The sequence below is a fragment of the Polaromonas sp. P5_D5 genome, from assembly GCF_054049435.1.
In genome coordinates this window covers 1177247-1233233 of record NZ_JBFUMJ010000001.1, presented here as the reverse complement: position 1 = coordinate 1233233, position 55987 = coordinate 1177247, and the positions used below count along the sequence as shown (strand labels likewise).

The window sequence follows — 55987 nt, the reverse complement described above, 5'->3', positions numbered from 1 at the left end:
TTTACAAGAATGGCTCCCGCGGGAGTGCCGGGAGCCATTGAATTGCCCCTCAAACCTTGCCTTGCGCACCCACGGCCGCTGCCGCCTTGGCCGCGGCCTCACTGTCGCCCAGGTAGTAATGGCGCAAGGGCCGCAGTTCGGCGTCCAGCTCATAGACCAGCGGGATGCCGTTGGGAATGTTGAGTCCCACGATGTCGCTGTCGGAGATGTTGTCCAGGTACTTCACGAGGGCGCGGATGGAATTGCCATGGGCGGCCACCACAATGCGTTTGCCTGCCTTGATGGCCGGCGCCATGGACTCATTCCAGAACGGCAGGACGCGGTCCACCGTGTCCTTGAGGCATTCGGTCAGCGGCACCTGGCCGGGCTGCAGCTTCGCGTAGCGCGGGTCGTTCCGTTCGCTGCGCTCGTCGGCGGCATCAAGCGCCGGGGGCGGCGTGTCATAGCTGCGGCGCCAGATCAGCACCTGCTCGTCGCCGAACTTTTTCGCTGTTTCGGCTTTGTTCAGCCCCTGCAGATCGCCGTAATGCCGCTCGTTGAGACGCCAGCTGTGCACCACGGGCAGCCAGGTGCGGTCCATTTCGTCCAGCGTGTGCCAGAGCGTGCGGGTCGCGCGCTTGAGCACGCTGGTATAGGCCACGTCAAAGTCATAACCTTCGCTTTTGAGCAGTTTGCCGGCGTTTTTGGCCTGTTCGATGCCGGTTTCGGTGAGGTCAACGTCGGCCCAGCCGGTGAAGCGGTTTTCAAGGTTCCAGGTCGATTCGCCGTGGCGGATAAGCACGAGTTTGTACATGATGGGAAGGATAGGGAGTGGAAAAAGGGGAATAAGGAGGACGGCCGGCAGGGCGTTTTCTCCCTCTATTTTAAGAGCCTGTCTACGATCTAAAAGGGCCGCGCAAGCATCTTCTCGGGATGGGATGCAAGGCGCGGTGTGCTGCCCATAGCTTAGCTATGGGTTAGCGCCGCAACGCCGCAGACCGCCCGAGAAGGTGCTTGCCCTCCGGGTTGGGGTGAAATCGGGCGATTGAGCCCCCCAGCCCCTTGCATGGGCATTAGCCCATGCGGCGTGCCCGGTCGGCTCACTCATCCCGATTGCACCCCAACGCGACCCGTTTAGATCGTAGACAGGCTCTAAAATCATGGGTTCGCTGAAAAAGCGCTCCAAGACACACAAAGGGTACAACGTGAAATTTCTGATCGATAACTGGATGCTGATTTCGATAGCGGTCGCCTCGGGCGGCATGCTGGTTTGGCCCATGATTGCCAGCGGCATGAACGCCGGCGCGCTCACGGCCAGCGGCGCCGTACAGCTGATCAACCGCGAAAAAGCGGTGGTGGTGGACGTCAGCGAGGCCGAAGAATTCGCTGCCGGCCATGTCACGGGCGCCAAAAACGTGCCTTTCAGCGAGCTGGAAGGAAAACTCCCCGCTACCGTCAAAAACAAGGCTTTGCCGCTGATTTTGGTGTGCGCCACGGGTGCCCGCGCCGGCCGCGCCGTCGCCGTCGCCAAAAAGCTCGGCTACGAGCAGGCCCAATCACTGGGCGGTGGGCTCAAAGCGTGGAAAGAGGCTAACCTGCCACTTGAGAAGGCCTGATCAGATCAGATCAGTTCAGTTCAGTTCTGAGCAGTTTCCTGATCCGGTTTTTGGCAGGCATGAAAGCTGCAACGCCATGGCGACCGGGCGTTGGCCCGGCTTTCACCCTGGCTATCCATTTTTCCTGCGCTGCGCGTAGACCAGCTCCTCCGGAGGAACCATGCAAACCGTCAAAATTTACACCACGGGTACCTGCCCTTATTGCATCCAGGCCAAGCAGATATTGAAGCAGCGCGGCGTCACCGAGCTTGACGAAATTCGTGTGGACATGGTGCCCGGTGAACGCCAGAAAATGATGGACATCACCGGCCGGCGCACCGTGCCGCAGATTTTTATCGGCGACACCCATGTTGGTGGCTGCGACGACCTGATGGCCCTCGACAGCCGCGGCGGCCTGATGCCTCTATTGAATCCCGCCGCCTGATCTCTCTTCGCCAGCATGAGCCCCGGAACCGGCTTTGCCGGGCCGGAGGGCGGGCGGCCCCCTCGGGGGGTAGGGAGTTACACGAAGTAAGCGACCGTGGGGGCCACATCCACGGGTCCATATAATCATTCGCTGGTCGCCGGCTTGCCGCGCATCTGAACCCCAACTTTCCCCCGTACCCGAAAGAGCACCATGGCTGAAGCCAATCTTGACCCCGTATTCCAGATCCAGCGCGTTTACCTCAAGGACGTGTCGCTGGAGCAGCCCAATTCGCCCGAAATCCTGCTGAGCCCGGAGCAGCCTGCGGTTGACATTCAGCTGGGCGTGGGCGCCACCCCCGTGGCAGACGGCCTTTTTGAGGTTTCCGTGACGGCCACCGTGCAGACGAAAATCGGCGACAAAACCGTGTTTCTGGTGGAAGCCAAGCAGGCCGGCATCTTTGAAATCCGCAATGTGCCCGAAGACCAGATGGGCGCCATCCTGGGCATTGCCTGCCCGCAAATCGTCTACCCCTACTTGCGCGGCAATGTCGCTGACGTGATCCAGCGCGGCGGCTTCCCGCCTGTGCACATGGCTGAAATCAACTTCCAGGCCATGTACGAACAGCAGCAGGCCCAGGCCGCTGCCGAATCGGCCGCTCCCCAGATCATCGTTTGATGGGCTGCCGGGGCTGCCCGGTGTCTGTCTTCTCGCCCATCCACGCATGAAAATTCTGGTCATCGGTGCCGGCGCCTGGGGTACGGCTGTGGCCGTGAGCAGCGCGGCTCGGCACGATGTCACCCTGTGGGCGCGCGATGCTGCGCAGGCCAAAGACTTGCAGGCCAGCCGCACCAATGCCCGCTACCTGCCTGGCGTTCCCCTGCCTGCCAGCCTGCGGCTGCAAGGCGGCGATGTACCTCTGGCAGAGGCGATTCAAGGGCAGCACCTCCTCATCCTGGCAACGCCCGTCTCAGCGGCGCGCGGCATGCTGCAGTCCCTGCAGCACGCCAGCGTTCCCGTGGCCTGGCTGAGCAAAGGTTTTGAGGCGCCTCTTGCCTCAGCCCCGTCTTCAGCATCATTTGGCCTGATGGTCCATGAAATACGGGCGCAAGCTGCTATCAATTTAAGAGCGGGTGTGCTCAGCGGGCCCAGCTTCGCCCTCGAAGTCGCCCGCGGCCAGCCGACCGCGCTGGTGGCCGCCAGTGAACATCCTGAAGTACGCGAAGCGCTGGTAGCCGCCTTTCACAGCGCCACCCTGCGCGTTTACGCCAATGACGATGTCGTGGGGGTGGAGGTGGGCGGCGCCGTCAAGAACGTGCTGGCGATCGCCACGGGGCTTTGCGACGGGTTGCAGCTGGGGCTGAACGCCCGCGCTGCGCTGATCACCCGCGGCCTGGCCGAAATGACACGGCTGGGTGTGGCGCTGGGCGCCCGGGCCGAAACCTTCACCGGCCTGTCGGGCCTGGGCGATCTGGTATTGACGGCCACCGGCGACCTGAGCCGCAACCGCAAGGTGGGCCTGTTGCTGGCCGAGGGCAAGACGCTGGCACAGGCCGTGGATTCGCTGGGGCATGTGGCCGAGGGCGTGTATTGCGCCCGCACCGTGGTGCAGCGCGCGGCCGGTTTGGGCATCGAGATGCCGATTGCACAAAGCGTGGTGGCCTTGCTGGACGGCAAGCTCAGGCCGGCTGAGGCTGTGGCGGCGCTGATGGGCCGCGATCCGACTGCCGAACTGGCCTGACTGCGCGGTTGATTTTTCCGGGTTCCCGTTTTTGCTATTGAATTAATAGCTGCTTGCGCTTACCCCTATTGGGCTAAAGCCCTGAAACATCATTAATCCGCGAAGCAGGGGCCGCCCCTACTTTCGCAAATGCAGCGTCACCAGCAGCGATGCATCCTGCACCGCGGTCAGGCCGTGTTCCACGCCGCCCGCCAGCCACAGCAGCTGGCCTGCCTTCATGCGCTGGGTTTGCCCCTCTGCCGTGAAGGCCACTTCACCCTCCAGGCATTGCACGGTGATTTCGCCCTTGACCCGGTGCGAGGGCACCAGCTTGCCTGCCGGCACGATGAGGCGCATGACTTCCAGCTCATCGCTTTTGAACAGCGCGACGGTCCGGGCCTCCAGGAGCTTGCCTGCCAGCGGCTGGACGTCGATGAGTTGCCCGGAGGCGGCGTGGGGAATGGCCATGGTGAAACTCCTGCAAAGGTGGCGGCATATGCCTGAACCAACTGAAAGCGTTATACCCCAAGGCCCGCCCGGGCAGGCCCTAAACCACCTTGTTGTACGCCAGGAAGATGTCGTCGCGAACCCAACCCAGGGACTCATACAGCGCCTGCGCGGTGTGGTTGGTCCTGGCGGTGGTGAGGTCCAGCCGCGCAAAGCCGTGCTGTTTTGCGTGCACGTGGGCGGCCTGCATCAGCGCGCGGCCGGCGCCGCTCTTGCGTGAAGCGGGCGCTACATACAGGTCATACAGCGTGTAGATGGGCTGGGCGATCACCGAGCAGAAGCCGGGATACAGCTGACAGAAACCGGCGAGCGGGCCGGCACCGGGCGCGCCTTCCGGCTCGGCCACCAGGATGACCGATTCGCGGTTTCGCATCCGGTTGCCGATGAAGTCCAGCGCCAGCGCGGCATCAGCGGGCTGTTCGTAAAACTGGCGGTAGGCGTCAAACAGCGCGGCCACGGCCGGCAGGTCGTCCAAAGTGGCAAGGCGTACGGAGGGGGTGTTCATGTTGAGCTGTTAAAAAAGACAAAAATCCGCCATCAGGCGTCAACTGGGGTTTTTTAAAGAAAAATGGCTACAGACCAGTCTGAATAAGCGCGGGCAGCTATCAAAAATGGAGCAACGTGGCGGCCCGCCGGATGACCTCCGGCGGTGGCCGGAATTGGCCGGAGTTTGGTCCGGGCCTAGATTTCCAGGTTGTCAATCAGCCGGGTGCTGCCCAGCTTGGCCGCGCCCAGCACCACCAGCGGCACATCGGCCAGCGGGCCCTGCGGCGCCAGCAGGTCGGCGCGGCGGCGCACGGTCAGGTAGTCGGGCTTCCAGCCGCGGCGGGCCAGCGCCTGCATGGCCTGCGCTTCCAGGGCTGGCAGGTCGGGCGTGCCGCTGGCGCGGGCGGCTTCGCCCAATGCGCGTATCGCTTTGGACAGCTCCACCGCTTCGGCGCGCTGGGTGGCGTTCAGGTAGCCGTTGCGTGACGACAGCGCCAGGCCGTCTTCGGCGCGCTGGGTTTCACCGGCCAGGATCTCGATCGGCAACGCGAACTGCTGTACCATGCGGCGCACCACCATCACCTGCTGGTAATCCTTCTTGCCGAAAGCCGCCACGCCCGTGGGCATACCGGCAAACACGCAGGAAAACAGCTTGAGCACCACGGTGCTCACACCGATAAAAAAACCGGGCCTGAAGTGGCCTTCAAGGATGTCGCTCAAGTCGGTGGCCGGATGCACCTTGTAGCTTTGCGGCTCGGGGTAAAGGTGCTTTTCCAGCGGGGCAAACAGCACGTTGCAGCCGGCCTCTTTCAGGCGCTCGGCATCGGCGTCCAGCGTGCGCGGGTAGCTGTCGAAGTCTTCATGCGGCGCGAACTGCAGGCGGTTCACGAAGATGCTGGAGACGCTCACGTCGCCCAGCGGCTTGGCCTGCCTGACGAGGGCGATGTGGCCGTCGTGCAGGTTGCCCATGGTGGGCACGAAGGAAGGGCGTTTAAACGGGCTGAGGGCCTCGCGCAGCTCCGGGATGGTGTGGACGATCTGCATCTTGTCTCCTGAAAGGGGCGGTGGGGCTACCAGGCATGGGTGGCATTCACCGGAAAGCTGCCGTCTTTGACGGCGCGCACATAGGCTTCCATGGCGCCGCGCACACTGGCGGTCTTGTTGTCCGGGCCTTCCATGAAGTTGCGCACAAACTTCGGCATCTTGCCCAGGTTCATGCCCAGCATGTCGTGCAGCACCAGCACCTGGCCGGCAGTGCCGTTGCCCGCACCAATGCCGATGGTGGCGCAATGGGTGAGTTCTTGTGTGAGCGTGGCCGACAGGGCCGCAGGCACCATCTCCAGCACCATCATGGCGGCGCCTGCGTCCTGCAGCTCGCGCGCGTGGCGCGTCATCGTGGCAGCGGCTTCGTCGCCCTTGCCCTGCACGCGGTAGCCGCCCAGCGCGTGCACGGTTTGCGGTGTCAGCCCCAAGTGGGCGCAGACCGGGATGCCGCGCTCGACCAGGAAGCGCGTCGTCTCGGCCGTCCAGCCGCCGCCTTCAAGTTTGACCATGTGGGCACCGGCCTGCATCAGCACCGCGGCACTGCGCAGCGCCTGCTCTTTGGACTCGTGGTAACTGCCAAACGGCAAATCGCCGATCAGCCAGGCCGTGGCCTGCGAACGGCGCAGGCCGTTGGCCACGCATTCGGTGTGGTGGCGCATGGTCTCCAGCGTCACGCCGACGGTGCTGGTCAGGCCCTGGCAGACCATGCCCAGCGAGTCGCCCACCAGGATGCATTCCACGCCGGCAGCGTCGGCCACGGCGGCAAAGGTGGCGTCGTAGGCGGTCAGCATGGTGATCTTTTCGCCATGCGCCTGCATTTCACGCAGACGCGGCAGGCTGACCGGCTTGCGCGCAGGCGGCGTGGCAGGCGTAGACGAAGGCGGCAGCGTGCCGTAGGGCGTGACGGAAGTATTGGGAGGTGTCGTCATGGGGCAGGTCCGGAATTTAGCGAGAGTCTAACCAGCTTCAGCGTGCTTTTTTGTGTTCGATTTAGAGAGTCCAGACAAGCCGTGCGTCTTAGCGCGCTTCAGGCGCGGACCGGCTCATGCCCAGGCGCTCGAGCAGCTTCACATCGGCCTCGGTGTCGGGGTTGCCGGTGGTCAGCAGCTTGTCGCCGTAAAAAATCGAATTGGCACCGGCCAGGAAACACAGCGCCTGCACGCCGTCGCCCATTTGCTGGCGGCCCGCCGACAGGCGCACGCGTGCCGTCGGCATGGTGATGCGGGCCACGGCAATCGTGCGCACGAATTCAAACGGGTCCAGATCGGCCTGGTTGGCCAGCGGCGTGCCTTCAATTTTCACCAGGTTGTTGATGGGCACTGACTCGGGGTAGGGCGTGAGGTTGGCGAGCTCGGCCACGAGGCCGGCGCGCTGGCGGCGCGTCTCACCCATGCCGACGATGCCGCCGCAGCAGACCTTGACGCCGGCGCTGCGCACGCGCGCCAGCGTGTCCAGGCGGTCCTGGTAGTCGCGCGTGGTGATGATGTCGCCGTAAAAATCAGGCGCGCTGTCGAGGTTGTGGTTGTAGTAGTCCAGGCCCGCGCTTTGCAGCGTTTGCGCGTGGCCGTCTTCCAGCATGCCCAACGTGGCGCAGGTCTCCAGGCCTAGCGCCTTCAACGTGCGCACCAGCTCGGCGACTTTTTCAATGTCGCGGTCTTTGGGCGAGCGCCACGCGGCGCCCATGCAAAAACGTGTGGCGCCCGCGGCCTGCGCACGCTGGGCGGCGGCCAGCACTTCGGCCGGCTCCATCAGCTTGCTGGCCTCCACGCCGGTGTCGTAGCGCGCGGCCTGCGGGCAGTAGCCGCAGTCTTCGGCGCAGCCGCCGGTCTTGACGGACAGCAGCGTGGCGAACTCGATGTGCGTGGGATCGAAGTTTTCGCGGTGCACCGTTTGGGCGCGGTGCATCAGCTCCGGAAAAGGCAGGTTGAACAGCGCTTCGATGGCGTCTACGCTCCAGCGTTCGGTGCCGGCCTTTTCAGCTGGCGATGGCTGAGGGCGCGGGCGGTGAAGCGTGATGGTTTGTTCTGCAACGTGGGACATGGTTCTCTTTCCTTTCGGGGAATGGTTTTTGAGTCTATCTGATGCGTTTTTCTGAAGCTTGCTTCAGCCTGGCAGCGGATGCTTTGCCAGGGCTGTCAGGGCTTCGACCAGCAGGTCGATATCGGCTTCGGTGTGCGCGGCCGACAGCGCAATGCGAAGGCGCGCCGTGCCATCGGGCACGGTGGGCGGGCGAATCGCCGGCACCCAGATGCCGCGTATGCGCAGGCCTTCCATCACGGCCAGGGCTTCGTCGTTGCGGCCGATCAGCAGCGGCTGGATGGCGGTCTGCGAGGGTGGCAGTTGCCAGTGGCTGCCTTTCAGGCCCGCCAGCAAGCCGCTGCGCAACCGCGCAATGAGTTGCTGCAAATGCGTGCGGCGCCAGTTATCCTGTTCAATCAGTGCAAGGCTGGCGCGCAGCGCGCTGGCCAGCAGCGCCGGCGCGGCAGTGGCAAAAATATAACTGCGGGTTTTTTGCAGCAGCCATTCAACCAGGGCCTCGTCGCCCGCTACAAACGCACCGGCCACGCCTGCCGCCTTGCCCAGCGTGGCCATGTAGAGCACGCGGCGCGAGGCCTTGGCGCCATACAACCCCGCGGCGGCCAGGCTGCCGCGCCCTTGCGGGCCCAGCACGCCGAAGCCATGTGCATCGTCCAGCAGCAGCAGGGCGTCATGGCGCTCGCACAGCGCCAGCAGGGCGGGAATGTCGGCGCTGTCGCCGTCCATGCTGAACACCGCGTCGCTGATCACCAGCTTGCGCGGCGCGTCGCTTTGCGCGAGCTCTCGCGCCAGCGCGTCCAGGTCGGTGTGTGCGTAGCGGTGAATTTTTGCGCGCGACAGCCTTGCGCCGTCAATCAGGCAGGCGTGATTCAGTGCATCCGAAAAGATCGCGTCGCCGGCACCCACCAGCGCCGGCACGATGCCGATGTTGGTGGCGTAGCCCGCGTAAAAATACAACGCGCGCGGCAGGCCCACGAAGGCCGCGAGTTCGCGTTCCAGCGCCTCGTTGGCGGCGCTGTGGCCACTGACCAGTGGCGATGCACCCGACCCAACACCGTAGGCTTGTGCGCCGGTGCAGGCTGCCTGCACCAGGGCCGGGTGCGTGGCCAGGCCGAGGTAGTCATTGCTGCAAAAGGCCAGCATGCTGTGCCCGTCAACCGAGAGACGTGCGCCGCTTTCAGGCATGACCACGCGGCGCTGGCGGCGCAGGTGCGTGCGGTCCAGTTCGGAAACGCGTGCCGGAAATTCGTCGAGCCAGGAGGAGGTGATGTTCATTGCCATTCAGTGGGGAGGTTGATGGTGACCTTGCGTGCGTCAATGTTGGGTTGCCAGGGAACGGTGGCCAGCAATGGCGCCTGCAACTGCTTTTGTAGAAAGGCGATGTTGTCCCCCTGCGCCAGCATGTTTGGGTCAATGTGGTTGGCCACCCAGCCGGCCAGTGTGAGACCGCGCGCGCGGATGGCTTCGGCGGTGAGCAGGGCGTGGTTCAGGCAGCCCAGCCGCAGACCCACCACCAGCACCACGGGCAGGCCCAGCGCCTGGGCCAGATCGGCGCCGGTCTCCGTGGGCGAGAGCGGCACATGAAAGCCGCCCGCGCCTTCCACCACCACGGCATCGGCCTGCAGCGCGAGCTGGCGGTGGCAGGCTACCAGGTGGGCAATGTCAATGCGCGCACCGGCGCGGGCGGCTGCGATGTGTGGTGACACCGGGTCGGGCAGCAGCACCGGGTTGTCGAGTTCGGGTGGTACGCGGCAACTGGAAGCTGCGCGCAGGGCGAGCACGTCTTCGTTGGCATCGACACCGTCAATCGGCACCGTGCCTGCCGCCACCGGCTTCATGCCCACCACACGCAGATGCCGGTGGGCCAGCGCATGCAATAGTGCAGCGCTGACCAGCGTCTTGCCCACGCCGGTGTCGGTGCCGGTGACAAACAGCGAAACCGTCTTGTGCGCCGCTTCAGCCATGTGCAGTAATTTCTTCGGCCAGGGTGGCGTCAAGCGCGGCCAGCGCGCCGCGCGCCAGGTGGCCAATCGCCTCTTCATCCATCACATAGGGAGGCATGGCGTAGACCGTGTGGCCGATTGGGCGCAGCAGCACGCCGTGGGCCATGGCGTGCTGCGTGTAGCGGCGTGCGAAGTGGGGCGCCGTCGTGGGCTCGATGTCCCAAGCCCAGATCATGCCCAGCCTGCGTGCGTTCCGTACAGCAGAGTGCTGAGTCAGCGGCGCGAAGGCCCGGTCCAGGGTGTTGGCCAGGACTGCGTTGTCTGCCAGCACATCGGTTTGCTCGAACAGCTCCAGCGTGGCCAGCGCGGCGCGGCAGGCCAGCGGATTGCCGGTGTAGGAATGCGAATGCAAAAAGCCGCGCGCCACGTCGTCGTCATAAAACGCCTCGTATACCGCGTCGGTCGTCAGCACCGCCGACAGCGGCAGCGTGCCGCCCGTGAGTCCTTTCGAGAGACAGATGAAGTCAGGCCGTATGCCTGCCTGCTGGTGCGCGAACATGGTGCCGGTGCGGCCAAATCCGGTGGCGATTTCATCGGCAATCAAATGCACCTCATAGCGGTCGCACAGTGCGCGCGCTTCGCGCAGGTAGGCGGCATCGTGCATGGCCATGCCGGCCGCGCACTGCACCATGGGCTCCAGGATGAGCGCGGCGGTTTGCGCATGATGCTGCTCCAGCCAGCTTTGCAGGTCTGCGGCTGCGTGACGTGCTACGTCTGCAGCGCTTTCACTGGGCTGCGCGCCGCGTGCGTCGGGGCTGGGCACGGTGGCTGCCAGCCGCACCAGCGGCGCATAGGCTTCACGAAAAATGGCAATGTCCGTCACGGCCAGTGCGCCCACGGTCTCGCCGTGGTAACCGCCTGCGAGCCCGATGAAGCGGCACTTTTCAGGCTTTCCGGTGTTGCGCCAGTAATGCGCGCTCATCTTCAGCGCGATCTCTGTGGCGCTGGCGCCGTCGCTGCCGTAAAAAGCATGGCCCAGCCCGGTCAATGCGCCCAGCCGCTCAGACAGCTCCACCACCGGCTGGTGCGTGAAACCGGCCAGCATGACGTGGTCAAGCCGATCCAGCTGGTCGCGCAGCGCCGCCTTGATGTGCGGATGGCCGTGGCCGAACAGGTTGACCCACCACGAGCTGATGCCGTCCAGGTAACGCCGGCCTTCAAAGTCGTACAGCCAGACCCCTTCGGCCCTGGCGATGGGTACCGGGGGGTGCGCCTCGTGCAGCTTCATCTGCGTGCAGGGGTGCCACACATGGCGCAGGCTGCGCTGGATCATTGAGAGGTTGTCCATGGAGGCCCGTGGTGAGGAGTGGAGGGCGAAAGCTCAGGCGTGCGCTGCAAGCCGGAGCTAAAGCACGAGTCGGGCGCGGGTCAGGGCTTCTGCACCGGAATGGTCGAGCGCTCTTCCTTGATGCGGTTGTCCGGATTGACGAACACCAGCTTGGGGCTGAAGCCCGCGACATGCTCTTCATGCACCTGCGCAAACGCCGCAATGATGACCAGGTCGCCCACGGCAGCCCGCCGCGCGGCGGAACCGTTGACCGAAATGATGCGGCTGCCGCGCTCGGCACGAATGGCGTAGGTGATGAAGCGCTCACCGTTGTTGATGTTCCAGATGTGCACCTGCTCGTTCTCTGCCAGGTTGGCGGCATCCAGCAGGTCTTCGTCGATGGCGCAGGAGCCTTCGTAGTTGAGTTCGCAGTGGGTTACCGCAGCGCGGTGAATCTTGGACTTGAGCAGCGTTCTGAACATGGGGTGTGGAGGGTGTACTCAGGCAAAAGGAAAACGCCGGGGTGGGCGAAAGGGGGCCGGCGGCGGGCAGCGGCAGGTGGCGCTGTAACATTCGCGGCAGTTTTGAGGTCTACTCAATAGTTTAGTGCAGGGTACTGCGCGGTTTCTTTCTTAGATTACTTATGAAAAAGTCATTTGATTTCACGACTGAAGCGCTGGGCGCCCTGGCCCGGGCGGATGCGGCACGCGCGCTGGCCGAGGACATTGGCAGCGGCGACCTGACCGCCGCACTGATTGACCCGGCCCGCCAGGCACGGGCGCAGGTGGTGGCGCGTGAAAGCGCTGTGGTGTGTGGCAGCGCCTGGGTCGAGGCCACGATGCGGCAGCTGGATCCGGATGCCCAACTGGTCTGGCATGTGCTGGATGGCGAGCGTTGCGAAGCCGGCCAGGTAGTGTTTGAAGTGCGCGGGCTTGCCCGTGCCCTGCTGTCGGCTGAACGCACGGCCCTCAATTTTTTACAGCTGTTAAGCGCCGTTGCGAGTAAAACGGCCGTTTATGTTGACATCGTGAAAGGTACGCGGGCTGCTATTGTGGACACACGCAAGACCCTTCCCGGCCTGCGGCTGGCGCAAAAATACGCGGTCGCCGCGGGCGGCGGAACCAACCACCGGGTGGGTTTGTATGACGCCGTGCTCATCAAGGAAAACCACATCGCGGCCGCAGGGGGAATCGCGCAGGTGCTGGCACGCGCTGCGGACGTCGCCGCGCAGGCTGATTTTGTGGAAATCGAAGTCGAGAACCTGGACGAGCTGGCCCAGGCGCTGAACGCCGGTGCGCGCATGGTGCTGCTCGACAACATGAGCCTGCCCGACCTCAAAGAGGCTGTACGCATCAACAATGGGCGAGCCATCCTTGAAATTTCGGGCGGGGTCACCCTGGAGGGCCTGCGCACCCTGGCCGAAACCGGCGTGGACCGGATTTCCATCGGCACCCTGACCAAAGACGTGCGGGCGATTGATTTTTCCATGCGCTTCGACGCCGAGAGCACGGTGGCGGCATGAGCGTGGTTTTGCCCGTCATCCGTGTGGACTACGAGCAGCCCGAGGGCGCGGCTTGCAGCACGCACCAGGCTTGGGCCCGTGTGCCGGCCGAGCCCACGCAGGCCGAGCGCACCGTGCTGAAGGCCCGCATCCGCGAACTGCTCAAGGCCCGCAACGCCGTCATGGTGTCGCACTACTACGTGCATCCCGACCTGCAGGACCTGGCCGAAGAGACCGGCGGCCTGGTGTCGGACTCGCTGGAGATGGCGCGTTTTGGCCGCGACCATGCGGCACAGACGCTGGTGGTGTCGGGTGTGCGCTTTATGGGTGAGACGGCGAAGATTCTTTCACCTGAAAAACGCGTGCTGATGCCCGACCCTGATGCGACCTGTTCGCTTGATTTGGGCTGCCCGGTGGATGAATTCAGCGCGTTTTGCGACGCCCACCCGGACCGCGCGGTGGTGGTGTATGCCAACACCAGCGCCGCCGTGAAGGCGCGCGCCGACTGGGTGGTGACATCCAGCTGCGCGCTCGACATCGTGCGTGCGCTGAAAGACCAGGGCCAGAAAATCCTCTGGGCGCCCGACCGGCACCTGGGCAGTTACATCCAGCGCGAGACCGGTGCCGACATGGTGTTCTGGAATGGCGCCTGCATCGTGCACGACGAATTCAAGGCCTTTGAACTGCAGGCCCTGAAAAAAGAGCACCCTGGCGCCAAAGTGCTGGTGCACCCCGAGTCACCTGCGGACGTGGTGGCGCTGGCCGATGCCGTGGGCTCCACTTCGGGAATTTTGAAGGCGGCGCGCGAGATGGACGCGCGCGAATTCATTGTGGCGACCGACAACGGCATGCTGCACAAGCTGCGCACGCTCAACCCCGGTAAAGTGTTTATTGAAGCGCCCACCGCCGGCGACAGCGCCACCTGCAAAAGCTGCGCACACTGCCCGTGGATGGCCATGAACGGCCTGGCCGGTTTGGCCCATGTGCTGGAAACCGGTGCGCATGAAGTGAAGATAGATCCTGCTCTGGGCCTGCGTGCCCGGCTGCCGATAGACCGCATGCTGGCGTTTACCGCCGCGCTGAAAAACGGCCAGCCCACCGCAGGGTTGGTGCCGCATATCGGTGCGGCTTGAGGCCGGATCCGGGTACGGTAGACGCTCCTGTTTTGATAGCTGCTCGCGCATGTACTGTATGGGCTGGAGGCCGATATGAGCCCTATAACGGCCTGTATTGACTTCTCGGATCCGCATGACAGCGCCGCGCCGCGCCTGCGCCGTGCTTTCGCTACGCCGCGCACGGTGCTGGTGGCACGCACGCTCGATGAGGTACGGCCGGTGCTGGATGCCGTGCAGGCCGCCGCCGCGCAGGGGGCCTGGTGTGTGGGTTACCTGCGCTATGAAGCCGCCCCGGCTTTTGATGCCGCGCTGGCTGTGCACGATGCGGATGGGCCGCTGGCCTGGTTTGCGGTGCATGATGAAGCCTTGCCCTGGCCGCGAACCGTACCAGGTGCCGATGTGCAGGTGCAGTGGCAGCCGGGGCTGGATCGCCCGGCTTTTGACGAGGCGCTCGGCTCGTTGCAACGGGCGATTGCCAACGGCGCGTACTACCAGGTTAACTTCACGGCCCAGATGACCGGCAGGTTGCTGCCGGGCCAGGAAGCCGCACCGGCCCACGCCCTGTTTGGCGCCCTGCAGCGTGCGCAGCCCGGGGGTTATGCGGCTTTCCTGGACACCGGCGGCGAGCAGTTTCTGTCGGTGTCGCCCGAGCTGTTTTTTGACTGGCGCGACGGCCACCTCCTGACACGGCCGATGAAAGGCACAGCGCCGCGCGGCACGACACCCGAGAGTGATGCGGCGCAGGCCGAAACGCTGCGCACGTCAGTCAAGGAGCGTGCCGAGAACGTGATGATCGTGGACCTGCTGCGCAATGATCTGTCGCGCATCGCCGAGCCCTTCAGCGTGCACGTACCGCGTCTGTTTCACACCGAGGCGCTGCCCGCAGTCTGGCAGATGACTTCTGACGTCGAGGCGCGCACGCGGCCCGGCTGTAGCCTGTCCGATGTGTTTTCCGCGCTGTTCCCCTGCGGGTCCATCACCGGTGCGCCCAAGGTACGGGCCATGCAAGCGATTCGTGAGCTGGAAGCCGGGCCACGCGGTGTGTACTGCGGGGCCGTCGGTGTGGTGCAACCCGGCGGCGCGGCGACTTTCAACGTGGCGATCCGCACTGTCAGCCTGCGCGGCGCCCAGGCCCGTTGTGGCATCGGAAGTGGCATCACCTCGGGTTCTGTGGCCGAAGGGGAATGGCAGGAGTGGCGCCACAAGCAGGCCTTTCTGGCGCGCGCCAGCATGCCCTTCGAGATTCTGGAAACCCTGGCGCTGGAAGCGGGCCAGTTGCGCCATAGGGACGACCACCTGGCGCGCATGGCGGTTTCTGCCGCCCACTTTGGCCACCGATGGGATGCCGTGCAGGCCCATGCGTGCCTGCAGGCATTGGCGCAGGCGCACCCGCAGGGCCTCTGGCGCGTGCGCCTGCTGCTCAGCGCCAGCGGAAAATTCGCCGCCCAGGCTTATGCCATGGAACCGTCGCTGCCCCAGGTGCGCCTGCAACTGGCCGACCGCCCGCTGGACGCGGCGCACGGCGAATTTGTGCGCTTCAAAACGACGCGCCGCGCGCATTACGACGCCTTCACGCCGACCGAACCTGGCGTGTTTGACAGCGTGCTGTGGAATGCTGAGGGTGAGATCACCGAATGCACGCGTGGCAACATCGCGATGCGCGTGGATGGCCGCTGGGTCACGCCGCCGCTGGCCTGCGGGCTGCTGCCGGGTGTGGGCCGCGCGCTGGCGTTGCAGGCGGGCCGGTTGACCGAACGCGTCGTGCGGGTGGACGCATTGTCAACGGTTGAGGGCTGGGCGTTTGTGAACAGCCTGAGGGGCTGGATAGACGCGAGCCTTGTCCGAACCGACTAAAAACTGCTTAGAGTTTTTCCTTGACGTAGGACGCGCGGTCCATGTCGACCATCTCCACGCTCAGCTGCACCATCACGCCCGCTGGCCGCGGGGTCAGGCGGCGCAGCACGTCAGCGATGCGCGCGCCCAGGTCCTTCTTGGCTTCCGGCGTGCGGCCCGACAGCAATCGCAGCTGGGCATGCACAAAAGCGCGTGAGGCCGGTGCCGTGCCGATTTCAAAATCGTCCAGCGCGACCAGCCGGGTCTTCAGGTCGGATTCATCCTGTATTTCAGGGCTGGCGGCGACGGCCTGGTTCAGCGCCTGGAGCACTTCGGCTTTGGGAAAGCCGGCCAGGTTGCTGGAGTATTCAACGATCAGGTGAGGCATGTGGGTTCTGAATAAAAAGTGGCAAGAAACGGATAAAGGGGATTCGGGAAAGATTAACTTCCGGGCGGTACCAGCACGGTAGGAACAGCCTGTTCAGCGGTACCAGGGAAGTCGCGGCTGAAATGCAGGCCGCGGCTTTCGTGCCGGCCGTGCGCCGAGCGCACGATCAGATCCGCCACCTGCACCAGGTTGCGCAGCTCCAGCAAGTCGCGTGTGACACGGAAGTTGGCATAGAACTCCTGGATTTCCGCGTTGAGCAAGGCGATGCGGTGCGCCGCGCGTTCAAGCCGCTTGGTGGTGCGCACAATGCCCACATAGTTCCACATGAAGCGGCGCAGCTCGTCCCAGTTGTGCGAGATCACCACGGCTTCATCTGCATCGGTGACCTGGCTTTCGTCCCAGGCGGGCAAGGCGGGGACTTCGGCTGGTGCCAGGGATTCGATGGCGTGGGCCGTGGCGCGTGCGAGCACCACGCATTCCACCAGCGAGTTGCTCGCCAGGCGGTTGGCGCCGTGCAGGCCGGTGCAGGCGGTTTCGCCAACGGCATAAAGGCCCGCCACATCGGTGCGTCCGGCCAGGTCGGTCACTACGCCACCGCAGGTGTAGTGCGCGGCCGGCACCACCGGGATGGGCTGGCGTGTGATGTCGATACCGAGCTCGAGGCAGCGCTTGAGGATGTTGGGGAAGTGCTCCTGCAGAAAAGCCGGGCTCTGGTGCGAGATGTCCAGGTAGACACAGTCGAGGCCGTGCTTTTTCATCTCAAAGTCGATGGCGCGGGCCACCACGTCGCGCGGCGCGAGTTCGGCCCGCGCGTCGTGCGCCGGCATGAAGCGCCCGCCGCCGGCCGAGGGCGGCAGCAGCAGCTTGCCGCCTTCGCCGCGCACGGCTTCCGTGATCAAAAACGATTTCGCGTCCGGGTGGTAGAGGCAGGTCGGGTGGAACTGGATGAACTCCATGTTGCCCACGCGGCAGCCGGCCCGCCAGGCGGCGGCAATGCCGTCGCCGGTAGCGGTGTCGGGATTGGTGGAATAGAGATACACCTTGCCCGCGCCGCCGGTGGCCAGGATCGTGTGGCCGGCGCTGAAGGTCAGCACCTCGCCGCTGGCGGTGTCGAGCACATAGGCACCATAGCAGCGGTTACCGGGTTGTTTGAGATGCCGGTCGGTGATGACGTCGATCAGCATGTGGTGCTCATAGAGCGTGATGCCGGGCGTCTGGCGGACCTGCTCCATCAGCGTGCGTTGCACGGCGGCGCCGGTGGCGTCGGCCGCGTGCACGATGCGGCGCTGGCTGTGGCCGCCCTCGCGCGTCAGGTGCAGTTCGCCGGGATGGCCGGCGTCTTCGGAAAAAGCCACGCCCAGTGCACGCAACCAGGCAATGGCTTCGGGCGCACCTTCGACGACGGCGCGCGTGGCAGGCAGGTCGCAGAGGCCCGCACCTGCGACCAGCGTATCGCTCACATGCTGCTCCAGCGAGTCGCCCTCGGCCAGCACGGCAGCCATGCCGCCCTGCGCCCAGCCGCTGGCCCCGTCGCCAAGCGCACGTTTGGTCACCACCGCCACACGCCGGCCAGGTGCCAGCAGCAGCGCGGCAGACAGGCCCGCCAGGCCGCTGCCGATGATGAGGACGTCGAAGTAGTGTGAACCCAGGCTGTCGGAGGTCATTGATAAGTCACTCACCGTTGAGATGGAAACCAGGTTTGTTCACGATGCGCAGAATGCTCTTATGCAAGCAGGGGCCGCGGGACTGGCTTCGCCAGACCGCAGGCGCAGCGGCCCCCTCGGGGGGCAGCGCATTACACGAAGTGAAAAGCGTGGGGGCAATATTTAGGCGGGCGTGTAAGCCAGCCGCACATAGATGGGCGCGAAAGCCTCGGCCTGCGTCACTTCCAGCAGGCCTTCTTTTGACAGCTCGAGCAGCGCGATGAAGGTCACCACCAGCACCGGCATGCCGCGCGTGGCGTCGAACAGGTCTTCAAACTCCAGGAACTTGCGGCCCTGCAGCTTGCGCAGCACGATGCTCATGTGCTCGCGCACCGAGAGTTCTTCGCGGCTGATGACGTGGTGCTGTACCAGGCGGGCGCGTTTGACAATGTCGCGCCAGGCGTCCTGCAGGTCCACGATGTGCACATCGGGAAAGCGCGGCTGCAGCGATTGCTCGACATACACCTGCGCGCGCAGGAAATCGCGGCCGAATTGCGGCACTTCGTTGAGTTTGTGGGCGGCCAGCTTGATCTGCTCGTACTCGAGCAGGCGGCGAACGAGTTCGGCGCGCGGATCTTCGGGCTCCTGGCCTTCCGCCACCTTCTTGGGCGGCAGCAGCATGCGCGACTTGATTTCAATCAGCATGGCCGCCATCAGCAGGTATTCGGCCGCCAGTTCCAGGTTGGTGGAGCGGATTTCGTCGACGTAGGTGAGGTACTGGCGCGTGACCGCCGCCATCGGGATGTCGAGGATGTTGAAGTTCTGCTTGCGGATCAGGTACAGCAGCAAGTCCAGCGGTCCCTCAAACGCCTCCAGGAAGACCTGCAGCGCATCCGGCGGGATGTACAGGTCGTGCGGCATGGCAAACAGCGGCTCGCCGTACAGGCGGGCCAGCGCCACCTGGTCGATCACGGCGGGCATGTCCGGGCTCAGGGCTGCGGACAGCTCCTGCCCGGCGGCCGGCGGCAGTTCCTGGGGGGATGGTGAAAAAGGGGTTTGGGACATGAAAGAGGCCGAAGCGGTGAGTGCGCTAAAGATTTGCTATGAAAAAGATAGCTGATTGCGCAAGTCCTGCAAGGGCTAGAGGCCTATTTGGCTCTTATTTTCCGTTCGGGTGGCTGCTCGTGCCGTACACGTAAGGCTGCTGGGGAACCTTGGCCTCACCGTATTCCGCCTGTTCGGTGCGGTTCAGGTTCTTGTCCCACAACAGCGCGCGCCCGGCGCGTTGCTCGGCTTCCAGGGTGGGCTTGTTGGCCTTCAGCTGGTCGATGAACTGCGTGGTGTCGGAGGTGTAGTCGGAGCGGCGGAAGAAGTTGAGGAGGGACATGGGTCTAAACTGCCTGAATCGTATAGTTGGCTGATTTTACCGGGGTCTGCCTTGCGCCCATTGTTACCACCTTCCCCACCCTCCTTTGCACCGGCCCGAACGGGCTTTTCAGCACTTTTTTCCGTCAGGACGTTCATCTGTATGGGTCTGCTCTCATTTGTGCTTGGCCTGGTGGCATGTGACGCGCAGCGCATTGCCGAACTGGAAGAAGGTGTGGCCACGGAGGCCGATGTACGTGCCCGCTTTGGTGAGCCCGAGAAGGTGTGGGAAGCGGCCGACATGGCCGAAACGCCGCAGCCCGGCGCTGCGGCGGCGCCCGGCGCCCGCACCTTCGAATACAACCGCCAGCCGGAAGGCAAGGTCAACTACATGATCACGATAGGTGCGGACGGCAGGATGAGTGCGCTGCGGCAGGTGCTGACACCGCAAAATTTTGCCAGGGTGCAGCCCGGCATGCGCATGGAACAGGTGCGAAAAATGCTGGGCAAGCCGATGAAGGTCACGCCTTACGCGCTGAAGCAGGAAACTCATTACGACTGGCGTTACATGGAGCCACCGTCGGCGGCACGCATCTTTACCGTGGTGTTTGACGGGGACCTGAAAGTGGTCAGCACGGGCTCGGTGGACGATGAAAGCGCGAGCGCTTCAGGTGGCAATCGCTGATGTGCCTGGGTTTATAAAGAAAAATGAGCTGCAGCCCAATAGGGACAGGCGCAAGCAGCTCCTGTTTTTATAGCGTTTCAATTTTCTCCAGGAAGCCCGAGCGCTGCATCACGGCCCGCGGCTGGGCATTGAGCCCTGCCATGACCAGCCGGCCGCCGCGCAGCACGATGGCCTTGTGCAGCTGCTCCAGCACATCGAGCCCGGAGGTGTCCAGCGACTGCAGCGATTGCACGTCCAGCCGCACCACCAGGCCTTTGGGCGCGCTTTCCACCACGTTCAGGATGGGGTCGAGCTTGGCGACTGCGCCAAAGAACAGCGAGCCATACAGCTGGAAACTGGCGCCATCGGCGCTGCGTGAGACCTCCACCACCTGGAACAGGGTGCTCATGCGCCGCACAAACAGCACGCAGGCCAGGATCAGGCCGACCTGCAGGGCGACCGTCAGGTCAAAAACCACGGTCAGCAAAAACGTTCCCAGCATGATGAGACGGTAGTGGCTGCTGGCCTGGCGCAGGTGGGCGAATTCGCGCCATTCCCCCATGTTCCAGGCCACATACAGCAGAATGCCGGCCAGCACCGCCAGCGGCACATGCACGGCCAGCGGGGCGGCTACCAGCACGACGACCACCAGCGTGAGGGCATGCACCACGCCCGAGACGGGAGAGGTGGCGCCCGAGCGCACATTGGTCACCGTGCGGGCAATGGTGCCGGTGGCGGGCATGCCGCCAAAGAACGGCACCACAAAGTTGGCCACGCCCTGGGCCATCAGTTCCTGGTTGGGGTCATGGCGCGGCAGGCCGGAAATCTGGTCGGATACGCGTGCGCAGAGCAGCGACTCCACCGCACCCAGCAGTGCAATGGTGATGGTGGGTGCCACCAACAGCCGCACGGTTTCCCAGGAGAAATCGGGCAGGGCAAATGAAGGCAGCGCACGCGGGATGCCGCCGAAGCGGCTGCCGATGGTTTCCACGGGCAGGCTCAGCAGGTAGGCAAACGCGGTAAGCGTCACCAGCGCCACAATCGGCCCCGGCATGCGCGATGCCATGCGCGTGGCCCGCTTGAGCTGCACGCCTTCGACGGCCTGCATCAGCCTGATCAGCCGCGTGGTGAAACCGCCGGCGCTTCGCGTGTGCGCGGCAAACAGCTTGGGCCACACAAAGAGGCCGAGCAGGCAGGCCAGCCCCAGCCCCAGCGCGTAAGGGTTGAAGCTGTCCAGGTGTTCGCCGATCACACGCAGCTGCGAGAAAAAATCGGCCGGCATCTTGGGAACGACCAGCCCCAGCAGGTCCCTGACCTGCGACAGTACGATCAGCACTGCGATGCCGTTGGTAAAACCCACCACGATGCTCACCGGCACGTAGCGCACCAGTGTGCCCATTCTGAAAAAACCCAGCAGAAAGAGCAGCACGCCGGCGCAGGCGGTGGAGATCAGCAGGTTGGCCAGGCCGTAGCGTTCCAGAATGCCGTAGACGATGACGATGAAGGCCCCGGCAGGGCCGCCTATCTGCACCGCCGAGCCGCCCAGCGCAGAGATCAATGCGCCTGCGATGATCGCCGTCCAGATGCCTGCCTCGGGCTTGAGGCCGGAGGCGATGGCAAAAGCCATGGCCAGCGGCAAAGCCACAATACCCACCGTGACGCCGGCCCCGGCATCCTTGAAAAACCGTTCGCGGTTGTAGCCGGCAAGCGCTGAAAACAGGCGAGGGCGGAACGGGGCGAGATAGGCCGGTAAATGCATCATGCGGCGGGCGTGGGGCGTGGGAGTTGTGTGACCGGTGGTGCGGATGATGGCCCGGACGACAGCGCAGATAACAGCGCAGGCGAGAATGCGGAGATTGCGCGTCCCGTATGACTTTTTTCCATTGTTCGAAGCCTCAACATTCGGTACATTAGAAGGTTTTGTTAGGTAGAAATAGTTACTTTTCGTGTGATTTCAGGGCCGAATCATCAGTGTCGTCCTGTTTTGATCATCTGCGTATGGTTTTTTGGGGAAGTGATTGTTTGGCCTTTTAAGTTTTTTGTCTGCAATGCCGCCGCGCCTTTCTGCCTGCCTGGCGGCCTTGCTGTTGGCCCACGCTGCGGCTGTTGCACAGGAAACGGCCGTCCCGCCTTCCCCCGTCGCGGCTGTTGTTGCACAAAGCGTGCCGTCCGCGGGCTACGACGTGGTTGGCCAGGGGCTGGTACTGGTCGACAGTACCGGTTCGCTGACGTTTGAGCAGGTTCACAGCCGTTTTGAAGCCGGTGAAGGCGAGCCGGCCAGGCCGGAACAGATCATGCCGACCGGCGACGGGCGTGCCTTGTGGTACCGGTTGACGCTGCCTGCGGTGAGCCAGCCCACCCGGGTCATGCTCACGACACCGCACCCCAACATGGACAGTGTCTCGCTGTACCGCCCCTCGCAAGACCCCCTCGCTGCGGGGCAATGGCAAATCAGGCGCTCAGGTGATTCCATCCCCGTAGCCGAGTGGCCGGTGCGCCACCTGACACCGGCGTTCGAGATGCTGCTGCGCCCTGGTGAGACGCGGCCCACTTACCTTCGGGTCACCCACAACTATCCGATCAGCATGCACTGGGTCCTGTCCGACCCAGGCAGTTTTCACGAACAGTCCAAGCAATGGCACCTCCTGCTGGGGGTTTACATCGGCCTGGTGCTGCTGATGGCGCTGATGAGCGCTTTCCACGCGGTCTCGTGGCGCGATTCCATCCACCTGTTGTACGCCGGTTATGTGCTGGTCGTGGCGCTTGGCCAGTTGTCGCTGACCGGCCTGGCGGGAGAGTTTTTCTGGCCCCGCAATGCCTGGTGGAACGACTGCGCGCCCGTGGGGCTGTCGCTGGCCACTGCCGCATTGCTGCATCTTGTGCTGCGCCAGATGGTGGTTGACCGCGATGTGCCCTGGCTTTCCCGCGGACTGCTGGCCATGACCGTTCTGGGCTTTGCGATCGTGCTGGCCTTCCTGGCTCTGGGGAACAAGTCGTCTTTCAACCTGGCCACGCCTTACTACGTCGGAAGCATCGCCGTTTACCTTTTTGTTTCCGCCTGGTACACCTGGCGCCGGCCGGCCGTGGGTATCTGGATCATGGCCGCGATGGTGTGCCTCACCGTGGGCTCCATCTTCCCCATCCTGCGCACGCAGGGCATGATGCCCCTGGGCACGGCCACGCAGTTCGGTGCGCAAATCGGTGCCGCCCTGGAAATCCTTTTCCTGATGATGGCCCTGTACCTGCGCAGCCGGGAAAAGCGCGACAACCAGGCGCGCGTCGGTGCGCTGACACGCGTGGACCCGTTGACCGGCCTGGGCAACCACCGAGTGCTGCTGCAGCGGCTGGACGCGCTGCTGATTCGCCAGCAGCGCGACCCCGGTGCGGGCGCGGTGGTGCGCATCCGGCTGGGCAACGCCGTGGATATCCGGCAGGACTACGGCATGGAGGCGGCGCAAAGCGCGGTGGTCCAGGCCGGCGCCTGTGTCACTAGCGTCGCGCAAGAGGGCGATACGGTTGCCCGTCATCGCGACGGAGACTTTGTGCTGATCCTGCAGGGGCACCTGACGCGCGGGGCGCTTACCGATATCGGCCAGCGGCTGATCGCCCGCGGACTGGCCGACAGTCCCAGCCTGCCGCCCAATACCGTGCTGCAGTTCAAGGTGGCGGTGGCCGAAGCGCCCTTCAGGGAAGGCGATGCAACGCAATTGCTGCACTCGCTGGGCCTTGTGCTCGGCGAGCTTTCCAGCCGTTCGGGCACTGGGCTGCGCTTTGCGGCCGGGGCGGCGGATGCCAGGAATTCGGCACCGGCCTGACGCAGGAGGCGGCGTTGCGCCGCAAACTCAGTGAATGCGCATGCCCGGTGTTGCGCCCGGCAAGGGTTCCAGCACATAGATACCGGGTTGGGCTTTTTCGTCGGCGTGGCTGGCGGCCAGCACCATGCCTTCGCTGATGCCGAACTTCATCTTGCGCGGCGCCAGGTTGGCGACCAGCACCGTGAGTTTGCCGACCAGGTCTTCGGGCTTGTAGGCTGAAGCGATACCGCTGAACACGTTGCGCATGCGGCCTTCGCCGGCGTCCAGCGTCAGGCGCAGCAGCTTGGTCGAGCCTTCCACGGGTTCGCAGTTGACGATCTTTGCAATGCGCAAATCGACCTTGGCGAAGTCGTCAATGGTGATCACGGGCGCAATCGCCTCGCCGCCTGGCACAGTTTCTTCTGCTATCAAATCAGTAGCTGCTTGCGCTGGTTCTGCCTGGGCAGGAGGCTCAAAGAGTGCTTCAAGTTGCTTGATGTCGACGCGCTGCATGAGGTGCTTGTAGTCGCCGATCAGGTGGCCGTTACCGAGGCTGGAGACGGCATCCGCAAACGTCAACGGCTTGACTTTCAGGAATTCCTCGACCTGCGCCGCCAGCGCAGGCAACACTGGTTTCAGGTATATCGTGAGTAGGCGGAAGGCCTCGATGCATACCGTGCAGACATCCTGCAGACGCGAGTCCATACCCTGCTGCTTGGCCAGCTCCCACGGTTTGTTCTGGTCCACATACGCGTTCACGCGGTCCGTCAGCAGCATGGTTTCGCGCAGGGCCTTGGCAAATTCACGGCTTTCATACAGCGGCTCGATCGTTTCCTTTGCGGCGCGCAGCGCGCCCAGCAGCGCTGCGCCATCGGCCGACACCTCGCCCAGCTTGCCCGCAAAGCGCTTGGCGACAAAGCCCGCGGCGCGGCTGGCGATGTTGATGTACTTGCCCACCAGGTCGCTGTTGACGCGTGCCATGAAATCATCGGCATTGAAGTCGATGTCTTCGTTGCGCGCATTGAGCTTCGCGGCCAGGTAGTAGCGCAGCCACTCGGGGTTCATGCCCAGGCTCAGGTACTTGAGCGGGTCCAGCCCGGTGCCGCGGCTCTTGCTCATCTTCTCGCCGTTGTTCACCGTGAGAAAGCCATGCACAAACACGTTGTCAGGCGTCTTGCGGCCGCTGAAGTGCAGCATCGCCGGCCAGAACAGCGTGTGGAAGGTGACGATGTCCTTGCCGATGAAGTGGTACTGCTCCAGCCCCGGCGTCGCCATGTAGGCGTCGTAGTTTTCGCCGCGTTTTTCCAGCAGGTTTTTCAAAGAGGCGAGGTAGCCGACCGGCGCGTCCAGCCAGACATAAAAATACTTGCCCGGCGCATCCGGGATTTCAATGCCGAAGTAGGGCGCGTCACGGCTGATGTCCCAGTCGCCCAGGCCTTCGCTTTGGGTGCCGTCGGGGTTGGTGCGAACGCTGAACCATTCTTTGACCTTGTTGGCCACTTCGGGCTGGAGCTTGCCGTCTTGCGTCCACTTTTCCAGAAAGTCCACACAGCGCTGGTCGGACAGCTTGAAGAAAAAGTGATCAGAGCTTTTGAGTACGGGCGTCGCGCCCGACAACGCTGAATACGGGTTGATCAAATCCGTGGGGGCATACACCGCACCACAGTTTTCGCAGTTGTCGCCGTACTGGTCTTTGGTGCCGCACTTGGGGCAGGTGCCCTTGATGTAGCGGTCCGGCAGGAACATGTTCTTTTCAGGGTCAAAGAACTGCTCGATCGTTTTGGTCTCAATCAGTCCGGCCTTTTTGAGGTCCAGGTAGATCTGCTGCGCCAGCTGGTGGTTTTCCGGCCCGTCGGTGGAGTGCCAGTTGTCAAAGCTGATGTGAAAGCCGTCCAGGTAGGGCTTGCGGCCCGCGGCGATGTCGGCCACAAACTGCTGCGGCGTTTTGCCGGCTTTTTCAGCCGCGATCATGATGGGCGCGCCGTGGGCGTCGTCCGCGCCCACAAAGTTCACCGCATGGCCCTGCATGCGCTGAAACCGCACCCAGATGTCGGCCTGGATGTATTCCATGATGTGGCCGATATGGAAATTGCCATTGGCATAGGGCAGGGCGGTGGTGACAAACAGGCGGCGCTGGGACATAAGGGGCTTTATGGCTAGGGGAGAGGTAACCCGCGATTTTAAGTCGCCCGGCCTTGGGGTTGCCCCGGCAAGCCCCCATGACCCCAGGGCCCGGGTCACGGCGTTAGACTTCAGGCCAACACCCCCGCCGGCTTGCCGCCCTCAAAGCGCCCGGTCTGCCCAGTCAGATTTAACGAGATTCAACGGAGTATTTCCCCATGTCCCTGGACCAACAGGCCGTCTTGAACGCCGTGCAAACCGTGCTGGACCCCAACACCGGCAAAGATTTCGTCACCACCAAGGCCCTGAAAAACCTGCAGCTCAGCGGCGACGACGTGTCGTTTGATGTTGAACTTGGCTACCCGGCCAAAAGCCAGATCGCCGGCCTGCGCAAAAGCCTGATCGCCGCCGTCAAGGCCGTGCCAGGGGTGGGCAATGTCTCCGTCAATGTCACGTTCAAGATCGCCAGCCACAGCGTGCAGCGCGGCGTGCAGCTGTTGCCCAACGTCAAGAACATCATCGCCGTGGCCTCCGGCAAGGGCGGTGTTGGCAAAAGCACCACCGCTGTCAATCTGGCCCTGGCGCTGGCGGCTGAAGGCGCCAGCGTCGGCCTGCTCGACGCCGACATCTACGGCCCCAGCCAGCCCATGATGATGGGCATCGAAGGCCGGCCCGAAAGCGTGGACGGCAAGAACATGGAGCCCATGGAGAACTACGGCATCCAGGTCATGTCCATCGGTTTTCTGGTTGCGCAGGACGAAGCCATGATCTGGCGCGGCCCCATGGCCACCCAGGCGCTGGAGCAGCTGCTGCGCCAGACCAACTGGAAAGACCTGGACTACCTCATCGTCGATATGCCGCCCGGCACCGGTGATATCCAGCTCACGCTGTCGCAGCGGGTGCCCATGACAGGTGCCGTCATCGTCACCACGCCGCAAGACATTGCGCTGCTGGATGCCAAAAAAGGCATCAAGATGTTTGAGAAAGTCGGCGTGCCCATTCTGGGCATTGTCGAAAACATGGCGGTGCACATCTGCAGCAACTGCGGCCATGCCGAGCACATCTTTGGCGAAGGCGGCGGCAAAAAAATGGCGGCCGACTACAAGATGGACTACCTGGGCGCCTTGCCGCTGGACATCCAGATCCGCCTGCAGGCCGACAACGGCCGTCCCACCGTGGTGGCCGATCCCGACGGCGAAGTCGCCGGCATCTACAAGGCCGTGGCGCGCAAGATGGCCGTCACCGTGGCCGCGAAAGCCAAAGACTTCTCTGCCAAGTTTCCGACCATCACGATCTCCAAAAATACCTGAAGACACCTGAAAACCACCTGAGGTTGTCACGCCATGAACCTGCTGGCCTCCCTGCGTTACCTGGCCGCGCTTGACGAGCACAAGCACTTCGGCCGCGCGGCGCAGGCCTGCAACATCACGCAGCCCGCCTTGTCCAATGCCCTGCGCGCGCTGGAAGACGAGTTCGGCGCCGCTATCGTGGTTCGCGGGCGTGCATTCGTCGGGTTTACGGAAGAGGGCGAACGCGTGCTCGCCAGCGCCAGGCGCATGCTGCATGAGCGCGAGATCCTCAAGCAGCAACTCGACAGCTCGGTGGACAGCCCGCGTGGCCATTTGACGATTGGCGTGGTTCCCACGGCGGTTTCCATTGCCGCACGTTTTGCCGCCATGCTGCACGCCCGGCACCCAGGTATTACGCCCGTGGTGCTGTCGCTGAATTCGCATGACATCGAAACCCGGCTCGAAAACCTGTCGCTGGACATGGCGCTGGGCTACACCGAGCGCCTGAGCGCGCGCAACACACGGCTGACCACCTTGCCGCAATACACCGAGCGTTATTTCCTGGTGCGCCGCGCTGCCAAACCCAGCCCCGAGGTGTTGCGTTTTGGCCCACCCATGACCTGGGCCGATGCCGCGAAGTTGCCGCTGTGCCTGCTGACCCCCGACATGCACAGCCGCACCCGGGTGGACGCCGCTTTTGCCGCCGCCGGCGTCACGGTCAAGCCTGTGATGGAAACCAACTCCATGCTGACGCTCGCCCTGACCGTCGTCGTTGGCGAGGTTTGCAGCGTGCTGGCAGGCGCGCTGGTGTGCGCCGTTCAGGGTTACCGCGAACTCGAAGCCCTGCCCCTGACGCCGGATGAGGAGACGCCTGTCGGCTTCATGATGCAGGCCAGCGACCGGCCCTCGCGCACGCTGGAGGCGGCCATGGCGCTGGCTGCCGAGCCCGCCTGGCTGCGCCACGCGGCTGACTACAGCGCGCACCCAGAGAGCATGGGAAACAAACCAACCTAGGCAAGCGTTTGCATACATTCAATCCGTGAATAGGGCAGTGTCCCGATTCAATTGGACGTGACCCCATCGCTTGCACATACTTTGTGCATAGACAGAGATAGGGGTCCCACACGATGAATGAAGTTGCAAGCCAGGCCGTCGAACGCGTCATTGCGTCGACCAGGCACATGCCCGGCGCCTTGATGCCGATACTGCACGGCATTCAGGACGCGCTCGGCTACATCCCGCCTGCCGCTGTTCCACCCATCGCCGAAGCCCTGAACCTGTCCAGGGCTGAGGTTCATGGCGTGGTGACGTACTACCACTACTTCCGCGCCGAACCGCCCGGCCGCCATGTGGTGCAAATCTGCCGCGCCGAGAGCTGCAAAGCCATGGGCTCAGACGCCCTCTGGTCACATGCCTGCTCCCATCTGGGCAGCGACGGCCACGGCCCCACCAAAGACGGCGCTTTCACGGTCGAGCCGGTGTACTGCCTGGGACTGTGCGCACAGTCCCCCGCGATGACGCTGGACGACAAGGTCCATGCCCGTGTCGGGATTGAAAAATTCGACCGTCTTGTGGCGCGAGCCGGGAGCGCCGCATGAGCATCAAGATTTACGTGCCCCGCGACTCCGCCGCATTGGCAGCGGGCGCCGATGAGGTCGCCGCGGCCATCACCGCCGAGGCCGCAAAGCGCGGCATCGGCATTGAGCTCGTTCGCAACGGTTCCCGTGGCCTGTTCTGGCTGGAGCCCATGGTCGAGGTTCAGACCGGTGCGGGTCGTATCGCCTACGGGCCGGTGGAGGTGGAGGACGTGGCCGGCCTTTTCGACGCCGGTTTTCAGGTGGGCGGCGTCCATGTGCTGCAGTTGGGCCTGACCGAAGAGATTCCGTATCTGAAAAGGCAAGAGCGCCTGACCTTTGCCCGCATGGGCATAACGGACCCGCTGTCGCTGGCAGACTACGAAGCGCATGAAGGCTATGCCGGCTTGCGCCGTGCGCTGGAGATTCCCGCCACAGAGATCGTGCAGCAGGTGCTCGACGCCGGCCTGCGCGGGCGTGGCGGTGCGGCCTTTCCGGCAGGCATCAAATGGAAAACCGTGGCGGGCCTGAAAGCCACGCAAAAGTATGTGGTCTGCAACGCGGACGAGGGCGATTCAGGCACTTACTCCGACCGCATGACGATGGAGGGTGACCCCTTCATGCTGATTGAAGGCATGACGATTGCCGCTGTCGCCTCCGGCGCGACGCAAGGCTATGTTTACATCCGTTCCGAATACCCCCACGCCGTGGAAACCATGCGCGAAGCCATCAAGGTGGCCGAGGCTGGCGGCTTTCTGGGTGACAACATCCTCGGCTCGGGCCACAGCTTTCACCTGCACGTGCGCAAGGCCGCGGGCGCCTATGTGTGCGGCGAAGAAACCGCCATGCTGGAAAGCATTGAAGGCAAACGCGGCATCGTGCGGGCCAAGCCGCCCATCCCCGCCATCCAGGGCCTGTTCGGCAAGCCCAGCGTGATCAACAACGTCATCACCTTCGCCTCCGTGCCCATCATCCTGTCGCGCGGCCCCACGTTTTACAAAGACTATGGCGTGGGCCGTTCAAGAGGCACCTTGCCCATCCAGCTGGCGGGCAACATCAGGTTCGGCGGGTTGGTGGAAAAAGCCTTCGGCGTCACTCTGCGCGAGCTGATGTACGACTACGGCGGCGGCTCGGCCTCGGGCCGGCCCATCAAGGCCGTGCAGGTGGGCGGCCCGCTGGGCGCCTATGTGCCTGAATCGCAATGGGACACGCCACTCGACTACGAAGCCTATGCGGCTGTGGGTGCGGTCGTGGGCCACGGCGGCATCGTGGTGCATGACGACACGGCCGACATGGCGAGCCTGGCGCGCTATGCCATGGAGTTTTGCGCGATTGAGTCTTGCGGCAAATGCACACCTTGCCGCATCGGCTCCACACGCGGCGTGGAAGTGATTGACCGCATCGCCAACGGCCCGGGTGAGCAGCGACCGCAGCAGATCAAGCTGCTGCGCGACCTGTGCGACACCATGGTTCACGGCTCGCTGTGCGCCATGGGCGGCATGACGCCTTTCCCGGTGCTTTCGGCACTGGACCATTACCCGCAGGACTTTGGCATGACTGTGCCGGACCGCAAAGCAGCCTGAATCGACAGAAACGGCAGCACCCCCACAAGACGGACAGGAGACTTTCATGCTCGAACACCTCAAAGAAACCGACTACGGCACCCCCAAACGCGAGTCCACGCAGGAAGTTACGCTGGAGATCGACGGCGAAAGCGTCACGGTTCCCGCGGGCACCTCGCTCATGCGCGCGGCGGTCGACGCAGGCATCCAGGTGCCCAAGCTGTGCGCCACCGACAGCCTGGAGCCTTTTGGCTCCTGCCGCCTGTGCATGGTCGAAATCGACGGGCGCAAGGGCTTCCCCGCATCCTGCACCACACCGGCTGAAGCCGGCATGAAGGTGCGTACCCAGTCGCCGCGCCTGCAAGAGCTGCGCAAGGGCGTGATGGAGCTCTACATCTCTGATCACCCATTGGACTGCCTGACCTGTTCGGCCAACGGCAACTGTGAGCTGCAGGACATGGCCGGCGTGACCGGGCTGCGCGAAGTACGTTACGGCATGGAGGGCGCCAACCATTTCCGCAACGAGAGCAAGCCGGCAATCGACAATTCCAACCCCTACTTCAGCTACGACGCCTCCAAATGCATTGTGTGCAACCGTTGCGTGCGCGCCTGCGAAGAAACCCAGGGTACGTTTGCACTGACCATCAGCGGCCGCGGCTTTGAGTCGCGCGTGTCGCCGGGCCAAGACCAGCCCTTCATGGAATCCGAATGCGTGAGCTGTGGCGCCTGCGTCGAGGCCTGCCCCACCGCCACGCTGCAAGAAAAGACCGTGATCATGCTGGGCCAGCCCGAGCACAACAAGATCACCACCTGCGCCTATTGCGGCGTGGGCTGCGCTTTCAAGGCCGAGATGAAGGGCAATGAGGTGGTGCGCATGGTGCCGTGGAAAGACGGCAAAGCCAACGAAGGCCATGCCTGCGTCAAGGGCCGCTTTGCCTGGGGATACGCCACCCACAAGGACCGCATCACCAAGCCGATGATCCGCAAGAACATCAGCGACCCATGGCAGGAAGTGAGCTGGGACGAAGCCATCAACTACGCCGCGAGCGAGTTCCGCCGCATCCAGGCCAAGCACGGCAAGGATTCGATTGGCGGCATCACCTCGTCGCGTTGCACGAATGAAGAAACCTACCTGGTGCAAAAGCTGGTGCGCGCCGCCTTTGGCAACAACAACGTTGACACGTGCGCCCGCGTCTGCCATTCGCCCACCGGTTACGGACTGAGCCAGACCTACGGCACCTCCGCCGGCACACAGACCTTCAAGTCGGTTGAAAAGGCCGACGTGATCCTGATCATCGGCGCTAACCCGACCGACGGCCACCCGGTGTTTGCCTCGCGCATGAAAAAGCGCCTGCGAGAAGGCGCACGGCTGATCGTGGTGGATCCGCGCCAGATCGACATCGTGCGTTCCCCGCACGTGGAGGCTGAGTTTCACCTGCAGTTGCGACCCGGCACCAACGTGGCCATGATCTCGTCGCTGGCCCATGTGGTGGTGACGGAAGGCCTGCTGGCCGACGACTATATTGCCGAGCGCTGCGACGAAAAGTCATTCCGCGAATGGCGCGAGTTTGTGGCCCGCCCCGACAATTCTCCTGAAGCCATGGAAGCCGTCACCGGCGTGCCCGCGGCAGACGTTCGCGCAGCCGCCCGCCTCTACGCCACAGGCGGCAATGCTGCCATTTACTACGGCCTGGGCGTGACGGAGCACGCACAGGGATCGACCATGGTCATGGGCATTGCCAACCTGGCCATGGCCACCGGCAATGTGGGCCGCGAAGGTGTGGGTGTGAACCCGCTGCGCGGCCAGAACAATGTGCAGGGCGCCTGTGACATGGGTTCCTTCCCGCATGAACTGCCGGGCTACCGCCATGTGTCCGACAGCACGGTGCGCGCCGAATTCGAAACAGCCTGGGGCGTTACGCTGAACGAAGAGCCCGGCCTGCGCATCCCGAACATGTTTGACGCGGCCGTGGCCGGCAGCTTCCTGGGCCTGTATTGCCAGGGCGAAGACATCGTGCAGTCCGACCCCGACACCCAGCACGTGGCCAAGGCCCTCACCTCGATGGAATGCATCGTGGTGCAGGACATCTTCCTGAACGAAACCGCCAAGTACGCGCATGTGTTTTTGCCTGGTTCTTCCTTCCTGGAAAAAGACGGCACCTTCACCAATGCCGAGCGGCGCATCTCGCGCGTGCGCAAGGTCATGCCGCCCAAGGCGGGGCTGGCCGACTGGGAAGTCACCGTCAAGCTGTCCAATGCGCTGGGCTATCCGATGAAGTACGTGCATCCGCGCGACATCATGGCCGAGATCGCGGCGCTGACGCCGACTTTCCGCGGCGTGACCTTTGCCAAGATCGAAAAGCACGGCAGCGTGCAGTGGCCTTGCAACGAAGACACGGCAGAGCTCGGCACCGAGTTCATGCATAAGGACAAGTTTGTGCGCGGCAAGGGCCGCTTCATCATCACGCAGTACGTTGCTACCGACGAGAAGGTCACGCGCAAATTCCCGCTGCTGCTCACCACCGGTCGCATCTTGTCGCAGTACAACGTGGGCGCCCAGACGCGTCGCACCGACAACAACCAGTGGCACAGCGAAGATCGGCTGGAGATTCATCCGCACGACGCGGAAGACCGGGGCATCAAGCCTGACGACTGGGTGGGCATTGAAAGCCGTGCCGGGCAAACGGTGTTGCGTGCAGTGGTCACCGAACGCATGCAGCCGGGCGTGGTCTACACCACCTTCCACTTCCCCGAATCGGGCGCCAACGTCATCACCACCGACAGCTCCGACTGGGCCACCAACTGCCCGGAATACAAGGTCACTGCGGTGCAGGTCATGCCGGTGGCGCAGCCGTCGGAATGGCAAAAATCCTACTCGCGCTTCAACAAGCAGCAACTGCAGTTGCTGGATGCGGCGTCACAACCGGCGGGCGGTCCGCTTGCCGGTGCAGCGGAGGCGGCTCATGCAGGTGGTTGAAGGTTGCCGTGAAGCCCCTGTGACAGGGGTGCGGGCGCATCGCGCGTTCGACCGGTCGGACTGGGTGGCCGAAGAGGTGCCTGTGGCGCTGGAGTACAACGGCATCTCGCACGCCGTGATGCTGGCTAGCCCCTCTGACCTGGAGGACTTTGCCTTCGGCTTTTCTGTCACGGAAGGCATCGTGGACGACTACACCCAGATCCACGACATTGAACAGACCAGCAGTGAGCAAGGGGAGACGCTGCACCTGACCATTGCGGCATCGTGCTTTGCGCGTTTGAAAGACCGTCGCCGCAGCATGACCGGCCGCACCGGCTGCGGCCTGTGCGGTACGGAAAGCCTCGAGCATGCGGTGCGCCTGCCGCCGCGCGTGCAGGGCGGCGCGGAGTTTGAAGCGGGTGCCATCACCCGCGCCCTGATCAACCTGCGCGAGCAGCAATTGCTGCTCAGCGCCACCGGCGCCACCCACGCGGCCGCCTGGTGCAATGCCGAGGGCGATATCGTGGTGCTGCGCGAGGACGTCGGCAGGCACAACGCGCTGGACAAGCTGATTGGCGCGCTACAGCGCCGCCGCATGACCGGCGTAAGGGCCGATGCGGGTTTTATCGTCGTCACCAGCCGCGCCAGCTACGAGATGGTGCACAAAACTGCCATGGCCGGCGTGACACTGCTGGCGGCTGTGTCGGGGGTGACCGGCCTGGCGATTGATGTGGCGCAAACCGCCGGCGTGGCGCTTCTGGGCTTTGTGCGCGGGGAAGATCTTTCCGTGTACAGCCACAAAGAGCGTGTCAACCTGGAGTACCTCCTGTGAACAACGACAACCTGATTCGCATGGTCAACCAGATCGGCGCATTCTTTGAAACCATGCCTGACCGCACGGAAGCCCTGCAGGAACTGGCCATGCACCTCAAGAAATTCTGGGACCCTCGCATGCGCAAGGCACTGCTGGAGTTGATAGAAGGTAACGGCGGCGACGGGATCAGCGACGTGGTGCGTCGTGCCGCCCTGGAACACCGGTCCTTGCTGGCCTAGAGGTTTATTGGGGATAGGGTTATTGCGAACGGTCCGCTTTGCCCGCCGTACACTGCGGGCATGTCGGATTTCCTGCTGCAGTTCCCTGAAACAGATGCCATGCTGCACCGGCCGTGCACGGCGGTGGCCGTTGTCATGCGCCGCGAGCGCATCGACAACCGCTGGCAGCCCTGGCGCTGGGAACTGGCCGACATCGTCCCCCACGAAGACGCCTTTGGCGCCACGCCGCGCCTCTTGCTGAAAGACGAGCGCGAAGAGCGCTGGCTGCACCCCGGCTTCAAGGTCGAGCTTTTCACCGACGACGCCGAAGGCTACTACCTCAATGCCAGCACCGGGCAGCCCTGCTTCTGGGTGGTCTGGCGCATGGAGGAAGAAGCCCTGCTGGCCGATGAACCTATCGCAGTGCCGCAGATCGTCACCCTGAGTTATCACGATGCCGGGCGCTGGCTGGATGCGCAGGAAACAGTCGAGCAGGTGCCCGCGCCGCCGCAGGTCGTGCAGTGGCTGCAGCAGTTTGTAGATCAGCACTACGTCATAGAAGCCAAGCGCCGGCAGCGCCCGCAAAGCTTTAAGCCGCTGACGGACCGCTTCGGCAATCCGGCGCGGGTCAGCACGGAAAAGAAAACCGGCGGAGGCCAGCATGGCTGACGAACCGAAGGGCTTTTTGGGGCGATGGTCCCGCCGCAAGGCCGACGCTGTGCTGGGCAAACCACTGGATGAGCCGGTTGTGGCCGCACCGGCAACGGATGCCAACGCGCCCGCCCTGCAAGTCCAGACGCCCCGGGAACCGGCGCAAAAATCACCGGAAAATCCGCCGGAAAAGCAAGCGCTCACGCTGGCCGACGCCAGGCTGCTCACCAAAGATTCCGACTTCAAGCCCTTTATGGCCGGCGATGTGACGCCCGACGTGCGTAACGCGGCCATGAAGCAACTCTTTGCCGACCCGCATTTCAATGTGATGGACGGCCTGGACATCTACATCGACGACTATTCCAAGTCCGACCCCATCCCCGAGGCCATGCTGCGGCAGATGACGAGTGCGAAGTTTCTCAATCTCTTTGATGACGATGAGGACAAAGAGAAAGAGAAAAACAAAAGCAGCGCGGAGGACGCGGCAGGCGAAGACCAAGCGAAGGCTGCCGGCCCGCAAGACGACCCCGTCAACCTGCCACGGGAAAGCGCCAATAACCCCACGGGCGAAACCGTGGCACAGTCCTATGAAAATCCAGACATAGCCCCATCGCAAACGCCAGGCGCTTTATCAACCAGCCAATCCCAGCCCGACCCGGCCGGTGCCAGCCAAGAAGACCATGCCCACACTGATTTGCGACTGCAACCAGACCATGCCGCTCCAGCCACAGGCGCTGGGCACGGCACTTAACGAGACCCTGACGCTGCATTCGGCGCTGTGCCGCCGCGAGGTGGGCGCCTTCCAGAAGGCCGCGCAGTCCGGCGACGATGTTGTCGTAGCCTGCACCCAGGAGAAGCGGCTCTTTGCCGAAGTGGGTGAGCAGACCCAGGGCGTCACCTCGGTGGTGAAGTTCGTCAATATCCGCGAGACCGGCGGCTGGAGCAAAGACGCTGTCAGCGCCACGCCAAAAATCGCGGCTCTGCTGGCCGCGGCCCATTTACCAGACGCAGAGCCGGTGTCCACCGTCACCTACAAAAGTGCCGGGCGCCTGCTCATCGTGGGTGCGATCGACCAGGCCGAGCAGGTGGCGGCCCTTGTGGCTGACACGCTGGACGTGACCATCTTCGCCCAGGGCGTTTCGTCCCAGGCGCAGACCGGGTTTCCCTCGCAAGAACGCAAATATCCTGTGATCAGCGGTGAGCGGCTCGCGCTCAAAGGCTGGCTGGGTGCGTTTGAGGCGAGCTGGGACAAGACCAACGCTATCGACCTGGACCTTTGCACACGATGCAATGCCTGCGTCGCCGTGTGCCCCGAAGGCGCCATCGACCTGAGCTACCAGGTTGACGCGGCCAAATGCACATCCCACCGTGATTGTGTGGCCGTATGCAAGGTGGCCGGTGCCATTGACTTCAACCGCTCGCCGCAAACACTCACGGAAGCATTTGACCTGGTGCTCGACCTCGGCGCCAAACCGCTGGTCGCGCTGCATGCGCCACCGCAAGGCTACTTCGCCCTGAATGCCTCCGCCGGCCTCGCCTCACCCGGCTTGCTGGCCACCGTGGTCAAGCTGCGCGACATGGTGGGCGAGTTTGAAAAGCCCAAATTTTTTGCCTATAAACAAAAACTCTGTGCCCACAGCCGCAACGAAACCGTGGGTTGCAACGCCTGCATCGACATCTGCTCGGCCGGCGCCGTCAGCAGCGAAAAAAGCCGGCAGCAGATCGTCGTCAACCCCAACCTGTGTGTGGGTTGCGGCGCGTGCACCACGGTGTGCCCGACAGGCGCGCTCACCTACGCCTACCCGCGTGCCAGCGAGCAGGGCGTTCGCATCAAGACCCTGTTGTCGGCGTACGCCAAAGCCGGCGGCACGCAACCGGTGCTGCTGTTTCACAGCCAGGACAGCGGCCAGCAGGCGGTCGAGGCTCTGGGCCGCGCTGCGCGGCTGCAAAAAACCGTGCGGGGTGTGCCGGCCAATGTGATCCCGCAGGCGCTATGGCACACGGCCAGCGTGGGCCTGGACTTGTGGCTCAGCGCCATCGCATTCGGTGCGTCGCAAGTGGCGGTGCTGGTAACGCGTGAAGAAGCTCCCGCCTATCTTGAAGGCCTGGCCGAGCAAATGCACGTGGCGCAAACCCTGCTCAATGGCCTGGGCTATGCCGGCGTGCACCTTCATTTGGTGCAAGCCGGGGAGGGCGCTGATGCCATTGCCGGGCTGGACGCCAGCCTGCAAACGCTGGCGCGCGGCCGCCCTGCAGTGCCCGCCGCTGTGGCGCGCTTTGCGGTGGCGCAAGAAAAACGCAGCACACTGGACATGGCGCTGGACCACCTCATGAGCCAGGCGCCCGCCGCCCTGCCCGAAGCGATTACGCTGCCCGCCAAGGGCTCGCCCTTCGGCAGCCTGACCGTCAACGCAGACACCTGCACGCTGTGCCTGAGCTGTGTGAGCGCGTGCCCCGCCAGCGCACTGCAAGACAATCCCGACCGCCCGCAGCTCAAGTTCATCGAAAAAAACTGCGTACAGTGCGGCCTGTGCGCCACCACTTGTCCCGAGGATGCCATCACGCTGCAGCCGCGCCTGTTGCTCACACCGCTACGCAAAGAGGCGCGTGTGCTCAACGAGAGCCAGCCCTACCAGTGCATACGCTGCAGCAAACCCTTCGGCACGCTCAAGGCCATCGAGTCCATGCTGGGCAAGCTTGCGGGCCATGCGATGTTCCAGGGCGCGGCCGCCGACCGGCTCAAGATGTGCAGTGACTGCCGCGTCATCGACATCTATTCCGCCGATAACGAACTGAAAATCACGGACATCCGGTGAGCAACAGCTTCCCGACTCCAGACGCCACCATGACGCAAGCCCAACTCACCGCCTCCACCCTGGACGAAGAAACCGCGCGAGCCGAAGTCTATGGCGTGCTGGCCGCCCTTTACTACGCCGCGCCCTCCGCGGAGCTGCATGAAAACCTTCGCATTGCAGTAACGGAGGCGCCCGCCGCCGGTGGGTTGCTTGAAAGTTCGTGGAGCGAACTCGTGGCCGCCGCCCGCACGCAGAGCCTTGCAGATGTCACGCGGGAGCATGATGCCCTGTTCGGCGGCGTTGGCAAGCCTGAGGTGTACCTCTTTGGTTCGCACTACCTCAGCGGTTTCCTCAATGAGAAGCCTTTGGCGGCCTTGCGCACCGACATCGCCGCGCTGGGCCTGGCGCGTGACGAGGCCATGCCCGAAACCGAAGACCACGTGGCCTACCTGTGCGAAGTCATGCGCTACCTGATTGCCGGTGACGACGTGGAGGTCGCCAATCTCACGCGGCAGCGCGAATTTTTCGCGCGCCATGTCCAGCCCTGGGTGCCGCTGATGTGCGATGCCATCACGGCGCATCCCAAGGCGCGTTTTTATGCCGCTCTCGCGGCCTTTACCCAGACCTTCATCGGCGTTGAGGCGCAGGGCTTCGACATGCTGGCCTGACGGGGTGCATGAATTTTTTTTCTCAAAATGAGACAGCTTTTGAATGGCCAACCGGCCATAGCCGCCGAGTCTGACAATAAGATCGCTTATCGTTTTCCCTAGACTTGGACGTTGAGCGGCGCTAACCATTGTGGTGCGCAGCGCTCTGCCTTACAGTACTATGCAAACGGTTACATAGCCAGCAAGCCTTCCCCTGGAGATCACCATGCAGGACAGCCAGCCAAAACCCTCACGCAGGGGATTCTTTTTCGGCGCAGCCGCCACGGGCGCGGCAGCCGCGGCCATCGTCGCTTTGCCCGGCGCACCTGCGCTTCAAGCCGAGCTTCCAGAGCCCAAGCCGGCCCCTGAAAAAGGCGGCGGCTACAGCCTCTCGGAACACGTCAAGCGCTACTACAAGACCACCCGCATCTAGGTAGCCCTGGCTTCCAGTTCAGCCCGACCGGCCCCCGATTTCACCTTCTACGGAGAGCTTCATGCTGCTCACGAAAAAATCTTCTGATGTCCATCCCGTGCATCGCGCGGGTTCCGCGCGCTTTGTGCAAAGCCTGTCGCGGGGCCTGTCCAATGCGCTGCCCACCATGGACCGCCGCGCCTTCCTGCGCCGCTCCGGCCTGGGTGTCGGCGTCGGCCTGGCCGCTACGCAATTAACCCTGGTCAAAAAAGCCAAGGCCGCCACACCGGGCGCCGGCGACGGCACGGGAAAGATCGAAGTCAAGCGCACCGTTTGCACCCACTGCTCGGTGGGTTGTGCTGTAGACGCGGTGGTTGAGAACGGCGTCTGGGTCCGTCAGGAGCCGGTGTTCGACTCTCCCATCAACCTGGGCGCCCATTGCGCCAAGGGTGCTGCCCTGCGCGAGCACGGCCACGGCGAATACCGCCTGCGCTACCCGATGAAGCTGGTGAACGGCAAATACGAGCGCATCAGTTGGGACGTCGCCCTCAAGGAAATCACCGACCGCATGCTGGAGCTGCGCAAGGCCAGCGGCCCTGACTCGGTGTATGTGGTGGGGTCGTCCAAACACAACAACGAGCAGGCCTACCTGCTGCGCAAGTGGATGAGCCTGTGGGGCAGCAACAACTGTGACCACCAGGCCCGCATCTGCCACTCCACCACGGTGGCCGGCGTTGCCAACACCTGGGGCTACGGCGCCATGACCAATTCGTACAACGACATGCAAAACAGCAAGGTCGCCCTGTACATCGGCTCCAATGCGGCCGAGGCCCATCCCGTCAGCCTGCTGCACATGCTGCATGCCAAGGAAACCGGCTGCAAGATGATCGTGGTCGATCCGCGCTTTACCCGCACCGCCGCCAAGGCCGACGAATACATCCGCATCCGCTCCGGCTCCGACATCCCCTTCCTGTTCGGCATGCTGTATCACATCTTCAAGAACGGCTGGGAAGACAAGAAGTACATCAACGACCGTGTCTACGGCATGGACAAGGTCAAGGAAGATGTGCTGGCCAAATGGACGCCGGACAAGGTGGAAGAAGCCTGTGGCGTGCCCGAGGCGCGTGTCTACATGGCTGCCGAGATGATGGCCAAGAACCGGCCGTCCACCATTGTCTGGTGCATGGGCCAGACCCAGCACACCATCGGCAACGCCATGGTTCGTGCTTCGTGCATCCTGCAGCTGGCGCTGGGCAATGTCGGTGTTTCCGGCGGCGGCACCAACATTTTCCGCGGCCACGACAACGTGCAGGGCGCCACCGACGTCGGCCCCAACCCCGATTCGCTGCCCGGTTACTACGGCCTGGCCGAGGGCTCCTGGAAGCACTTCGCAAAAATCTGGGGCGTCGAGTTCGACTGGATAAAGGGCCGTTATGCCTCTGCCGCCATGATGGGCAAGCCCGGCATCACGGTCTCGCGCTGGATCGACGGCGTGATGGAGAAAAACGAATTCATCGACCAGGACTCCAACCTGCGCGGCGTCTTCTTTTGGGGCCACGCGCCCAACTCACAGACGCGCGGCCTGGAAATGAAACGCGCGATGGACAAGCTGGACCTGCTGGTGGTGGTGGACCCGTATCCATCGGCCACCGCCGCCATGGCGGCCATGCCCGGCAAGGCTGAAGACCTCAACCCCAACCGCGCGGTGTACCTGCTGCCGGCCGCCACGCAGTTTGAAACCAGCGGCTCGGTGACGGCTTCCAACCGTTCCATCCAGTGGCGCGAAAAAGTGATCGAGCCGCTCTGGGAGAGCCGCACCGACCACATGATCATGCACCAGTTCGCCGAAAAGCTCGGCTTTGCCAAAGAGCTCTCCAAGAACTACAAGATGCAAAAGGTCAAGGGCATGGACGAGCCCGTGCCCGAAGACATCCTGCGCGAGATCAACAAGACCTGCTGGACCATCGGCTACACCGGCCAGAGCCCTGAGCGCCTCAAGGCGCACATGCGCAACATGCACCTGTTCGACGTCAAGACCCTCAAGTCCAAAGGCGGCGTCGACAAGGCAACCGGCTACGACACCACGGGTGATTACTTCGGCCTGCCATGGCCCTGCTACGGCACGCCCGAGATGAAACACCCGGGCTCGCCCAACCTGTATGACACCTCCAAGCACGTGATGGAAGGCGGCGGTAACTTCCGCGCCAACTTCGGCGTGGAACGCGAAGGCAAAAACCTGCTGGCTGAAGACGGCTCTTGTTCCAAGGGCGCCGACATCCAGACCGGCTACCCCGAGTTCGATCACCTGCTCGTGAAAAAACTCGGCTGGTGGGACGAGCTGACCGACGCCGAGAAAACCGCCGCCGAAGGCAAGAACTGGAAGACCGACTCCTCAGGAGGCCTGATCCGCGTCGTCATGAAGAACCATGGTTGTCACCCTTTCGGCAATGCCAAGGCGCGCGCCGTGGTCTGGAACTTCCCCGACGCCATTCCGCAGCACCGCGAGCCGCTTTACGGCAACCGGGCCGACCTCATGGCCAAGTACCCGACGCACGACGACAAGAAAGCCTTCTGGCGCCTGCCCACGCTGTACAAAACCATCCAGCAAAAGAACATCGCCGACAAGGTGCATGAGAAATTCCCGCTGATCATGACCTCGGGCCGGCTGGTGGAATACGAAGGCGGCGGCGAAGAAACCCGCTCCAACCCCTGGCTGGCCGAGCTGCAGCAGGAGATGTTCATCGAGATCAACCCCAAGGTCGCCGCCGAAAAAGGCATACGCAATGGCGAACGCGCCTGGGTCAGCACGCCCACCGGCGCACGCCTGAACGTACAGGCCCTGGTCACCGAACGTGTCGGGCCCGACACGGTGTTCATGCCTTTCCACTTCTCGGGCCGCTGGCAAGGCGCCGACATGCTGGCGTACTACCCGAATGGCGCGGCACCGGTTGTGCGCGGCGAGGCGATCAACACGGCAACAACTTACGGCTACGACAGCGTCACGATGATGCAAGAAACAAAAACGACGGTCTGCAACGTCGAAAGGGCATAAACATGACCCCCACGCTTTTCACTTCGTGTAATGCGCTGCCCCCCGAGGGGGCCGCTGCGCCTGCGGCCCGGCAAAGCCGGTTCCGCGGCCCCTGCTTGGGCAGAGCCCCGCGCAAGCTTCCGATCAACCGGTTTTCTCTGGAGACGTCATGGCACGCATGAAATTTGTTTGTGATGCGGAGCGCTGCATCGAATGCAACGGCTGCGTCACCGCCTGCAAAAACGAAAATGAAGTCCCGTGGGGTGTGAACCGCCGCCGCGTGGTCACGCTCAACGACGGTGTCCCTGGTGAAAAATCCATCTCGGTGGCCTGCATGCACTGCAGCGACGCACCCTGCATGGCTGTCTGCCCCGTCAACTGTTTTTACCGCACCGAAGAAGGCGTGGTGTTGCATGACAAGGACGTCTGCATTGGCTGCGGCTATTGCTCATACGCTTGCCCCTTCGGCGCGCCGCAGTTCCCGGCTGCCGGCACGTTTGGCGTGCGCGGCAAGATGGACAAATGCACCTTCTGCGCCGGCGGTCCTGAAGTCAACGGCAGCCAGGCCGAGTTTGAAAAGTACGGCCGCAACCGCCTGGCCGAAGGCAAGCTGCCGGCCTGCGCCGAAATGTGCTCGACCAAGGCCCTGCTCGCCGGCGACGGCGATGTGGTCGCCGACATCTTCCGCAACCGTGTGGTGCAACGCGGCAAGGGCGCCGAAGTCTGGGGCTGGGGCACGGCCTACGGATCCAAACAGGCAGGCCAGCCGCCCGCAGGAGCCAAATCATGATGCGCCTTCTTGTCTTGACCCTCTCCTTGTCGGCTTTGTCGGCCTGCGGCGAAAAACCGCAGACCCTGGGCAGCGGTGTGAAAAGCGACGGTGCCGCCTACCAGGGCGTGCAAACCCAGTTCGCGGCGCCGGGCTGGAAGGCCGGCGACAAGACCAGCTGGGAGCAAGGCCTCAAGGCCCGCGCACAAAACAGCCAGAACGAGTACACCAAGACAGGTAACTCGAAATAGTGACCGGAGGCCTTATGTTTTGTGCGCGACCAGCTATATTTTTCATAGCGGCCAGCCTGGCGGGACTTGCCTGTGCGCAAGCGCCTGCGGCTCCGCCGGCCACCGCCGCGCCTGCCACCGCTCCCGCTGCCACCGGCGGCATCCAGGGCCAGAACATCTTTGAGGTCAAGCCCGAGGCCAGCGCCGACCCCAACTACGCCAAGCAGACCAATGGTGAACGCGCCAAAGTGCAGCCGGGCAACAACGCGCCCATGTGGCGCCAGGTGGGCGAGGGCGTCACCGGCTACAGCAGCCTGCCCAAGAGCGAAGCGCCCGAAGCCGGCAACCTGATTCAGCCCTTTGTGCAGTACCCCGGCTCACGCCTGACCAACGCCGGCGAAGCCTGGCGACAGGTGCGCAACAACTGGATCATTCCCTATGGGGGCTCGCTGTTCCTGATCGTGCTGTTGGCCATCGCGATTTTTTACTTCAGCAAGGGTTCGATCAAAACCCACGGCGTCGACACCGGCCGCAAGATCGAGCGCTTCACGCCGTTTGAGCGTGCCGCGCATTGGTCCAACGCGATTGCGTTCTGCATCCTGGCCATCTCAGGTCTGGTCATGGCGTTTGGCAAATTCTTTCTGCTGCCCGTGATCGGTGGCGCGCTCTTCGGCTGGCTGACCTGGACCCTCAAGACCATGCACAACTTTGCCGGCCCGCTGTTCGCGGTGTCGCTGGTGATCGTGTTCCTGACCTTCCTGCGCGACAACTGGCCGCAAAAGGGCGATCTGCACTGGCTGGCCAAAGGCGGTGGCCTGATCACGGGCGGCGAAGAACCGCCTTCGAACCGTTTCAACGCCGGCGAAAAACTCATCTTCTGGGGCGGCGTGTTTTTCCTGGGCATCGTGGTGGTGTCGTCGGGCTTTGTGCTCGACAAGCTGCTGCCCGGCCTGATCTATGAGCGCTCGACGATGCAGGTCGCACACATGGTGCACGCCGTGGCCACCGTGCTCATGATGTGTTTGTTCCTCGGCCATATCTACCTCGGCACCATCGGCATGCAGGGCGCCTACAAGGCCATGCGTACAGGTTACGTCGATGAGACCTGGGCCCGTGAGCACCACGAATACTGGTATGACGATGTCAAAGCCGGGAACATTCCGGCCCAACGCAGCAAGCCTGTTGACCCGCCCGGCCAGACGGCGCAGGCATAAGCCCCGAAGAGTTGTAGTGAGGAATCCCATGAAAAAAATTCTGATCATGAGCTTGCTGGCCGCCGCATCGGCCGCGTCGCTGGCCAAACTGCCCGCCCTGAGCGACGAAGCCAAGGCCAAGGCCGCAGAAGCGGCCGCCAAGACCGCCTGGACCGGCAAGCTGGAGGCCTACCAGCTGTGCAAATCGCAAGACAAGGTCGCCGCCAGCTATTACAAAACGGCCAAGGCCACCGGCAAAGAGACCAAACCGCCGACGCCTGCACCTGCTTGCGCGGACCCCGGCCCCTTCGCCTACACCCCGCCTGCAGCAAAGCCGATCGAAGCGGCCGGCGCGCATTCACCCGCAGGCAACGCTACCAGCCCGCCCAGTACCAAGCAGCCCGATGCGGTTGGAAACCCCGCCAAGAAGTCCTGATCCACTTCCAGGCTCATTCCACTTCCCGAAAGGCCGACTCCGCAAGGGGCCGGCTTTTTTGTTGTAGTCTTCCCTCATGCCCGCCTCGACATCTCTTCCCTCACGCCTGCCTCGGCTGACCAACGCCCAGGCGCCCCTGACCTGCGAGGTTGATGCCGTCAATGAATATGGCGAGACGCACAAGGTCGCCATCCCCGCCGAGCGCGCCCTCACCGTGTATGTCGACAAACGCGAGCTTGTGACGCTCATGACCTTGGGCGCTCACCCTGAGCTGCTGGTGCTCGGCTACCTGCGCAACCAGCGGCTGGTCAAGGATGTGGCCGATATCGAATCGATCACCGTCGACTGGGACGTGGGCGCGGCCGCCGTCAAGACGCACCAGGGCATTGAAGACATTGAAGAGAAAACCTCGCGCCGTGTGGTCACCACGGGTTGCGGGCAGGGCAGTGTGTTCGGCGGCCTGATGGACGAAGTCGACAGCATCGTGCTGCCCGCAGATGCGCACATTACCCAGGCCCAGTTGTATTCCCTCGTCAACACCATACGGCTCAAGGAAACCACGTACAAATCCGCCGGCTCGGTGCATGCGTGTGCATTGTTTGCGATGACGGCGGGCGACCCTGAAATGCTGCTCTTCGTGGAAGACGTGGGCCGCCACAACGCCATAGACACCATCGCTGGCTGGATGTCCATGCAAGACAGCCCATCGGTGAATGAGGCGAACAAAGTTTTCTACACCACAGGCCGCCTCACCAGCGAAATGGTCATCAAGTCCGCGCAGATGGGGGTGCCCATTGTGGTCTCGCGCAGCGGCATCACGCAGATGGGCCATCAGGTCGCGCAGTCAGTCGGCCTGTGCGCGATTGGCCGCGCCACCAACAAGCGTTTTGTCTGTTATGCCAACCCGCAGCGGCTCAAGCTGCAGCCAGAACTGGCTGGCCCCCGCCCTCGCAATGTGGGCGCTGAGCCCTGAATCTGCCGTGGCATGATGCCGCCATGCACGACGCCCACGTCCAACACACCTCGCCTGGCATCCCGGAACCCTTGCTGAGCCCGGTGGACTGCGGCCGTCCTGATACCTCTGGCCGGCTGAGCACATTGCGCTGGATACAGGAGGGAGTTCGTGCTGCGTTTTTCCTGCCTGTCCGCGTGGCGGGGAAAACACCGACGCCATTGCAGGTGATGGGCATTGTGATTCTGGCCGCAACCATGGAAGTTGCGTTGATGCGGCTGGAAATTGCAGGCCCCGCGGTGTTTAACCTGCAGGCCTGGTTGTCGACATGGTGGACGATCGGGTTGGGCGTTGGCCTGGCGTGGTGGGCTTTTCCTGCTTCGGCAGTTGTGCCTGCCCCTGAAGCGGACGAGCCGGTTCCCGGTGACCAACCGCCTCGCGGTGTGGCGGCCTTTTTCGCGCTGTGGCTGGCAGCGGGGCTGCCCAATGTGCTGCTCGCCCAGGGCGTGGTTGCTGCGATTGCGCACGGCTGGATCAAGGCGGCGGTGTTTTCCGCTCCCTGGTTTTACTGGGCGTTGTATGCGGCGGTGACAGCCTGGGCGCTTGGCGTGAGCCTTTTCCTCTTCGTGCGTTTCGCCGGATGGACCTGGCGGACTGCCGTATTTGCGCTGGTCCTGCTGGCAACCACAGGCGTGTCCGCCTGGCAATTCGAGGCGCGTACCTGGGGGGTGGACTACGCGAGCCAGGCCACCGAAGACAGCCGGCCCCGCCTGCAGCTGAGCCAGCAGGTTTTTGAAGAGCAGCAGGCGCTGATGGAAAAGACGATGGCCGCCATCGAGCCGCAGCGCCGCGGTATCACCGACGTCTACGGCCTGGTGTTTGCTCCTTATGCCGCGGAAGATGTGTTCCTGCGGGAAAGCAGCATGGTCAGCCGTGTGCTTGCCGATCGCTTCGATGCCGAAGGCCGCGTGATGCACCTGGTCAACCATGCCAGCACCGTGAAAACCCATCCCTGGGCCACCACGCTGAACTTGCAGCGCGCCATCGACGCACTGGCCCAGCGCATGGATCGCGACAACGACGTGCTGGTGGTCTACATGACTTCGCACGGCGCCAGCGACTTCAAGCTGGCCGCCTCCCACTGGCCGCTGCAGGTACCCCCGCTCAGTCCCGGCGAGCTGCGCGAGGCGCTCGACAATGCCGGTATCCGCCACCGCGTCATCGCGATATCGGCCTGCTATTCCGGCGGCTGGATCGAGGCGCTGGCCAGCGACACCACCCTGGTCATGACGGCGGCCGACGCCACCCATACCTCTTACGGTTGTGGGCGCCTGTCCGAACTCACCTTCTTCGGCCGCGCCATGTTTGACGAGCAGTTGCGCAAGACACATTCTTTTGAGCAGGCTTTTTCCCGTGCCGTTCCGGTGATCAGGCAGCGCGAAATCGACGCCGGCAAGGATGACGGCTTTTCCAACCCGCAGATCAGGGCGGGAACTGGCATCGGGCCCGTGCTGCGCGCGCTGGAGCAGCGGCTGGATGCCTTGCCGGGCGCTCCGGTTTCGGCCCCAGCTCCAGCCCCGGTGGTGGCGGGACCCGGCTTCAAAACTTCTCCATAACCCTCCGCTAAATCCCTGGCAAATCCCGGCCATGATGCCGGGATGCGGACTTTGCGTTATGGTCTGCGCATGAACACCCTTTTCCTCAAGCTCGGCTGGAAAACCCTGTTGCGTGATCTGCGCGCCGGCGAGCTGCGCCTCCTGATCGTCGCGGTGACCCTGGCGGTTGCTGCGCTCACCGCGGTCGGTTTTTTTGCCGATCGCCTCAAGGGCGGCCTGCAACGCGATGCCCGTCAGCTGCTGGGCGGCGACGCCGTGATCCGCAGCGACGGCATCACGCCGGCCGCCTTCATTGCCAAGGCGCAGGCGCTGGGCCTGAAGGCCATCTCCACCGTCACCTTTCCCACCATGGGCCGCGCCACCGACGCTGATGGCGGCGCCAGTAAGCTGGTGGCTTTCAAGGGGGTGCCGGAAGGTTATCCGCTGCGCGGCAGCATGAAAATCGCCGACAGCCTGGACGGCCCCGGCGAAGACACGCGGGAGGTGCCGGCCCCCGGCACGGCCTGGGCCGACGCTTCGCTGCTCGACGCGCTGGGCCTCAAGCTCGGCCAGGCCCTGTTGATGGGCGACGCCAGCTTCAAGGTCACCCGCGTCATCGTGCAGGAGCCCGACCGCGGCGCCGGGTTCATCAGCTTTTCTCCCCGCGTGATGATCAACCAGGTCGACGTGGCCGCCACCAACCTGATCCAGCCCGCCAGCCGCACCAACTACCGCTTTGCTGTGGCCGGCGACGACAAGGCCGTCAAGGCCTATGTGAAATGGGCCGCAGACGAGATCAAGAAACCCGGTGCAGAGTCCGGCATCCGCGGCGTGCGCCTGGAGTCGCTCGAATCGGGCAGCCCCGAGATGCGGCAGACGCTGGACCGCGCCGAGAAATTCCTCAACCTGGTGGCCTTGCTGGCGGCCCTGCTGAGCGCGGTGGCCGTGGCCATCGTCGCGCGCGGTTTCGCCACCAAGCACCTGGACGACTGCGCCATGCTGCGCGTGCTGGGCCAGCCCCAGCGCACCATTGCGCTGGCCTACACCTTTGAGTTTGTCGTGGCCGGCATGCTGGCCAGCGCGCTTGGCGTGGCGCTGGGTTTCGCCGTGCATTACGCCTTTGTGCTGCTGCTGGCCGGGCTGGTTGAAACCGCTTTGCCGGCGGCCACCTGGTGGCCCGTCGTGTTCGGCATGGGCATGGGCCTGACGCTGCTGCTGGCCTTTGGCCTGCCGCCGGTGCTGCAGCTGGCGCAGGTGCCGCCGCTGCGCGTCATTCGCCGCGACGTCGGCAACCTCAAACCCGCGTCAATGGCGGTGCTGGGCGTGGGTGTGGCCGGCTTTGCGGCCCTGCTGGTTGCTGCCAGCAGCGACCTTAAGCTGGGCCTGATTGCCGTCGGCGGCTTTGCCGGCGCGGTGCTGGTGTTTGCCGTGGCCAGTTTTGCCGCCGTCAAGCTGCTGCGCGCCAGCGTCAACGAAGTCACCGCCCCGCGCTGGCTGGTGCTGGCCACGCGGCAGCTGTCTGCCCGGCCCATGTATGCCGTGGTGCAGACCAGCGCCCTTGCGGTCGGCTTGCTGGCCCTGATGCTGCTCGTGCTGCTGCGCACCGACCTCATCAGCAGCTGGCGCAAGGCGACGCCGCCCGATGCGCCTAACCGTTTTGTCATCAACGTGCAGCCGGAGCAGGGCGAGGCTTTCCAGAAAGCACTGCGCGACGGCGGCGTAAAAAAGTTCGATTGGTACCCCATGATCCGCGGCCGCCTGGTGGCGGTCAACGGCAAGGCCGTTACGCCCGACGACTTTGAAGACGACCGCGCCAAACGACTGGTGGACCGCGAATTCAATCTTTCCAACAGTGCCGACATGCCCGGTCACAATCAGGTCACCGGCGGGCGCTGGACAGGCGGTGAAAAAGACGCCGTGAGCGTGGAAGACGGCCTGGCCAAAACACTGGGCCTCAAGCTCGGCGATTCATTGCGCTTTGATATCGGCGGCCAGCTCAGCGAGGCGAAGATCACCAGCCTGCGCAAGGTCGACTGGGGTTCCATGCGCGTCAATTTCTTTGTGATGTACCCGGTGGCGCAATTGCCTGCCGATGTCCCTGTGTCCTTCATCAGCGCGTTTCGTGCACCCGAGGCGCTCGCTGTGGCACCCGGTCAGCCGCAGCCCCAGAGTTTTGACAACACGCTGGTCAGGGCGTTTCCCAACATCACCAATGTCGACATGAGCAGCACGCTGGCGCAGGTGCAGCGCGTGCTTGACCAGGTGATACGTGCGGTGGAATTTTTGTTCGGCTTCACGCTGGCCGCGGGCCTGGTCGTGCTCTTCGCCGCCATCACCGCCACGCGCGAAGAGCGCGCCCGCGAGTTCGCCATCATGCGGGCCGTGGGTGCGCGTGCTTCGCTGCTGCGGCAGGTGCAGCGGGCTGAATTGGCGGGCGTTGGTTTGCTGGCTGGCTTTCTGGCTTCCATCGTTGCGTTGGCCGTGGGCTGGGGTTTGGCGAGGTTTGTGTTTGACTTCAGCTGGACTGGTTCGTGGACGGTGCCTTTGGTGGGCAGCCTGGCGGGGGCTTTGCTGGCGCTGGCGGCGGGGTGGTGGGGGTTGAGGTCGGTTTTGAATACGCCGGTGGTGGAGACTTTGCGGAAGGCGCAGTAAGGTTTCTTGCCCTTGGCTTGTTCTTGCTCCGGCGTTGAGCTTTTTGCTGAAGGCGGTTGGCCGGGGGTTGCCCGGCATGCAACTCACTTTCTTTTGCTTCGCCAAAAGAAAGTAAGCAAAGAAAAGGCGACCCTGGTTCCTGCGTCCCTGCGCTTCGCTACGGGCAACCTGCGGTGCTCGGTCCAGCCGGGGTCAAAAACAACTCGCCTTCGGCTCAAACAAGTTTTTGCCCTGATCCGTCTGAACCTCCGCTCCTCGGCGCATCCACAAGGGCCAATCGGGAGCGGGGACAAAAATACAAAACCAACACAAATACCAACAAGGACTCGCCACGGCGAGTCCTTGTTTCTTCAGGCATTCGGATTCCTGTCTTCGGCTGTTGGGTATTCCCTCTCCCCATCCCTTCTGTCTGCGCCGAGGAGCACAGGTTCAGGCGGATCAGGGATCGCGATTGTCTGAGCCGAAGGCGAGTTCGAGCGAGACCCCGCCTGAACCGAGCACCGCAGGTTGCCCGAAGCGAAGCGCGGGGACGCAGACAGCAGGGTCGCCTTTTCTTTTGCTTACTTTTCTTTTGGCGAAGCAAAAGAAAAGTGAGTAGCCGCCGGGCTACCCCCGGCCAGCAGCTCTCAGAAGAAGACGCATAGCCGGAGCGAGAACCGGCCAATGACCCCTCTCAACCAACCCCAAACCCCAACATTCGATAATCCAAAGATGCAGATAGAAGAAAAGCCCCCAGGAAACCCTCCCTTCGAAACCCCCTACGCCTGGATAGGCGGCGAGGAGCGCGTCAAGGCATTGGTCGAGCGCTTCTACGACCTGATGGACCTGGAGCCCGGCTACACAGCCCTGCGCGCCGCGCACGGCAGCACCCTGGACAACGCCCGCCAGCGTCTCTTCTGGTTTTTATGCGGCTGGCTGGGCGGGCCGCAGTACTACACCGACCGCTTCGGCCATCCGCGCCTGCGCATGCGCCACATGCCGCAGCAAACCGGTGGCGGCTCGATCGGCATTGCCGAGCGTGACCAGTGGCTGGCGTGCATGGACCAGGCCATGCGCGAAACCGATGTCGATGAAGCGCTGCGCACGCGGCTCAATGCGTCGTTTTTCCAGACGGCCGACTGGATGCGCAACAGGGGCGAGTGATGATGCAGCGCCCCGGTGCAATGCCGGGTCACTGAATGCTATCAAAAATATAGCTGCTAGCGCCCGACTGCAAAGGGATGCGGCCGGTATTGATCCCGCTAGATAGCGTATCGGCGCCGGCCGTGAGGCAGCACGTTGTGAAGCCACATGCGCTCACGAATGTGCGCCCGTAGCGAGTTGGCCGACAAATCATCCGGATGATCCTCACCGCGATTGCGCGGGGTTTCTGCTGCCTTGGCGGGTTCGGGTTGCCTGTCTTTCTGGATGAAGTTGGTTTCCCTGAGCACATGGCCGCGCACAAAATCTCCCTGCCCGTCAATTTCGTCATACCAGTACACCGACGTCACGTGGGTTTCACTGGCTTCCACCTTGATGTCCCTCTGGACGATCCGGTTGCCATCTTCAATACCAAGTTTTTTCCTGTGCAGCGCATTCATCCAGACAACTCCTCTTTGTTTTTAGTAAGGCGACTCTAACGAGATGTGACGCATTGCGCGGATGCCCCTGGCAACTAAAGAAGAGGTCGGCGCCATATTCCACGCGCCAGTGGCCTGAGGCCAACGGAAATGAGCATTCGTTCACATCCATGGCGGCCGTTCGCGCCGGCCGCCGTGAGCGAGCTGTTCGGCTCGCCCGACATCAGGCACCGGACATTGATGCGGCGCTCACATTCCGATGTAGTCCGCCAACTCCTCCGGTGACCCGTTGGGAAAGGCTTCCTTCAGGCAGTCCAGGAAGGCGGATACGCGGGCGCTCAGCAGGCGGCGTGATGGATAGAGCGCCCAGAGGGCAATCTCAGGCCCTTTCACGTCGCCCCAATGGACCAGGGTTCCGGCTGCGAGATCGTGGGAGATCAGCGAAAGGGGAATACGCGCCGCCCCGACATTTGCCCGGACTGCGTCGCGGACCATGAACAGCGATGACAGGCGCAGGACGGGGTCCACCGCAAACCGTTGTTCACCGTCTGGCCCCGTCATTTCCCAGGGTTCATTCGGGTTTCCTGCCCCGCCTGCCCGCATCACGACGGGAACAGGCGCCTTGCCTGATGGGCGGTTCAGGTCAGGGCTGGCCACCACAACCAGGCGGTCCCGCAAGAAAATCCGCCCCACCAGGTTTTCGTCCGGGTCGGGGTTGACGCGGATCACCAGGTCGTAGCCCTCTTCCACCATATCGACCGGGCGATCTTCAGGGATGACTTCGAGCCGGACCTCGCGATGCTTCAGCGCGAACCGGGCGGCGAGCTTGCCCATGGCGGCTTGCGAGAAGAGAAGTGGCGCACTTACCCTCAATGTGCCTCGCGGCGTCTCACCGCCGGAGGTGATCGTGGCGACCGTCTCGTCGAGTTCGGCCAGCAAAACAGAGGTCCTTTCGTACAGTGAGCGGCCCTCCTCGGTGAGCTTGAGGGTCCGCGCCCCCCGCTCGAAGAGACGCAGGTTGAGGCCGCTCTCCAGGTCGGCCACCCGCCGTGACAGGGTCGCCTTGGGCCGCCCGGATTCGCGGGCGGCCCGCCCAAAGCCGCCATGCCGGGCCACGAGGTTGAAGTCTGCAAGGGCAAGTAGGTCCATGTGTTCCACCAGTGAGACGAAGTGTCTAAATATAACGGCTATCGGATACTGAGTGGATCAATCAAGATTGAGGCTCCTTCAACACACAACGGAGTAATTTCATGACCATCCTCATTACTGGCGCAACTGGCAACGTCGGCCGCCAGGTTATCCAGCAGCTCGTCCAGCGTGGCGCCAAAGTGCGCGCACTGGTCCGCGATCCGGCAAAGGCGAACTTCCCGGCCGGCGTCGAAGTCGTTCCAGGCGACCTGCTCGACGTGGCGGCACTGCGGAGCGCGTTCACAGGCGTGTCCACCCTGTTCCTGCTCAACGCCGTGGTCCCCGACGAGTTCACCCAGGCCCTGCTCACGCTCAATCTGGCGCGTGAAGCCGGCGTCGAGCGCGTCGTCTATCTCTCCGTGATCCACAGCGACCGCTACCTGAACGTTCCCCACTTCGCGGGCAAATTCGGTGTCGAGCGGATGCTCGAAGAGATGGGTTTCGCCGCCACCATCCTGCGCCCCGCCTACTTCATGAACAACGACCTCACCATCAAGGACGTGGTCACCGGTTACGGCGTCTATCCCATGCCCATCGGCAGCAAGGGCCTGGCCATGATCGACGCGCGGGACATCGGCGAGATCGCGGCGATCGAGCTGCTGCGCCGCGAGCAGGCGTCGAAACCGCTTCCGCTGGAGCGCATCAACCTCGTCGGCCCCGACACGCTGACAGGCGATGATGTCGCCGCCATCTGGTCAACTGTGCTGGACCGCCCGATCACCTATGGCGGAGACGACACCGCCGGCTTTGAGAAGAACCTGCTGAATTTCATGCCGCCCTGGATGGCGTACGACATGCGCCTCATGAGCGAGCGTTTTCTCACGGTGGGGATGGTTCCCGAATCGGGTGACGTCAAGCGCCTGACGACGCTCCTCGGGCGCCCGCTGCGGTCCTACCGCGAGTTCGCTACCGAAATCGCCGCATCCGCATCGGCATAAGAGCCGGCGGTATAGCAAGCCACACCAAAGGAATACCACCATGATTTATTCAACCGCTACAGTGCCCGTCAATCCGCAAGGCGAAGTGAAGCTCACGCGTGCCCAGGCATGGGCCGGCCTGGTTCTCAAGGCGCGGGACGCGCGCCGCTTCCTGCCGCCAGATCTTTGCACGCGCTGCGAAGTCGTCGAGGAAAGCGCGACGCACATCGTCCGCGAAGCCACCATCGCCGGAGCCGACCTGCGCGAGATCATTGCCTTCGAGCCCGAAAGCAAGGTGACCTTCTTCCAGGCCACCGGCCCGCGCGAAGGCGCGGTCGTCAACGAGTTGTTCGAAGACGAATCCGGAGAGCTCCAGCTGCGCTTCTACGGTTATCTCGGCCTGCGCGGCAAGACGCCGGGCGGCCCCGAAGAGCAGGCCGAGCAAGCCTGGATGGACGGCGAGCAAGGCTACAAAAGCGCGCTCGTCTCGACGCTCAAGCGCACCCGTGAACTGCTCGCGCAGGGCGAACTTTAAAGGCCGGACCATGAACACACTGAACACTGCCGGCATCTCGCTTGCTCGCCCGAAGATTCTGGTTCTTGGCGCCACCGGCGGCACGGGCCGGCTGATCGTCAGGGAAGCGCTTGCACGGGGATTCGACGTTCGCGCGCTCGTGCGCTCCCCGCAGAAGGCGAGCGGTCTCAAGGGCGCCGAGATCATCATCGGCGATGCCCTTGACGAAAGTGCGCTGCGTGAGGCCCTGCGAGGTCGCGATGCCGTCGTGAGCGCCCTGGGCGCACCGGTCAGCCCGCTGCGCGAGGTGACCGTTCTCTCCTCGGCCACGCGGGCACTCGTGAGCGCCATGAAAGCGGAGCAGGTCTCGCGCCTTGTCTGCATCACGGGCATGGGCGCAGGCGACAGCGCCGGCCATGGCGGGTTCCTGTTCGACCGGCTGATCCATCCCGTTCTGTTGCGCAAGGTCTACGCCGACAAGAATCGGCAGGAGGCTGCCGTCCGCGCCAGCGGGCTGGACTGGGTTCTGGTGCGCCCTTCCGTGCTGAACGACAAGCCAGCGCGGCGCAAGATCCGCACCTTGACAGACTTGTCCGGTTTTCACGGAGGAACCATTGCGAGGCAGGACGTCGCGGACTTCGTCCTGGACCAGGTGCAGATGGATGTCTGGCTGCACCGGTCCCCTCTGATATCTTGGTGATTCCGGCTTTGAGACAAGGGCGGCAAGCGCTGGCGACAGCGGCCGCCCCGGACTTGCCATAGGCATCGAGCCGGCAGGCATAGGAGAATCGGGCCTGCTACCCATCCACGGCAAATAACATGCAACACGGCTTCCCCCTGGTGATCACTGCGCATCGCCCGCTTCCTCTATATGTGCGCTGCAAGGCTGCGGCATGAAGCCGGTCTACCTGGCCCTTTCGGGCGGCGGCACGCGCGCCATGGTGTTTCACTGCGGCGTGCTGAGCTTCCTGGCGGAACACCAGGCGCTGGAGCGGGTCAGCAAGGTATCTACTGTTTCGGGCGGCAGCCTGCTGGTGGGCCTCTTGCTGCAGCTCAACGCGATGCGCTGGCCCGGCAGCAATGAATGCCTGGAGGTGCTGCTGCCGCGCGTGAAAACACTGCTGACCACCACAGACCTGCAGAACGCCGCCATGCGCGCCATGCTGCACCCGCGCAACTGGCGCTTTGCGCTGTCGCGTGCCAACGTGCTGGCATCGGCCATCGGCAGCACATGGGGCATCAACGCATTGATGGAAGATATTCCTGCTTCGCCGACCTGGGTGGTGAACGCTACCACCGCTGAAACCGGCAAACGCGCCAGCATCGAAGGCGACGCGCTGCGCGACTGGATGCTGGGCTCCACGCGCCTTAAGAAATTGCCGCTGCGTGACGCGATGGCCGTGTCGGCGGCTTTTCCGGGCTTGATCGGCCCTTATGTCCTGCCGACCGACAGCTTTGACTGGAAGCTGCCGATGTTCGCCTCCGGCGACGATGCCCGGCCTGCCGAAGACCGCTTTGCCCGCATCCACCTCTACGACGGCGGTGTGTACGACAACCTCGGGCTGGAGCCGTTCTTTGACGCCGGCTTTGGCCCCAAGCCCAAAATCGACGGCGTGATCATCGCGTCCGACGCAGGCGCGCCCTTGCCGGTGGGTTTTGCGATGGGCCCCCTCAGCATCTTTCGTCTCAAGCACGTGGCCGACATCATGTCCGACCAGGTCCGCGCGCTGCGCGCCAGGGGGCTCATGGCCTACGCCGCGCGCGAGCCGGGTCGCGCCGCCTACCTGCGCATAGGCGCTACCGCCCGGGAGGTCGCCGAACGCGCCGGCGCCGACTGCCCGGCCGGCGAATGGCTGGACGCAAACAGCGTCAGGGCGGCCGCTGCCTACCCCACCTCACTGAAGAAAGTGCCGCTGCCGATGTATGAGCTTGTGTTCAGGCACGGTTATGAATGCGCCGCGGCTGGACGAGCGGGGTTCGGGCTTTGAACGGCTGGCGGCTGAACCGGGACTGGTTCGAGTATCTGACTTGCTATCAAAAATATAGCTGCTCGCGCAGATCCTGATTCGGATACAGACACTTTTTGTTTGTAAAAAGTGCCTTTTCGCGGCGTCAAACCGGGTTTTTGGTGTCCGCCAAGTAAAAAAAGCAGCCCCTCGAGGCCTTTTGGGGTGGATTTCAGACATCAAATACGCCTCCCACCCAATCACATCTTGCGCGAGAAGCTATTGAATTGATAGCGCTTGGGATGCCTGCGGAATCTGTCCAGCAGGTGCCGCGGGACCGGCTTTGCCGGACCGCAGGCGCCGTCCCCTGCAAGGGGAAAAGGCACTACACGTAGTGAGTGTCGATAGGGGTGTACTCAGTCTTTCAAGGGGAGATGGCGCTACACGCAGTGAGCGCCGACAGGGGTGTGCCTAGCCAGCTTCAAGCAACACCACCAGCGCCCCGGCGCCGCCCTCGGCCGGCCGCGCCTGCACAAATGCCAGCACCTCCTGCTTCTGGATCAGCCAGCTTTGCACCTTGCCTTTGAGCACCGGCGTCTTG

At 63.6% G+C, this 55987-nt stretch carries 53 protein-coding genes (1 of these 53 only partly in view); 34 read left to right on the top strand and 19 right to left on the bottom strand.

Annotated features, from left to right (window positions below; all coding sequences use genetic code 11):
- Positions 1-49: 49 nt before the first annotated feature.
- Positions 50-793: a 2,3-diphosphoglycerate-dependent phosphoglycerate mutase gene (gene gpmA / locus ACXJKE_RS06010; RefSeq protein WP_457279633.1), complete on the bottom strand. Its 744-nt coding sequence runs from the start codon at positions 791-793 to the stop codon at positions 50-52.
- 391 nt (positions 794-1184) lie between these two features.
- Here gpmA and ACXJKE_RS06005 point away from each other — a divergent pair, with 391 nt between their 5' ends.
- The 4 genes from ACXJKE_RS06005 to ACXJKE_RS05990 all read left to right on the top strand — a co-directional run bounded on the left by ACXJKE_RS06005 (position 1185) and on the right by ACXJKE_RS05990 (position 3739).
- Positions 1185-1595, top strand: coding sequence for a rhodanese-like domain-containing protein (locus ACXJKE_RS06005; RefSeq protein WP_457279632.1), 411 nt, complete (start codon positions 1185-1187; stop codon positions 1593-1595).
- A gap of 160 nt (positions 1596-1755) precedes the next feature.
- Positions 1756-2019, top strand: coding sequence for a glutaredoxin 3 (gene grxC / locus ACXJKE_RS06000; RefSeq protein ID WP_457279631.1), 264 nt, complete (start codon positions 1756-1758; stop codon positions 2017-2019).
- Between the two features lie 192 nt (positions 2020-2211).
- A complete protein-coding gene (gene secB / locus ACXJKE_RS05995; protein ID WP_457279630.1) occupies positions 2212-2676 on the top strand; it encodes a protein-export chaperone SecB in 465 nt (154 codons plus the stop codon).
- A gap of 46 nt (positions 2677-2722) precedes the next feature.
- Positions 2723-3739 (top strand): NAD(P)H-dependent glycerol-3-phosphate dehydrogenase, encoded by a 1017-nt coding sequence (locus ACXJKE_RS05990; protein WP_457279629.1) that lies wholly within the window; start codon positions 2723-2725, stop codon positions 3737-3739.
- Between the two features lie 117 nt (positions 3740-3856).
- On the opposite strand, the gene ACXJKE_RS05985 is transcribed toward ACXJKE_RS05990, so the two are convergent.
- From ACXJKE_RS05985 to panD, 9 genes are all read right to left on the bottom strand, one after another.
- A complete protein-coding gene (locus tag ACXJKE_RS05985; RefSeq protein ID WP_457279628.1) occupies positions 3857-4186 on the bottom strand; it encodes a cupin domain-containing protein in 330 nt (109 codons plus the stop codon).
- 79 nt (positions 4187-4265) lie between these two features.
- Entirely contained in the window at positions 4266-4730 is a 465-nt protein-coding gene (locus ACXJKE_RS05980; RefSeq protein ID WP_457279627.1) for an N-acetyltransferase family protein, read from the bottom strand.
- A 176-nt stretch (positions 4731-4906) separates the two neighbouring features.
- A complete protein-coding gene (panC, locus tag ACXJKE_RS05975) occupies positions 4907-5755 on the bottom strand; it encodes a pantoate--beta-alanine ligase (RefSeq protein WP_457279626.1) in 849 nt (282 codons plus the stop codon).
- Positions 5756-5781: 26 nt separating this feature from the next.
- A complete protein-coding gene (gene panB / locus ACXJKE_RS05970; protein WP_457279625.1) occupies positions 5782-6684 on the bottom strand; it encodes a 3-methyl-2-oxobutanoate hydroxymethyltransferase in 903 nt (300 codons plus the stop codon).
- 88 nt (positions 6685-6772) lie between these two features.
- Entirely contained in the window at positions 6773-7795 is a 1023-nt protein-coding gene (gene bioB, locus ACXJKE_RS05965) for a biotin synthase BioB (RefSeq protein WP_457279624.1), read from the bottom strand.
- Between the two features lie 63 nt (positions 7796-7858).
- A complete protein-coding gene (gene bioF / locus ACXJKE_RS05960; protein ID WP_457279623.1) occupies positions 7859-9067 on the bottom strand; it encodes an 8-amino-7-oxononanoate synthase in 1209 nt (402 codons plus the stop codon).
- A complete protein-coding gene (gene bioD, locus ACXJKE_RS05955; protein WP_457279622.1) occupies positions 9064-9756 on the bottom strand; it encodes a dethiobiotin synthase in 693 nt (230 codons plus the stop codon). Before bioD ends, bioF begins: the two co-directional genes overlap by 4 nt.
- Complete coding sequence (locus tag ACXJKE_RS05950) at positions 9749-11083, bottom strand: adenosylmethionine--8-amino-7-oxononanoate transaminase (RefSeq protein ID WP_457279621.1); 1335 nt, start codon at positions 11081-11083, stop codon at positions 9749-9751. The genes bioD and ACXJKE_RS05950 overlap by 8 nt, the downstream gene beginning before the upstream one ends.
- Positions 11084-11163: 80 nt before the next feature.
- The gene (panD, locus tag ACXJKE_RS05945; RefSeq protein WP_431095265.1) at positions 11164-11544 is read right to left on the bottom strand and encodes an aspartate 1-decarboxylase; all 381 of its coding nucleotides are present in this window, start codon (positions 11542-11544) and stop codon (positions 11164-11166) included.
- Between the two features lie 161 nt (positions 11545-11705).
- Between panD and nadC the strand changes: the two genes are divergently transcribed.
- The 3 genes from nadC (at position 11706) to pabB (ending at position 15532) form a co-directional block, all read left to right on the top strand.
- Positions 11706-12584, top strand: a complete 879-nt coding sequence (nadC, locus tag ACXJKE_RS05940) for a carboxylating nicotinate-nucleotide diphosphorylase (RefSeq protein ID WP_457279620.1) — start codon at positions 11706-11708, stop codon at positions 12582-12584.
- Positions 12581-13696 carry a quinolinate synthase NadA gene (gene nadA / locus ACXJKE_RS05935; RefSeq protein WP_457279619.1) on the top strand — a complete coding sequence of 372 codons (1116 nt, stop codon included), beginning with the start codon at positions 12581-12583 and terminating at the stop codon, positions 13694-13696. Before nadC ends, nadA begins: the two co-directional genes overlap by 4 nt.
- 75 nt (positions 13697-13771) lie before the next feature.
- Positions 13772-15532, top strand: a complete 1761-nt coding sequence (pabB, locus tag ACXJKE_RS05930; protein WP_457279618.1) for an aminodeoxychorismate synthase component I — start codon at positions 13772-13774, stop codon at positions 15530-15532.
- Between the two features lie 7 nt (positions 15533-15539).
- Here pabB and ACXJKE_RS05925 read toward each other — a convergent pair whose 3' ends face one another.
- The 4 genes from ACXJKE_RS05925 to ACXJKE_RS05910 all read right to left on the bottom strand — a co-directional run bounded on the left by ACXJKE_RS05925 (position 15540) and on the right by ACXJKE_RS05910 (position 18929).
- Positions 15540-15899, bottom strand: a complete 360-nt coding sequence (locus ACXJKE_RS05925) for a 5-carboxymethyl-2-hydroxymuconate Delta-isomerase (protein ID WP_457279617.1) — start codon at positions 15897-15899, stop codon at positions 15540-15542.
- Positions 15900-15952: 53 nt separating this feature from the next.
- Entirely contained in the window at positions 15953-17563 is a 1611-nt protein-coding gene (nadB, locus tag ACXJKE_RS05920) for an L-aspartate oxidase (protein WP_457279616.1), read from the bottom strand.
- A 162-nt stretch (positions 17564-17725) separates the two neighbouring features.
- Positions 17726-18607, bottom strand: a complete 882-nt coding sequence (locus ACXJKE_RS05915) for a segregation and condensation protein A (protein WP_457279615.1) — start codon at positions 18605-18607, stop codon at positions 17726-17728.
- A gap of 94 nt (positions 18608-18701) precedes the next feature.
- Entirely contained in the window at positions 18702-18929 is a 228-nt protein-coding gene (locus ACXJKE_RS05910; RefSeq protein ID WP_457279614.1) for a DUF3460 family protein, read from the bottom strand.
- Between the two features lie 141 nt (positions 18930-19070).
- Between ACXJKE_RS05910 and bamE the strand changes: the two genes are divergently transcribed.
- Positions 19071-19592: an outer membrane protein assembly factor BamE domain-containing protein gene (gene bamE, locus ACXJKE_RS05905; RefSeq protein WP_457279613.1), complete on the top strand. Its 522-nt coding sequence runs from the start codon at positions 19071-19073 to the stop codon at positions 19590-19592.
- A 67-nt stretch (positions 19593-19659) separates the two neighbouring features.
- On the opposite strand, the gene ACXJKE_RS05900 is transcribed toward bamE, so the two are convergent.
- On the bottom strand, positions 19660-21330 hold the full coding sequence (locus ACXJKE_RS05900; RefSeq protein ID WP_457279810.1) for a SulP family inorganic anion transporter: 1671 nt from the start codon (positions 21328-21330) through the stop codon (positions 19660-19662).
- A gap of 289 nt (positions 21331-21619) precedes the next feature.
- Between ACXJKE_RS05900 and ACXJKE_RS05895 the strand changes: the two genes are divergently transcribed.
- Positions 21620-23386 carry a sensor domain-containing diguanylate cyclase gene (locus tag ACXJKE_RS05895; protein ID WP_457279612.1) on the top strand — a complete coding sequence of 589 codons (1767 nt, stop codon included), beginning with the start codon at positions 21620-21622 and terminating at the stop codon, positions 23384-23386.
- Positions 23387-23413: 27 nt separating this feature from the next.
- On the opposite strand, the gene metG is transcribed toward ACXJKE_RS05895, so the two are convergent.
- Positions 23414-25507: a methionine--tRNA ligase gene (gene metG, locus ACXJKE_RS05890; protein ID WP_457279611.1), complete on the bottom strand. Its 2094-nt coding sequence runs from the start codon at positions 25505-25507 to the stop codon at positions 23414-23416.
- A gap of 197 nt (positions 25508-25704) precedes the next feature.
- Here metG and apbC point away from each other — a divergent pair, with 197 nt between their 5' ends.
- The 21 genes from apbC to ACXJKE_RS05785 all read left to right on the top strand — a co-directional run bounded on the left by apbC (position 25705) and on the right by ACXJKE_RS05785 (position 50405).
- Complete coding sequence (gene apbC, locus ACXJKE_RS05885) at positions 25705-26796, top strand: iron-sulfur cluster carrier protein ApbC (protein ID WP_457279610.1); 1092 nt, start codon at positions 25705-25707, stop codon at positions 26794-26796.
- A gap of 33 nt (positions 26797-26829) precedes the next feature.
- On the top strand, positions 26830-27789 hold the full coding sequence (locus ACXJKE_RS05880; protein WP_457279609.1) for a LysR substrate-binding domain-containing protein: 960 nt from the start codon (positions 26830-26832) through the stop codon (positions 27787-27789).
- A 113-nt stretch (positions 27790-27902) separates the two neighbouring features.
- Entirely contained in the window at positions 27903-28373 is a 471-nt protein-coding gene (locus tag ACXJKE_RS05875; RefSeq protein WP_457279608.1) for a formate dehydrogenase subunit gamma, read from the top strand.
- The gene (locus ACXJKE_RS05870; RefSeq protein WP_457279607.1) at positions 28370-29932 is read left to right on the top strand and encodes a formate dehydrogenase beta subunit; all 1563 of its coding nucleotides are present in this window, start codon (positions 28370-28372) and stop codon (positions 29930-29932) included. Before ACXJKE_RS05875 ends, ACXJKE_RS05870 begins: the two co-directional genes overlap by 4 nt.
- A 46-nt stretch (positions 29933-29978) precedes the next feature.
- Entirely contained in the window at positions 29979-32888 is a 2910-nt protein-coding gene (gene fdhF, locus ACXJKE_RS05865) for a formate dehydrogenase subunit alpha (protein WP_457279606.1), read from the top strand.
- A complete protein-coding gene (gene fdhD / locus ACXJKE_RS05860; protein ID WP_457279605.1) occupies positions 32875-33699 on the top strand; it encodes a formate dehydrogenase accessory sulfurtransferase FdhD in 825 nt (274 codons plus the stop codon). Before fdhF ends, fdhD begins: the two co-directional genes overlap by 14 nt.
- A complete protein-coding gene (locus tag ACXJKE_RS05855; RefSeq protein ID WP_457279604.1) occupies positions 33696-33920 on the top strand; it encodes a formate dehydrogenase subunit delta in 225 nt (74 codons plus the stop codon). Before fdhD ends, ACXJKE_RS05855 begins: the two co-directional genes overlap by 4 nt.
- A 60-nt stretch (positions 33921-33980) precedes the next feature.
- The gene (locus tag ACXJKE_RS05850) at positions 33981-34568 is read left to right on the top strand and encodes a DUF3305 domain-containing protein (RefSeq protein ID WP_457279603.1); all 588 of its coding nucleotides are present in this window, start codon (positions 33981-33983) and stop codon (positions 34566-34568) included.
- Complete coding sequence (locus ACXJKE_RS05845) at positions 34561-35301, top strand: DUF3306 domain-containing protein (RefSeq protein WP_457279602.1); 741 nt, start codon at positions 34561-34563, stop codon at positions 35299-35301. Before ACXJKE_RS05850 ends, ACXJKE_RS05845 begins: the two co-directional genes overlap by 8 nt.
- Positions 35231-37366, top strand: coding sequence for a 4Fe-4S dicluster domain-containing protein (locus tag ACXJKE_RS05840; RefSeq protein ID WP_457279601.1), 2136 nt, complete (start codon positions 35231-35233; stop codon positions 37364-37366). Before ACXJKE_RS05845 ends, ACXJKE_RS05840 begins: the two co-directional genes overlap by 71 nt.
- A 29-nt stretch (positions 37367-37395) precedes the next feature.
- Entirely contained in the window at positions 37396-38013 is a 618-nt protein-coding gene (locus ACXJKE_RS05835; RefSeq protein WP_457279809.1) for a TorD/DmsD family molecular chaperone, read from the top strand.
- Positions 38014-38218: 205 nt separating this feature from the next.
- Entirely contained in the window at positions 38219-38425 is a 207-nt protein-coding gene (locus ACXJKE_RS05830; RefSeq protein ID WP_457279600.1) for a formate dehydrogenase, read from the top strand.
- A gap of 61 nt (positions 38426-38486) precedes the next feature.
- Positions 38487-41456, top strand: coding sequence for a formate dehydrogenase subunit alpha (locus ACXJKE_RS05825; protein WP_457279599.1), 2970 nt, complete (start codon positions 38487-38489; stop codon positions 41454-41456).
- 148 nt (positions 41457-41604) lie between these two features.
- Positions 41605-42225 carry a formate dehydrogenase FDH3 subunit beta gene (gene fdh3B, locus ACXJKE_RS05820; RefSeq protein ID WP_457279598.1) on the top strand — a complete coding sequence of 207 codons (621 nt, stop codon included), beginning with the start codon at positions 41605-41607 and terminating at the stop codon, positions 42223-42225.
- Complete coding sequence (locus ACXJKE_RS05815) at positions 42222-42455, top strand: hypothetical protein (RefSeq protein ID WP_457279597.1); 234 nt, start codon at positions 42222-42224, stop codon at positions 42453-42455. The genes fdh3B and ACXJKE_RS05815 overlap by 4 nt, the downstream gene beginning before the upstream one ends.
- 14 nt (positions 42456-42469) lie before the next feature.
- On the top strand, positions 42470-43648 hold the full coding sequence (locus ACXJKE_RS05810; RefSeq protein ID WP_457279596.1) for a formate dehydrogenase subunit gamma: 1179 nt from the start codon (positions 42470-42472) through the stop codon (positions 43646-43648).
- A gap of 28 nt (positions 43649-43676) precedes the next feature.
- Positions 43677-44063: a hypothetical protein gene (locus tag ACXJKE_RS05805; RefSeq protein WP_457279595.1), complete on the top strand. Its 387-nt coding sequence runs from the start codon at positions 43677-43679 to the stop codon at positions 44061-44063.
- A gap of 76 nt (positions 44064-44139) precedes the next feature.
- Positions 44140-45036 (top strand): formate dehydrogenase accessory sulfurtransferase FdhD, encoded by an 897-nt coding sequence (locus ACXJKE_RS05800; RefSeq protein WP_457279594.1) that lies wholly within the window; start codon positions 44140-44142, stop codon positions 45034-45036.
- A gap of 23 nt (positions 45037-45059) precedes the next feature.
- Positions 45060-46631, top strand: coding sequence for a C13 family peptidase (locus ACXJKE_RS05795; RefSeq protein ID WP_457279593.1), 1572 nt, complete (start codon positions 45060-45062; stop codon positions 46629-46631).
- A gap of 69 nt (positions 46632-46700) precedes the next feature.
- Positions 46701-49262 (top strand): ABC transporter permease, encoded by a 2562-nt coding sequence (locus ACXJKE_RS05790; protein WP_457279592.1) that lies wholly within the window; start codon positions 46701-46703, stop codon positions 49260-49262.
- A 711-nt stretch (positions 49263-49973) separates the two neighbouring features.
- Positions 49974-50405: a group II truncated hemoglobin gene (locus tag ACXJKE_RS05785; protein WP_457279591.1), complete on the top strand. Its 432-nt coding sequence runs from the start codon at positions 49974-49976 to the stop codon at positions 50403-50405.
- Between the two features lie 98 nt (positions 50406-50503).
- On the opposite strand, the gene ACXJKE_RS05780 is transcribed toward ACXJKE_RS05785, so the two are convergent.
- Positions 50504-50842 (bottom strand): hypothetical protein, encoded by a 339-nt coding sequence (locus ACXJKE_RS05780; RefSeq protein ID WP_457279590.1) that lies wholly within the window; start codon positions 50840-50842, stop codon positions 50504-50506.
- 228 nt (positions 50843-51070) lie between these two features.
- Positions 51071-51970, bottom strand: a complete 900-nt coding sequence (locus ACXJKE_RS05775; RefSeq protein ID WP_457279589.1) for a LysR family transcriptional regulator — start codon at positions 51968-51970, stop codon at positions 51071-51073.
- Between the two features lie 101 nt (positions 51971-52071).
- Between ACXJKE_RS05775 and ACXJKE_RS05770 the strand changes: the two genes are divergently transcribed.
- The 4 genes from ACXJKE_RS05770 to ACXJKE_RS05755 all read left to right on the top strand — a co-directional run bounded on the left by ACXJKE_RS05770 (position 52072) and on the right by ACXJKE_RS05755 (position 55428).
- The gene (locus ACXJKE_RS05770) at positions 52072-52947 is read left to right on the top strand and encodes an SDR family oxidoreductase (RefSeq protein ID WP_457279588.1); all 876 of its coding nucleotides are present in this window, start codon (positions 52072-52074) and stop codon (positions 52945-52947) included.
- Between the two features lie 40 nt (positions 52948-52987).
- Complete coding sequence (locus ACXJKE_RS05765) at positions 52988-53461, top strand: AtaL-like protein (RefSeq protein WP_457279587.1); 474 nt, start codon at positions 52988-52990, stop codon at positions 53459-53461.
- Between the two features lie 10 nt (positions 53462-53471).
- Complete coding sequence (locus tag ACXJKE_RS05760; protein ID WP_457279586.1) at positions 53472-54140, top strand: NAD(P)-dependent oxidoreductase; 669 nt, start codon at positions 53472-53474, stop codon at positions 54138-54140.
- A gap of 193 nt (positions 54141-54333) precedes the next feature.
- Positions 54334-55428 carry a patatin-like phospholipase family protein gene (locus tag ACXJKE_RS05755; protein ID WP_457279585.1) on the top strand — a complete coding sequence of 365 codons (1095 nt, stop codon included), beginning with the start codon at positions 54334-54336 and terminating at the stop codon, positions 55426-55428.
- A gap of 429 nt (positions 55429-55857) precedes the next feature.
- Here the strand turns inward: ACXJKE_RS05755 and ACXJKE_RS05750 are convergent, their stop codons facing one another.
- Positions 55858-55987, bottom strand: the final stretch of a protein-coding gene (locus tag ACXJKE_RS05750) for a Smr/MutS family protein (protein ID WP_457279584.1). Its footprint extends 527 nt past the window's final position; the window shows 130 of its 657 coding nt (coding positions 528-657); its start codon lies beyond the right edge, outside the window; its stop codon occupies positions 55858-55860.

Bases quoted from the DNA above. Each gene is read 5' to 3' on its own strand.
- gpmA (WP_457279633.1), bottom strand. From the start codon at position 793: ATGTACAAACTCGTGCTTATCCGCCACGGCGAATCGACCTGGAACCTT.
- grxC (WP_457279631.1), top strand. From the start codon at position 1,756: ATGCAAACCGTCAAAATTTACACCACGGGTACCTGCCCTTATTGCATC.
- secB (WP_457279630.1), top strand. From the start codon at position 2,212: ATGGCTGAAGCCAATCTTGACCCCGTATTCCAGATCCAGCGCGTTTAC.
- ACXJKE_RS05990 (WP_457279629.1), top strand. From the start codon at position 2,723: ATGAAAATTCTGGTCATCGGTGCCGGCGCCTGGGGTACGGCTGTGGCC.
- ACXJKE_RS05985 (WP_457279628.1), bottom strand. From the start codon at position 4,186: ATGGCCATTCCCCACGCCGCCTCCGGGCAACTCATCGACGTCCAGCCG.
- ACXJKE_RS05980 (WP_457279627.1), bottom strand. From the start codon at position 4,730: ATGAACACCCCCTCCGTACGCCTTGCCACTTTGGACGACCTGCCGGCC.
- panC (WP_457279626.1), bottom strand. From the start codon at position 5,755: ATGCAGATCGTCCACACCATCCCGGAGCTGCGCGAGGCCCTCAGCCCG.
- panB (WP_457279625.1), bottom strand. From the start codon at position 6,684: ATGACGACACCTCCCAATACTTCCGTCACGCCCTACGGCACGCTGCCG.
- bioB (WP_457279624.1), bottom strand. From the start codon at position 7,795: ATGTCCCACGTTGCAGAACAAACCATCACGCTTCACCGCCCGCGCCCT.
- bioF (WP_457279623.1), bottom strand. From the start codon at position 9,067: ATGAACATCACCTCCTCCTGGCTCGACGAATTTCCGGCACGCGTTTCC.
- bioD (WP_457279622.1), bottom strand. From the start codon at position 9,756: ATGGCTGAAGCGGCGCACAAGACGGTTTCGCTGTTTGTCACCGGCACC.
- ACXJKE_RS05950 (WP_457279621.1), bottom strand. From the start codon at position 11,083: ATGGACAACCTCTCAATGATCCAGCGCAGCCTGCGCCATGTGTGGCAC.
- panD (WP_431095265.1), bottom strand. From the start codon at position 11,544: ATGTTCAGAACGCTGCTCAAGTCCAAGATTCACCGCGCTGCGGTAACC.
- nadC (WP_457279620.1), top strand. From the start codon at position 11,706: ATGAAAAAGTCATTTGATTTCACGACTGAAGCGCTGGGCGCCCTGGCC.
- nadA (WP_457279619.1), top strand. From the start codon at position 12,581: ATGAGCGTGGTTTTGCCCGTCATCCGTGTGGACTACGAGCAGCCCGAG.
- pabB (WP_457279618.1), top strand. From the start codon at position 13,772: ATGAGCCCTATAACGGCCTGTATTGACTTCTCGGATCCGCATGACAGC.
- ACXJKE_RS05925 (WP_457279617.1), bottom strand. From the start codon at position 15,899: ATGCCTCACCTGATCGTTGAATACTCCAGCAACCTGGCCGGCTTTCCC.
- nadB (WP_457279616.1), bottom strand. From the start codon at position 17,563: ATGACCTCCGACAGCCTGGGTTCACACTACTTCGACGTCCTCATCATC.
- ACXJKE_RS05915 (WP_457279615.1), bottom strand. From the start codon at position 18,607: ATGTCCCAAACCCCTTTTTCACCATCCCCCCAGGAACTGCCGCCGGCC.
- ACXJKE_RS05910 (WP_457279614.1), bottom strand. From the start codon at position 18,929: ATGTCCCTCCTCAACTTCTTCCGCCGCTCCGACTACACCTCCGACACC.
- bamE (WP_457279613.1), top strand. From the start codon at position 19,071: ATGGGTCTGCTCTCATTTGTGCTTGGCCTGGTGGCATGTGACGCGCAG.
- ACXJKE_RS05900 (WP_457279810.1), bottom strand. From the start codon at position 21,330: ATGCATTTACCGGCCTATCTCGCCCCGTTCCGCCCTCGCCTGTTTTCA.
- ACXJKE_RS05895 (WP_457279612.1), top strand. From the start codon at position 21,620: ATGCCGCCGCGCCTTTCTGCCTGCCTGGCGGCCTTGCTGTTGGCCCAC.
- metG (WP_457279611.1), bottom strand. From the start codon at position 25,507: ATGTCCCAGCGCCGCCTGTTTGTCACCACCGCCCTGCCCTATGCCAAT.
- apbC (WP_457279610.1), top strand. From the start codon at position 25,705: ATGTCCCTGGACCAACAGGCCGTCTTGAACGCCGTGCAAACCGTGCTG.
- ACXJKE_RS05880 (WP_457279609.1), top strand. From the start codon at position 26,830: ATGAACCTGCTGGCCTCCCTGCGTTACCTGGCCGCGCTTGACGAGCAC.
- ACXJKE_RS05875 (WP_457279608.1), top strand. From the start codon at position 27,903: ATGAATGAAGTTGCAAGCCAGGCCGTCGAACGCGTCATTGCGTCGACC.
- ACXJKE_RS05870 (WP_457279607.1), top strand. From the start codon at position 28,370: ATGAGCATCAAGATTTACGTGCCCCGCGACTCCGCCGCATTGGCAGCG.
- fdhF (WP_457279606.1), top strand. From the start codon at position 29,979: ATGCTCGAACACCTCAAAGAAACCGACTACGGCACCCCCAAACGCGAG.
- fdhD (WP_457279605.1), top strand. From the start codon at position 32,875: ATGCAGGTGGTTGAAGGTTGCCGTGAAGCCCCTGTGACAGGGGTGCGG.
- ACXJKE_RS05850 (WP_457279603.1), top strand. From the start codon at position 33,981: ATGTCGGATTTCCTGCTGCAGTTCCCTGAAACAGATGCCATGCTGCAC.
- ACXJKE_RS05845 (WP_457279602.1), top strand. From the start codon at position 34,561: ATGGCTGACGAACCGAAGGGCTTTTTGGGGCGATGGTCCCGCCGCAAG.
- ACXJKE_RS05840 (WP_457279601.1), top strand. From the start codon at position 35,231: ATGCCCACACTGATTTGCGACTGCAACCAGACCATGCCGCTCCAGCCA.
- ACXJKE_RS05835 (WP_457279809.1), top strand. From the start codon at position 37,396: ATGACGCAAGCCCAACTCACCGCCTCCACCCTGGACGAAGAAACCGCG.
- ACXJKE_RS05830 (WP_457279600.1), top strand. From the start codon at position 38,219: ATGCAGGACAGCCAGCCAAAACCCTCACGCAGGGGATTCTTTTTCGGC.
- ACXJKE_RS05825 (WP_457279599.1), top strand. From the start codon at position 38,487: ATGCTGCTCACGAAAAAATCTTCTGATGTCCATCCCGTGCATCGCGCG.
- fdh3B (WP_457279598.1), top strand. From the start codon at position 41,605: ATGGCACGCATGAAATTTGTTTGTGATGCGGAGCGCTGCATCGAATGC.
- ACXJKE_RS05815 (WP_457279597.1), top strand. From the start codon at position 42,222: ATGATGCGCCTTCTTGTCTTGACCCTCTCCTTGTCGGCTTTGTCGGCC.
- ACXJKE_RS05810 (WP_457279596.1), top strand. From the start codon at position 42,470: ATGTTTTGTGCGCGACCAGCTATATTTTTCATAGCGGCCAGCCTGGCG.
- ACXJKE_RS05805 (WP_457279595.1), top strand. From the start codon at position 43,677: ATGAAAAAAATTCTGATCATGAGCTTGCTGGCCGCCGCATCGGCCGCG.
- ACXJKE_RS05800 (WP_457279594.1), top strand. From the start codon at position 44,140: ATGCCCGCCTCGACATCTCTTCCCTCACGCCTGCCTCGGCTGACCAAC.
- ACXJKE_RS05795 (WP_457279593.1), top strand. From the start codon at position 45,060: ATGCACGACGCCCACGTCCAACACACCTCGCCTGGCATCCCGGAACCC.
- ACXJKE_RS05790 (WP_457279592.1), top strand. From the start codon at position 46,701: ATGAACACCCTTTTCCTCAAGCTCGGCTGGAAAACCCTGTTGCGTGAT.
- ACXJKE_RS05785 (WP_457279591.1), top strand. From the start codon at position 49,974: ATGCAGATAGAAGAAAAGCCCCCAGGAAACCCTCCCTTCGAAACCCCC.
- ACXJKE_RS05780 (WP_457279590.1), bottom strand. From the start codon at position 50,842: ATGAATGCGCTGCACAGGAAAAAACTTGGTATTGAAGATGGCAACCGG.
- ACXJKE_RS05775 (WP_457279589.1), bottom strand. From the start codon at position 51,970: ATGGACCTACTTGCCCTTGCAGACTTCAACCTCGTGGCCCGGCATGGC.
- ACXJKE_RS05770 (WP_457279588.1), top strand. From the start codon at position 52,072: ATGACCATCCTCATTACTGGCGCAACTGGCAACGTCGGCCGCCAGGTT.
- ACXJKE_RS05765 (WP_457279587.1), top strand. From the start codon at position 52,988: ATGATTTATTCAACCGCTACAGTGCCCGTCAATCCGCAAGGCGAAGTG.
- ACXJKE_RS05760 (WP_457279586.1), top strand. From the start codon at position 53,472: ATGAACACACTGAACACTGCCGGCATCTCGCTTGCTCGCCCGAAGATT.
- ACXJKE_RS05755 (WP_457279585.1), top strand. From the start codon at position 54,334: ATGAAGCCGGTCTACCTGGCCCTTTCGGGCGGCGGCACGCGCGCCATG.